The following is a 57411-nucleotide window of genomic DNA, read 5'->3' on the forward strand; positions in this document are numbered from 1 at the left end:
CGCTCAGCTCGGCCTGCTCGAGCGGGATCGGCCAGGCGATCGCGGCGGTCGGGTCGGCGAGGTTGAGGAACGTGTACTCGCTCTGCGCCTCGGCCGACCAGTGGTCGTTCACGAGGTACGAGTAGGCCGTGTCCTCCTCGAGCGCCTGGAACGAGTTGCCGACGCCCCGCGGCACGAACACCGCGATCGACGGGTCGATCTCGATCGTGAACGTCGCGCCGAACGACGGGCCCTCGCGCAGGTCGACCCACGCGCCGAACACGCGGCCGGCGGCGACCGAGATGTACTTGTCCCACGGCTCGGCGTGGATGCCGCGCGTCACGCCCGCGGTGGCGTTGAAGGAGATGTTGTTCTGCACCGGCCCGAAGTCCGGCAGCCCGAGCGCCAGCTGCTTCTCGCGCTGCCAGTTCTCCTTGAACCAGCCGCGGTTGTCGCCGTGCACCGGCAGGTCGATCACGAGGAACCCCGGGATCGGGGTCTCGCGCACCGCGAGCTGCTTGCCCGTCTGCATCAGTCGCCCTCGGTCTCAGTGCCCGGCCTGGGCGTACTTCGCCTCGGCCTCGGCCTTCTGCTTCCGCCACCACGGCTCGTTCGCGCGGTACCAGTCGATCGTCGACGCGAGCCCCGCCTCGAAGTCGGTGAACGCCGGCGCCCAGCCGAGCTCCTCGCGCAGCTTCGTCGCGTCGATCGCGTACCGCATGTCGTGGCCCGGGCGGTCCTTCACGTGGTCGAACGCATCCGGCTCCTGCCCCATCAGCCGCAGGATCGCCTGCACGACCTCGAGGTTCGAGCGCTCGCCCTCGGCGCCGATCAGGTACGTCTCGCCGATCCGGCCCGACTCGAGGATCCGCAGCACCGCCGAGGAGTGGTCGTCGGCGTGGATCCAGTCGCGCACGTTCTCGCCCGCCCCGTACAGGCGCGGCCGCACCCCGTCGATCACGTTCGTGATCTGCCGCGGGATGAACTTCTCCACGTGCTGGCGCGGACCGTAGTTGTTCGAGCAGTTCGAGATCGTCGCCTCGAGCCCGAACGAGCGCACCCACGCGCGCACCAGCAGGTCGGAGCCCGCCTTCGTCGACGAGTACGGGCTCGACGGGTTGTAGGGCGTCTCGGGCGTGAACTTCGCTGGGTCGTCGAGCTCGAGGTCGCCGTAGACCTCGTCGGTCGAGATGTGGTGGAAGCGCGTGCCGTGCTTGCGCGCCGCCTCGAGCAGCGTGAACGTGCCGATCAGGTTCGTGTGCACGAATGGCGACGGGTCCGACAGCGAGTTGTCGTTGTGCGACTCGGCCGCGTAGTGCACGACGGCGTCGGCGTCGGCGACGAGCGCGTCGACGACCTCCGGGTCGGCGATGTCGCCCACCACGAGCCGCACCCGGTCCTCCGGCAGCCCCGCGAGCGTCTCGCGGTCGCCCGCGTAGGTCAGCTTGTCGAGCACCACCACGTCGTGGTCGGCGTTCGCGACCGCGTAGTGGACGAAGTTCGAGCCGATGAACCCGGCGCCGCCGGTGACGAGGAGCTTGCTCATGCCCCCCAGCGTAGTGTCCGGGCGGCGGTGCGCCGGGCCGTCAGGCGCGGATGAGCGCCAGCACCTCGTCGCGGATCGCGGCCATCGTCGCCGCCTGCTCGCCCTCGACGTTGAGCCGCAGCAGCGGCTCGGTGTTCGAGGGGCGCACCGAGAACCACCACGCGCCGTCGGCGGCCATCACCGTCAGCCCGTCGAGCTCGTCGAAGTGGCCGCGGCCCGCGAAGGCCTCGACGATGCGCGTGTACGCGGCAGGCACGTCGGCGACCGTCGAGTTGATCTCGCCCGACGACGCGTAGGGCGTGTAGCGGGCCGCGAGCTGCGACATCGGCTCGTCGTCGCCGCCGAGCGTCGCGAGCACGTGCATCGCCGCGAGCATGCCGTTGTCGGCGCCCCAGAAGTCGCGGAAGTAGTAGTGCGCCGAGTGCTCGCCGCCGAAGACGGCGCCCGTCTCGGCCATGCGGTCCTTGATGAGCGAGTGGCCGACGCGCGTGCGCACGGGCGTCGCGCCCGCGGCGGTGATCGTCTCGGGCACGGCGCGGCTCGTGATGAGGTTGTGGATCACCACGACGTCCTGCTCCCCCGCCGCCTGCACGCGGCGGATCTCGCGCTCGGCGACGATCGCGGCGACCGCCGACGGCGACACCGCTCCGCCGCGCTCGTCGATCACGAAGCAGCGGTCGGCGTCGCCGTCGAACGCGAGGCCCAGGTCGGCGCCGTGCTCGACGACGGCGGCCTGCAGGTCGACGAGGTTGGCCGGGTCGAGCGGGTTCGCCTCGTGGTTCGGGAACGTGCCGTCGAGCTCGAAGTACAGCGGCACGACCTCGATCGGCAGCGGGCCGAGCCCGGCAGCCCCGCCGAGCACCGCCGGCACCGTCATCCCGCCCATGCCGTTGGCCGCATCCACGACGACCTTGAGGGGCCGGATGGGCGTGAGGTCGACGAGCGAGCGCAGGTGCGCCGCGTAGTCGGGCAGCACGTCGCGCTCGGTGAGGCCACCACGCTCGGGCGCCTCGGCGAGGCCCTCGTCGAGGTAGCGCTGCGCGCCGTCGCGGATGGCGGCGAGGCCCGTGTCGAGGCTCACACCGCGCGCGCCGGCGCGCGAGAACTTGATGCCGTTGTAGGCGGCGGGGTTGTGGGATGCGGTGAACATCATCGCGGGCGCGTCGAGCGAGCCGGAGGCGAAGTAGGTCGCGTCGGTGGAGCAGAGCCCGATCATGACGACGTCGGCGCCGCGCGCCCGCGCGCCGTCGGCGGCGGCCGCGGCGAGCGCGGGCGACGAGGGCCGCATGTCGTGGCCGATCACGATCGGGGCGGCCCCGGGCCGGCCGGCGTCGACCTCGTCGGCGAACGCCGCGCCGAGGGCGCGCACGACCTCCTCGGTCAGCTGGCCGTCGACCAGGCCCCGCACGTCGTACGCCTTCACGATGTCGCTCAGCGCCATGGTTCCCTCTTCGCTCTGGTGGCCCCTACCGGGGCGCTCTGCCGGGCTCGTGCCGCACGACGCGCCACCCGGCGGGGCCGGCGGCGCGCTCCGCGTGCGGGTCGCACAGGTCGTAGCTGCCCTCGATCGCACCCCGCCGGCTGGCGGGCTGCAGCGGTCCGACGACGAGCAGCTGCTCGCCGTAGTCGACCGTGACGGTGCGGTCGGCGTACCTGCGGCACCCGGGCCGAGAGCACGTCCTGACGTCCATCCGGTCAAGGGTAGTGCCGCCGCGGTCCGCGGCCGGCCGACACGTAGGATGAGGCCATGCCCGCGCGCCAGCACTCCCGCGGTTCGCGCCACGGCCGCGACATGCGGTCGTCGATCGCCGGCCCCGTGCTGCCGTTCCTGTCGTCGCGCGAGACGCGCTTCGAGGACATCGCGGCCGACGCCGCCGACTACGTGCAGGCGCTGTGGCCGGCAGAGCTCGGCGACGTGGTCTTCCAGTGGGCCGACATGCCGCCGCGCTCGCTCGCCGATCGCGTCGACGAGGTGCCGGAGTGGGCCGTCGACGCGCGGCGCCGCACGATCACGATCTACCGGCTGCCGCTGCAGCGGCTGCCGCGCGTGCACATCGACGACGCCTGGCACCGGCAGGTCGCGATCGAGGGCGCCGTCTTCCGCGCCGCGGCCGAGCTCATCGGCCGCGACCCGTGGGAGGTCGCCCCCGACCGCTGGCGGCACCATTGAGCCCGGAGCGCGCAATGCCGCGCAGCGGCGTTGCGCGCGGAGGGCTCAAGGTCGCGCGCTGGAGCTGAAGGCGGAGGCCCTTTCGGGCCTCCGCGCGACGCCAGCGCCGACGGCCGTCTCGGCCGTCGGTCCAGCGGCCGCAGGCCGCGTACCGAGACCCAGTCATCAGTGCAGGACGGTCACGCCCTCCGCCGCCGGCCCCTGCGGGCTCGCCGTGAAGCCTGCGATGGCGCTGTCGCTGCGGTAGCCGACCCCGATCACGAGGTCGTCGCCGACCACCTCGACCGCACCGCCGTCGACGGCCCGCTCCAGCACGCCCATCGCCGGCAGCCGCACGGCCTCGCCGTCGATCGTGATCTCCTGCTCGGCGTCGGAGGTGCTGACGACGTGCAGGCGGGCGCCGGGCCCGGCCGGCACGGCGATCGACGAGGCGCCCGAGCGCGGCTGGCCGCCCGCGACCCAGTCGAAGTCGAGCCCCTCGCCCGCGATCGCGACGCTCCGCGCGCCTGCGACGACCGGCGCATCCGACTCGATCCGCACCGCGAGCGTGCCGACCGGCAGCTCGTCGAGCGGGAAGTCGGTGACCCTGCCCGCCTCGAGCGACCCCTCCGACTCGATGGTCGAGCCGTCGCCCGACTGGAACACGACGCGCACCGCGCCGCCCGTCGGCGAGAGCAGCCGCAGCACGGGCGTCGTGTCGTCGTAGTCGGGCTGCGTCTCGAGGCCCGACGGCTCGGCGACGACGACGCCCGGCAGCACTGCGCCCGTGAGCGCCGACACCGGGTCGACGACGTCGAAGCCGCCGCGCTCGAGCCCGCGCGTGATGGTCTGCTGCAGGTGCGCCGTCACGGGGGCGCCGGTGGATGCGACGTGCACGACCGCGTCGGCGACGCCCGGGGCGATCGCGGCGAGGTCGAGCACCTCGACCTGCCCGGCACCGACGGCGACGCCCGTCGACCCCACGGTCTCGACCGGCCCGTCGGGCCCGTAGACCGTCACGTCGACGCTCGCAGCGACCTCGGAGCCGTTGGCGATCGTGAGGGTCGTCTGCCTGCCCGTGCGCGTGGAGCCCCCGACGAGCCACTGCTCGAGGCGCGTCTCGGCGCACTCGCTCGCGGCGAGGCCGCGCACGGCGTCGACGTCGACCGAGACGGACTGCGCGGCGGAGAGCGTCGAGCTCTCGCCGCGCTGCACGATCGACGCCGCGCCGGGCAGCTCGGCCTGGCGCATGGTGAGCGGCACCTGCGCGACGTCGCCACCGAGGCTGCCGACGGTCACGCTCGGCTCCTCGATCGCGGCGAGCGCGAGCGCGTCCTGGCCGTCGGCGGTGCCGACGCGCAGCACCGGGCCGGCGCAGACGCGCGACTGCATGGGCGATGCGGGCAGCACGTGGGTCGATGGCGCCTGCGCCTGGGCCCGGAGGTCCTCCGGCAGCGCGGTCGCGCCGAGCACCGCGCCGACGCCGAGCGCCGCGGCGGCGAGCCCGGCGAGCCCGCGGGCGCTCCACCGCACCGCGTCGCGGCGCTCGAAGCGCCGCCGCGACTCGGCCGCGTCGTTCGCGGCCGCCTCCCGGTCGGTGAGCGCGACGTCGCTCGCGATGTCGCCCGACGGCTCGGCCTCCGCCTCGACGGCGAGCTCCGCCTCGGTGGGCTCGTGCTCGCGGGGCGGCTCCTCGTCGTCGCGGATCGGCGAGGGGTCGTCGAACTGCTGGGACTCGTCGAGCGGGTCCGGCGTCTCGTCGCGATCGGTCACTGCCACTCCCCCGTCGTCTCGAGCCGCCTGGTGCGCACGCGCGCGCCGCGCCGCAGCGACGGCAGCGCCGCCACCACCGCGCCCGCGAGCGCGGCGAGCTGCCCGGCGAGCAGCCAGCCGGCCCAGGCGGGGCGCTCGACGGGCGGGCCGCCCGCCGCCTCCAGTCGCTGGTAGAGCAGGCCCGCCTCGGTCTGCCCGATCGCCTGCAGGTCGCCGCGCGCGTCGAGCGAGCGCTGCGCGCGGTCGTGCACGGCCGCGGCGCCCTCCCGCTCCTGCTCGAGGAGCACGAAGCGGATGCCGTGCTCGTCGAGCAGCGCGGCGACGTCGGCGTCGCCCCCGGAGGCCATGTCGACGGAGGCCTGGGCGAGCTCGGCCTCGGCGGGGCCGGCCTCCTCGCGCACGAGCTCCTCGGTCGAGACGGCGTCGAGCGTCAAGCCGTGGCCGCGCTCGACGTCGACGCCGATGAGGCCCTCGGCGAGCGGCCGCAGCACCATCGTGCCCACCTGCGGGTCCTCCTCGGCCGCCGCGTCGACGAAGGCCGGCATGCGCCGCTCGGGCGCGGCGATCACCGTCGCGGGCAGCAGGAACGAGGTCGCGATCACGGGCACCGCCGCCGCGACGGCGGCGAGGGCGACGATGCCGCCGGGCACGGCGCCGCGGCGGTCGTCGAGGTCGACGGCGACGACGGCGAGCGCGATGAGCGCGGCGAGCATGACGGATGCGCCGGTGCCGGCCCAGACGGCGACGGGCTCGCCGTCGAGGGAGGCGACGGAGAGCCGCGACGCGGCGACCGCGGTGGCGTACCCGGCGAGCAGCAGCGCGAGCCACGGCCACGCGCGGGTGGGCCGCAGGACGATGCCCGCGAGCGCCGCGAGCGCGAGCGGCGCGAGCAGCGCGAGGGCGATCCACTGGGCGTCGAGCTCGGGCGCGGTGGCGGCGACGGCGCCCTCGAGGCTCGCGAGCGTGCCGTCGGGGCCGAGCAGGGCCGCCTCGACCGGGGTGGGCGGGGTGGAGGGCTTCGGCACCCCCGGGTCGGCGAGCGCCGCGAGCGGGCGGCCGTCGATCCACCGGGTGACGACGATCGGCGCGAGCAGCGCCGCGGCGGGGAGCAGCGCGGCGAGCGGCCGCAGCGGCGCCCGCCACCCGGTGCCCATCGCGATGACCGCGAGCAGCAGCATCGCCGGCAGCAGCACCGGCGCGCCGGCGACCGCCACCGCGAGCGGGATCGCGGCGGCGCCCGCGGCGCGCCACGAGCGGTGGGCGCGCAGCAGCCCCGCGACGGCGAGCGGCAGCGCCACGTGCGCGAGCACCGCACCGAGCCGCCCGTCGACGATCGCGACGAGGAGGATCGGCGAGAGCGCCCAGACGGCGGCGGCCACGGCGGGCGCCCACCGGGAGTCGGTCATCGCGCGCACGGCGAAGAACGCCGTGACGGAGGCGATCGCCGGCGCGAGGAACAGCACGAGCACGATCGCGGTGGAGGGCTGCCACGGCGTGAGCGAGCCGAGCAGCGCGAGCAGGATCGTGAACGGGTCGGCAGGCCCGACCACCTCGCCGAGCGCGTCGCGCGGGCCGGCGAGCGCGTTCGCCCACACCTCGGCGAGCGACCCCGACAGCGGCAGCAGGGCGCCGCCGGTCGCGGCGCTCGCCGCGATGAGCTGCGGCGACAGCACGACGCCCACGACGACCGCGAGCGCGGTGACCCACAGGCCCGCGCCCTCGACGAACCCGACGCGCTCGTCGGCGACGCGCTGCATCTGCTCGGGGTCGCCGAGCGTCCGCCGCCGCGAGCGCACCGTGCGCCAGCTCGCGCGCAGGCCCCGCATCGACGACCAGCCGGTCGCCTTGGTGCGGGCGATCCGACGCCGCGCGCGAGCGGTCGCGGGCAGCGCGACGAGCGTCGCGAGCGTCGCCCGCCACTCGGCGAGCACGGCGGCGGGCCGCTTGGCGAGCAGGTGCGCGACGGTGCGCACGACCGCGAGCGGCAGCAGCAGGAGCCAGTGCGCGATGAGCGCGAGCGGGTTCGCGTAGGCGAGCCGGCGGTGCAGCTGCGCCCGGCGGGCGACCGCCACGCGCTGCGCGTCGCTGACGGTGCGGGCGTCGAAGTGCTCGGGCCCCCCGGCGCGGCGCACCCGCGCGCGCGGCTCGACCGCGACGCGGTGGCCCGCGAGTCGCGCGCGCACGCCGAGGTCGAGGCCGGCGTCGATCGAGCGCAGCGCCGGGTCGAAGCCGCCGAGCGCCTCGAACACGTCGCGCCGCACGAGCATGCCGGTCTCGGCGACGCCGAGCACGTCGGAGTCGTCGTCGTGCTGGCCCTGGTCGAGCTCGCCCTCGTGCAGCAGCATGCTGCGACCGAACGGGGTCATCGTCTGCCCGAGCTCGGCGAAGCGGTCGGGCAGGTCGGCGCGCATCACCTTCGGGCCGACGATCGCGACGCTCGGGTGCGACTCCACGTGGCCCAGCAGCGCCTGCAGCGCGCGCGGGTGCGGCGCCGCGTCGTGCGCGAGCACCCACAGCCAGTCGCCCGGCTCGGCCGATGGCAGCGCGCCCGCGCCCCGGTTCACGAGCTGCCCGTACGGCAGCCGCGCCGCAGCGACGACGCTCGCGGCGCGCGACGCCTCGAGCACGGCGCGCGTGTCGTCCTTCGATCCGCCGTCGACGGCGATCAGGCGGTCGGGCGCGACCGACTGCGCCTCGATCGCGGCGAGGGTCGCGGGCAGGTACGCGGCGCCATTGCTGGCCGCGAGCACGGCGAAGACCCTCGGATGCACCCGGCAAGGCTAGGCGCGCAGGGCTCGGCGGGCTGGGGTTGGGCCCGGTGCGCCGCCGAATCGCCGCCCGGCGCGCGTCAATGCGTGAGGATCGCCTGCGTGCGGGGCGCGCGCGGCGCGATCTGCTTGCGGAGCGGCCCGATGACGAAGATGACGAGCAGGATCATGCCGAACTCGATCCAGGGCCGCGACTCGGCGAGCCCCTGCACGAACAGCGCGACCCACAGCAGCAGCGGGATGGCGTTCAGCGCGCGCTCGCCGATCGGCGACCGGTACAGCGCGCCGAGGCAGTTGGCGGCGGCGCGGTACTGCAGGCCCGCCCACAGCAGCACGCCGACGAGCCCGAGCTGCATGAAGACGTCGAGCCACACGTTGTGCGCCTGCAGGTAGACCATGCCGTGCATCTCGCCGAGCCGGTCGAACGGCTCGACCCACGGCAGCCAGTAGCCGAGGTAGCCGACGCCCACGACGGGGCTCTCCATGCCGAGCGCGATCACGCGGCCCCAGATGTCGAAGCGGCCCGTCATGTCGGCGTCGCGGCCCAGGAAGTCGGTGACGGCCGTCCAGTTCGCGATGATGAGGCCGACGCAGACGAGCCCCACCGCGATCGCGAGGCCGAAGATCCGGTAGAAGGCCGCGCCCCGCCATCGCACCCAGCTCACGACGAGCACGGCGAGCACCGCCACCATGGCGGTCGCGAAGAGCACGGTCGCGCTGCGGGTGAGCACGTGGACGAGGATGGGCAGGCCCACCCACACGGGCCACCACCGGTCGACGCCGGCCACGGCGCGGCATCCGGCGATCACGAGCGCGATGAGCGCCACCATGCCGAGCAGGTTCGCGTTGCCCATCACGCCCTGCACGCGCCCGCCCTCGAAGAGCAGGCCGCTCGACCAGTGCAGCTCGCCGCTCACGTCGGGCGGGTAGTCGGCCCAGAGCGGGAACAGCGGCCGCCGCAGCACGAGCGCGACGAAGGCCTCGAACAGCAGCGACGCGGCGAGCAGCCCCTGCATCGACCAGTGCGTGACGTCGAGGATGACCCGGTACGGCAGCGATGCGATGAGGACGGCGCTCGCGATGGTGCCGAGCAGGATGAACGACCCGAGCAGCGACCATCCGGGCGAGATCGCCCACACGGCCGAGGCGATGGCGGCCGCCGCGAACGCCACGACCGGCACGGGCATGCGGTGCAGCCGCACCCGCAGGAGCCCGAGCTCGATGAAGACCCAGACGAAGGTCAGGCCGACCAGCGCACCCCAGACGGGGTAGCCGATCACGTTGCGGACGGCGTCGCCCGCGGCAGCGTTGGTGACGATCCAGGCTGCCAGCGCGGTGCGGCGGCGCTGGTTCGGCATGGATCCATGGTTCCACGTCCCGCTGTGGACGCGGGCGCCCGCCTCGCGGGTCAGGGCGCTCAGGCCAGCTTGCGGAGCTTGCGGCGCTCGCGCTCGGAGAGCCCGCCCCAGATGCCGAAGCGCTCGTCGTTCTCGAGCGCGTACTCGAGGCACTGCTGGCGCACCTCGCAGCCGTCGCAGATGCGCTTGGCATCGCGGGTGGAGCCGCCCTTCTCGGGGAAGAACGCCTCCGGGTCGGTCTCGGCGCACAGCGCGTCGGTCTGCCAGGCGAGGGCGTGGTCGGCCGCGTCGTCGCGGACCCCGGGAACGCCCAGCATGATCGGGTCGACGAACCAGTCGCCGGGCACCCCGCGTCGCAGGGCACCCTCTTCGGCGCCTCGCGCCGTCGTGCTGCGCTGCACTCCCTCTCGCATGGCTTCCCCCGGTTCTGCGGGACCCCGGCCGGGCCCGCGTTGCACCCAATTACACCGGTGTAGTTCGCCCCGCGTCAAGTCGGGAATCCTAGGAGTGTCGCGGCCTCTCGGGGCGCAGCGCCGCACTCACGGCGTGTCGCGCTCGAGCGCGAGCCACGCCTCGTCGGAGCGCACCTCGAACGGCTCCGCCGCATCGATCCACGCGCCGGCCGCCTGGGGCAGCTCGTGCTCGGCGCCGTCGATCGCGACGCGCGTCGGCCGCGCCGCGAGCAGCAGCCCCCGGGCGCCGCCCTCGACGCGGTGGACGCCGGCGATGCGGCGCAGCTCGAAGGGCGCCGCAGGGCGGTACGCGACCGCGCCCTCGAGCGGCGTCGACGCCAGGCGGGGCTCGACGAGCGGCGTCGTGTCGACGACCCGCAGCAGCTCGGGCACGTCGACGTGCTTCGGGGTGAGCCCGCCGCGCAGCACGTTGTCGCTCGGCCCCATCAGCTCGATGGCGAGGCCCTCGAGGTAGGCGTGGAGGTTGCCGGCCGGCAGGTACAGCGCCTCGCCCGGCGCGAGCGAGACGCGGTTGAGCAGCAGTGCCACGAGGATGCCCGGGTCGCCCGGGTGGGTGCGCGCGAGCCGGTCGACGGTGTCGGCCTCCACGGGGTGCGCCGCCGCGATCGCCGGAGCGGCCGCCTCGGCGGCGGCGACGGCGGCGGCGACCTCGTCGCCGCCCGAGAGCAGCCACGCGAGCGCGTCGCCCGCCCGCACGCGCGCGGCGACGGGCGCGAGCCGCGCATCGGCCGCCGCGAGCGCGTCGAGCACGCGCAGCGCCTCGCCGGCGGGGCGGAAGCCGCTCAGCGCCTCGAACGGCGTCACCGCGACGATGAGCTCGGGCTTCGGATGGGGGTCGCGGTAGTTGCGCTCGGGCGCGTCGCGGGCGATGCCGAGCCGGTCCTCGCGCGCGAAGCCCTCCTGCGCCTCCGAGGCATCCGGGTGCGCCTGCAGCGACAGCGGCTCGGCCGCCGCGAGCGCCTTCAGCAGCAGCGCCGGCTGCGGCCGGCCCCACGCCTCGAGCGCCTCGCCGAGCCCGCGCCCCGCGTGCTCCCCCGCCGCGACGGTCGACGGGCAGCCCGGGTGCGCGCCGAGCCACAGCTCGGCCTCGGGGTCGCCGGAGGCGTCGCGGCCGAGGTAGTCCGCGAGCAGCGTCCTGCTGCCCCACGCGTATGCCCTCGGCTCGTTGGCGATCGGCACAAACACGCGCGCGGTCTCCTTCCGGCAGATTGGCACGAGCGTACCAACGGGCGGGGCGGTCGCCGCCCGCCGCCCTAGCCTTGCCGCGACGGCCGAGCTCGGCCGGGAGAGACGAGGAGCCATGACGTTCACGCCGCTGGAGAGCGACTTCTACGGGTTCGCCGCCGACCTCAGCGAGGCCGAGCAGGCGTCGCTGGCCGAGGTCCGCGCGTTCATGGAGGAGCGCGTGCGACCGGTCATCGACGAGCACTGGCACCGGGACGCGTTCCCGACCGAGCTCGTGCCCGGCATCGCGGCGCTCGGCGTCGTCGGCCCCGGCTGGCCCGAGACCGCGAGGTTCGAGAACTCGGCGGTGTACCGCGGCTGGGTCGCGCTCGAGATGAGCCGCGTCGACGCATCCGTGTCGACCTTCGTCGGCGTGCAGAACGGCCTCGTCGCAGGATCGATCGGCGTCGCCGGCTCCCCGGAGCAGCGCGCCGAGTGGCTGCCGCGCCTCGCCGACTGCTCGGTCATCGGCGCCTTCGGGCTCACGGAGCCCCTCTCGGGCTCCGACTCGGCGCAGGGGCTGCGCACCACCGCCCGCCGCGAGGGCGACGAGTGGGTGCTCGACGGCGCCAAGCGCTGGATCGGCAACGCCACCCACGCCGACATCGTCGTCGTGTGGGCGAAGGACGTCGAGGACGGCCAGGTGAAGGGCTTCATCGTGCCGACCGACGCGGCGGGCTTCCGCGCCACGAAGATCGAGCGCAAGATCGCGCTCCGCATGGTGCAGAACGCCGACATCGAGCTCGAGGGCGTGCGCGTGCCGGAGTCGATGCGGCTGCAGGGCGCGTCGAGCTTCCGCGACACCGCGCGCGTGCTGCGGCTCACGCGCGCCGAGGTCGCGTGGAGCGCCGTCGGCGTCATGATCGGCGCCTACGAGGCAGCCGTGCGCTACACGACCGAGCGCGTGCAGTTCGGCAAGCCCGTCGCCGGCCACCAGCTCGTGCAGGACCTGCTCGCCAAGTCGCTCGGCCACATCACCGCGTCGATCGCGCTGTGCGTGCAGGTCTCGCGGATGCTCGACGAGGGCCGGCAGGAGGACGCCCACTCGGCCCTCGCGAAGGCCTTCGCGACGACGCGGATGCGCGAGGTCGTCTCGTGGTGCCGCGAGGTGTGCGGCGGCAACGGCATCGTGACCGACTACGACGTCGCCCGCTTCTTCGTCGACGCGGAGGCGCTCTACACGTACGAGGGCACGGCGCAGATGAACGCGCTCATCGTCGGGCGGGCCATCACGGGGAGCTCGGCGTTCGCCTGACGCTCCGCAGCGACTCGGCCGCGCGGCGCATCGCGCGGCCGATCGCCCAGCCCGTCACGTGCGTGAGCGCCTCGCGCACGATGCCGGGCGTCATCTTCGACACGCCGAGCTCCCGCTCGCGGAAGAGGATCGGCTCCTCGACCACCGCCGCCCCCGCGTCGTGCGCGCGGCGCGTCATGTCGATCTGGAAGCAGTAGCCCTGGCTGCGCACGTCGTCGAGCGGCAGCCGGCGCAACAGCTCGGCGGTGTAGGCGCGGCATCCGGCCGTCATGTCGTGCACCGGCGAGCCGAGCGCCACCCTGGCGTACAGGTTGCCGGCGCGCGAGATCGCCTCCCGGTGCCAGGGCCAGTCGACGATGCCGCCGCCCGCGACCCAGCGCGAGCCGATCACGAGGTCGGCGCCCGGCCGCGCGCCGTGCCGCAGCCGCGCGAGCATGCGCGGCACCGCGTCGGCCGGGTGCGAGCCGTCGGCGTCGAACTCGACCACCGCATCCGCGCCGCGCTCGAGCGCGAGCCGCATGCCGTCGAGGTAGGCCGCGCCGAGCCCCTGCTTCGCGGGCCGGTGCAGCACGCTGATGCGCGGGTCGGCCGCGGCCATCGCGTCGGCGAGCTCGCCGGTGCCGTCGGGGCTGCTGTCGTCGATCACGATCACCTCGACGTCGGGCGCGGCCTGCAGCAGCCGGTCCATGGTGACCGGGAGCGCCTCGATCTCGTCGTAGGTGGGGACGAGGACGATGGCGCGCAATGGGGCTCCGAGCGGTCGTGGACAGGATCGGGTGCATCCTCGCACACGGCTCCCGGGACGTCGGCCCGCGGGCCCGCGCTGCGATACCGTGGACGGTCGTCCGCCCCGAGGAGCCCGCAGCATGACCGAGACCCCGCCCGTGGTCGCGCCCGCCCGGCGCGAGCGGCTGCTGTGGATGGACGGCCTGCGGGGCCTCGCCATCCTGCTCATCGTGCTCCTGCACGCGACCGAGATGCTGCGCTCGATCGGCCTGCAGCCGCACATCGCGGTCGACGTCTTCAACACGGTCGCGTCGCCGTTCCGCATCCCGCTGCTCATGACGCTCTCGGGCATGCTGCTGGGCGGCTCGCTCTCGAAGAGCGCGGGCCGCTACGTGAGCGGCAAGCTGCGCGCGATCGCCTGGCCGTACGCCGTGTGGCTCGTGATCGTGCTGCTCGTCTTCCCGAGCCTCGGCCCCGACATCCTGGTGCGCGGCCTCTGGGCACCGAACACCTACCTCTGGTACCTGCACACGCTGCTGATCGCCTACCTCGTGGCGCTCGCGCTGCGCCGCGTGCCCGACTGGATCAGCATGGTCGGCGCGCTGCTGCTCGCGGCCGCCGTCACGCTGCTGCCGATGCCAGATCTCGTCGCGACGATGAAGCTCGAGCGCACGTTCCTCATGCTCGCGTTCTTCTTCGCCGGCCACCTGCTGATGCAGCACCTGCCGACCGCGCTGCCGCTGCTGCGCCACCCGATCTCGATCGTCATCGGCCTCGTCTGCACCGGCAGCGTCGTGGTGGCCTCGCTGCAGCCGGGCTCGGCCGTCTCGAACGACGTGACCTTCGCCGTGCCGCTGCTCGCATCGCTCGCGGTCGGGCTCGCGCTGCTGTCGCTCCTGCCCTGGCGCGACCCGGTGTCGCGCTGGCTGCGCTGGGTGGGCCGGCACTCGATCGTCTACTACGTGACCCACTGGATCGCGCTCTACTGGACGCTGCAGCTCGTGGCGGGCCCGCTCATCCGCTTCGGCTTCAGCGAGGTCGCGGTCGCGATGGTCGTCGGCGCGATGGCGGCGGGCGCGGCGCTCGCGTGGCTCGTGCAGCTGCGCACGCCCGTGCGCTGGCTGTTCCGCGTCTGAGGGGCGACCTGGATAGCATCGGAGCGGGGCCGAGCGGCCTCCGACGCTCGGCAGAGGAGAGATCGTGACGCAGCAGCACGTGGTCGTCACCGGCGCGGCCGGCTACATCGGCAGGCACGTCGTCACGGCGCTCCTCGACGAGGGCGCTCGCGTGACCGCGGTGGTGCGCCAGCACCGCGCCTACCGCGTCGACGAGCGCGCCGACATCGTCGAGCTCGACCTGCTGGCGCCCGGCGCCGACCTCGCCCGGCTCACCGCCGAGGGTCCGGATGCGCTCGTGCACCTGGCATGGGAGGCGGGCTTCGCGCACGACGCGCCCGCGCACATGCTGCGGCTCTCGGACCACTACCGGGTGCTGTCACACTTCGCGGAGGCCGGCGTCGGCCGGATCGCGGCGCTCGGCACGATGCACGAGGTCGGCAGGCACGAGGGTGCGATCACCGCTGAGACCCCCACGAACCCGATGTCGCTCTACGGCATCGCGAAGGACGCGCTGCGCCGCGCGGTGCTGCACTCCTTCGGCGAGACCCATGCGGTGCAGTGGCTGCGGGCGTACTACATCTACGGCGACGACCGGAACAACCAGTCGATCTTCACGAAGCTGCTGCAGGCGGCCGAGCAGGGCAAGCAGGTGTTCCCGTTCACGACGGGCACGAACCGCTTCGACTTCATCCACGTGCGCGAGCTCGGGCAGCAGATCGCCACGGTCGCGCTGCAGGACGAGGTGCGCGGCGTGATCAACGTGTGCTCGGGCGAGCCGGTGTCGCTGCGCGACCAGGTCGAGCGCTTCATCGCCGACCACGAGCTCGACATCCGCCTCGACGTGGGCGCCTTCCCCGACCGCCCGTACGACTCCAAGGAGACGTACGGCGACGCGACGGTCATCCGCGAGCTGATGGCGAAGCGCGCCCGCTGACCGCGGAGAGACAGCAGCGGGGGCCGGCCTGCGCCGGCCCCCGCTCTCGTCGCTCGGGAGCCCCTAGAAGGGGCTCATCCCAATCGGGGGTGTAGAAGTTGGGGTCTGAAGCCGCCGGTCTCGAGCAGGCTTCGGGCGATGTAGTTGGTCAGGTTGCGGAACCCGAGTGCGGAGCCGCGCAGGTGTTCGAGCCGTCCGTTGAGCGCCTCGGTCGGCCCGTTGCTGGTGCCGGGTCGTTCGAAGTAGGCGAGCACGTCAGCGGCTCGCTTCTTCAGGGTCCGGCCCAGGGTGGTGAGCTCGGTGAGCACCTTGGGGACGCCGGCGCTGAGGTCGGTGATCAGCTTCTCCATGAGCTCGCGGCCACGTTGCCGGTCCTCGTGGCGATAGGCGGCGATCATGCGCTGGTAGACACCCCAGGTCGCCTCGACCTCGACGTGAGCGTCATCAACGAACAGCGCGCGTAGCCTGTCGCTCTGCTTGTCGGTGAGCAGGTCCGCGCCGGTGTGCAGCGTGCGCCGCGACTTGTAGAGCGGGTCGTCCCTGAACCCACGGTGCCCGTGGATCGCGAGTTGGACCCGGCGCCGGCACCTGTCGAGGGCGTCACCGGCCAGGCGCACGACGTGGAAGGGATCCATCACCGTGACCGCGTCCGGGATCTCCTCCGCAGCGGCGGTCTTGAACCCGGTGAAGCCGTCCATCGCGACCACCTCGACCGCGTCACGGAAGGCGTCGTCGCGGTCGGCGAGCCAGGTCTTGAACGCCGCCTTCGACCGGCCCTCGACCATGTCCAGCAGCCTTGCTGGGCCGGCGCCATCGCGGACCGGGGTGAGGTCGATGATCACGGTGACGCACTTGTCGCCACGCCTGGTGTGGCGCCGGACGTGCTCATCGACGCCAATCACCTTCACGCCCTCGAACCGCTTGGGGTCGTTGATCAGCAGCCGCTTGCCTTCGGCCAGGACCGCGTCGTTGGCGGTGTCCCACGCGACCCCGAGTCCCTCGGCGACACGGGCGACGGTGAGGTGTGCGACCACGATCCCTTCCAGCGCCCACCGCAGCCCGGTGCGCGAGAGCTTCGCGCGTGGCTCCGCCGCGGCGCTGGTGTCTTGGCGCCACACGTGTCCGCAGTCTGCACAGCGGTAGCGGCGCACTACAACTTCCAGCACGGTCGGTCGCCAGCCCAGCGGCTCGTGGGCCAACCGCCGGATCACGGTGTCACGAGCGGCGCCTTCGCTGCCGCACCGTCGGCACCACTGATCTGGTTCCACCACGCGGCACGCGAGGACCGCACGATCCGGTTCAAGTCGTTGCCCGATCACGCTCAGACCGAGGCCGTCGAGTCGAGCGAAGGCGGTCAGGTCAGGGCGGCCGAAGCCGGGCGGCGGGGTAGCGTCGGGCACGTCGAGGTCTCTCCGATGGATGGCGTAGGAGCCTCCATCGTCGGGAGACCCCGACGTCTATCTGCGGACCGACTCGGCGGGGCGCGATCGTCTCGTGCGTTGGCGGACTACGGGAGCTTGGACGCGAGGACGTCGGCCGCCAGGATCTCGGGTGCTGCGCCGAGGAGGTGCTGGTTGGCCATCAGGGCTGCGACGATGGCGCCGTTGGCGTGGGCGTCGCGAGCGGCTTCGTCGGGGAATGCATCGAAGATCCAGAAGGTGTCGGCGTGGGTCCTGACCGCGAACCAGACAATCGTTCCTACTTCTTCGTTGGCGAGTGCGACAGCGCCGGCGAGCAGATCGGCGAGCGCGTCGTGCTGTCCATCGGCCGCGACGATCTTGGCGACGAAGGCATACGGAAGTGATGAGGGTGTGGACATGAGGGGTTCTCCTTGAAGTCGGGGTTCTTCGTGGGGCGAGTTCAGCGTATGACGAGCGAGGGCCGGTGGGGAGTGGCGTATACGGCAGTATTGCTATTGTTTACGTCATGCGTATCGGACTGATCGCGATCGACGGCTGCTTCGGTTCGGCTATCGCGTCGATCATCGACATCGTGCGGGTGGCCGACGGAGCCCGCGGCGATGTCGACCCGCGGATCGACCCGATCGAACTCGCCATCCTCGGACCGAAACGGCGAGTGACCACGACGGCATCGATGACCCTGTCGGTGGACCACCCGCTGTCGGAGTCCGGAGAGTTCGACGTGGTCGTCGTCCCTGCGCTTGGAACCCTTACGGCCGCCGCGACCCACGACGCCCTCCAGAGTCGAGATGCTCGTTCGGTCATCGCCTCACTCGGGCGCCTCGACGACGCGACCACCCGGATCGCCGCGGCGTGCACCGGCGTGTTCGCCGTCGCCGAGACAGGACGGATGCATCATCGGCGGGCGACGACCAGCTGGTTCCTGGGGCCGGAGTTCCGGAAGCGCTATCCGACCGTCGCCCTCGATCTCGACACCATGGTCGTGGTCGACGGGAACCTCGTCACCGCCGGCGCCGCCTTCGCCCACATCGACCTCGCGCTCTCACTCGTGCGATCGATCAGCCCCGACCTGGCCCAACATGTCGCCAAGCTCCTCATCATCGACGAGCGCCCGTCGCAGGCGGCTTTCGTCGCCTACGAACATCTCCGGCACGAGGACCCGATCGTCGTCGAGTTCGAACGCTTCGTGCGCGCCCGCCTGGACGAACCGTTCAACGTCGCCTTCGTCGCGCAGTCGCTCGGCACCAGCCGGCGCACCCTCGAACGACGAGTCCGTGCGGCGCTCAACCTCACTCCGCTCGGCTTCGTCCAACGGCTTCGCACCGAACGAGCTCGACATCTCTCAGCAACCACGGACCTCACCTCCGCCGAGATCGCGCTACGGGTCGGCTACGCAAACGCCGAGACTCTGCGCTCCCTCCTGCGCAGGGAGCGACGCCGTTCCTGACCTATCGCCATGCCTGTAGCTTGTGTCCTAGCGCTCGGTTGGAACCACCTCTCAGCACGTCGCGTCGACGCTCCTGCGTCGCCCTGGACTACCCACTCGACACGCCCGCAGCACAGCCCATGTGACGTGCCCCGGCTTCCCGGACGGTCGGGGTTGGGTGGCTGTGATGTCGCTGCGTTCTCGTCGAGAGGGTCAGCAGACCCGATCAGAGCCGATTGGGATGAGCCGCGAAGGCGGTTAGGTCAGGGCGGCCGAAGCCGGCCGGCGGGGTAGCGTCGGGCACGTCGAGGTCTTTCGGATGGATGGCGTAGGAACCTCCATCGTCGGGAGACCTCGACGTCTATCTGCGGACCGACGCGCCCGGCCGACCTACACCTTCATCTGGGAAGAGCCCTAGAAGGTCGGGCCCGCGGGCAGTCGCGCGATGGCCGCCGCAGACATCGCGGTGCGGCTGCTCAGCGTGCCGCCGAGCTCGGCCAGCACCGTGCGGTTCGGCACGTAGCGCGCCGCGCCGCCCTCGAGCATGTACGTGCGGCCCGTCGGGTCGACGACGAACTGGTGCACGACCGCGGTCGAGCGGTCGAGCTGGTCGCAGACCGCGGCGCTGAGCGCGACGTGGTCGAGCCGCCACGCCGCGGCGACGGTCGCCGACGCGAAGGGCCGCAGCTCCCCGCCGATCGACACCAGGTCGGTCGAGCCGCACCGGTAGCCGAAGTCGTCGATCGTCGGTCCCTTGGGGAGCGCCGCGATCGCCCCGGAGGAGAGGTTGCGCCACTCGAGCGGCATCCCGAGCGCCGTCGCGTAGTCGCGGTGCGCGAGGTACATCGCGCGCGTGCCGTCCCACAGGTAGATGCGCGCATCCGGCCCTCGCACCCACTCGCCCGCCACGATCGGCGACGTCGCGTCTGCGCCCTTCGGCAGCAGCGCGATCGAGGACGCCGGCACGGGCGTGCGGCCGCTCAGCGTGCCGCCGAGGTCGGTCAGCACCGTGCGATTCGGCACGTAGCGCGCCTGGCCGTTCTCCATCAGGTAGGTGCGACCCGACTCGTCGACGATGAACTCCAGCGCGCCGGTGCTCGAGCGGGTCAGCTCGGCGCACAGCTCCGCGTCGAGCGACGCGTGGGTGAGGCGCCAGGCCGCCGCGGCCGTCGTCGAGGCGTAGGGGCGCAGCACGCCGTCGGTCGCGACGAGGTCGGTCGACGCGCACCGGAAGCCGAAGCCGCCGATCGCGGGTCCCGCGGGCAGCGCCCGCACGACGTCGTCGGTGACGTTGCGCACCTGCCACGGCAGGCCGAGCGCGTTCGTGAACTCGGAGTGCTGCACGTGCAGCGCCCGCGAGCCGTCCCACAGCAGCACGCGGCCGTCGCTGCCGCGCACGAGCTCGCCGAGCTCGACGTCGAGGATGCGCGGCACGCCGTCGAGCCCGCGCGGCGCGACCTCCCAGATGCGCGCCGGCACGCCGAAGCGCGAGCGGATGAACTCGTAGGAGGCCTCGTCGGCCACCGGCTGGAGTCGAGCGCCGGAGGCGAGGTAGAGCGCGCCGCCGCGCTCGCGCACGAAGTGCGGCCCGAGCGCGCTGCCCGCCGAGGGCAGCGCCTGCAGCACGGTGCCGAGCTCGGTGCGCGCCGTGAAGAGCGCCGAGCCGCCGTACTTCGCGGGGTCGACCCGCAGCATGCCGCCGTCGGTCAGCAGGTAGGCGCCGGCGGCGCCGCGGAGGCGCGTCGGCAGCTCGGTCGCAGTCGCCGGCAGCTGCTGCAGCGACGCGTCGGTGAAGACGGTGCCCGCGCTCGCCGGGAGCAGCTGGATCTGCGCCTGCGAGAGCGCGACGACCCCGCTGCCGCTCTTGATGCGCAGGATGGTGCCCGCGGCGTTGCGCACCGCCGTGCCGGAGTCGAGCACGGGCGGGCCGACGCGCAGGTGCGCGGTCGCGGCGTCGTCGAGGCGCACGCGGTCGGCGGCGTAGCCGTAGCGCGTGGGGATCGTGACGTCGGCGAGCTCGCGGCGCGTGCCCGACTGGATGAGCCAGTCGTGGCCGTCGGTGCCGACGACCGTCGCCGCGATGGCCTCGCCGGCGGGCAGGCGCGCCTGGAGCGCCGAGCTGAGCCTCGGATGACCCGTGCACGCCAGCTGCCACTGCTGCAGCTGCGAGCAGGAGGCGAAGCGGTGCGACACCCCGTCGTCGACGAGGCGCACGGCACCGTCGGTGCCCGTCACCAGGCGGCTGAGCGCCGCGCCCTCGGTGTAGGCCGCGAGGGTCGCGCTGTCGACGTCGCGGGGGTCGCCGAATGCGGGGCTGTACTCGGCGAGGATCTCGCGCGAGACGACGTGGTGCCGTGCCGTGCCGCTGATCAGGTAGACCTTGCCGTTGCTCCGGTCGCGCAGCATCGACGTGGAGGCGACGCCCTCGCGCGGGTCGCCGAACCAGTCGGTCCACATGCGCCAGAAGTTGCGGTTGCCGTAGGCCGAACACGCGTCGCCGGAGCCGTAGAGGTTGCCGAGCGCCGCGGCGTTCGGCTGGTACGGCGTGTAGACGTAGAGGCCCGCCGTGGCCTGGTTGCGGATGTAGACGGGGCTCGTGCCGCAGGCGATGTTGGGGTGGTACTGGATCTGGTTGGTCTGGCCCGCGCGGTAGCGCCAGTTCTGGGGATGCGCCGCGTAGCGCTGGAACTGCCGCCCGGCGTTGTAGAGCTGGTAGAAGAAGCCGCCGAACGCCGGGTCGCACGGAGCGGTGTCGGGGCATGCGAAGCCCGTCGCGCGCTCGTAGCGGATCGCGGTCGGCGCCGTGAGCGTCACGAGGCTCTGCTCCTTCTGGAGGAGCACGAGCAGCGCGCGCGGGCTGATGTCGCACGCGCGCGAGACGTCGGTGATGATCTGCGCCGACGTGCGGTTGGCATAGGCCGGGATGGCGTCGCAGTACTGGCTGCCTGCCATCGCGGGCGTCGGCTGCCGGTAGTCCTTGAGGCACGTGTAGCCGCTCTGGCACGTGCGCACCTGCGCGTCGAGGAAGGCCTGCACCTGCGCCGCGGTCATCGCGTCGCCGTCGAAGAACTGCTCGTCGCTGACGATGTAGCCGGGGTCGAAGTTCGAGGCCACGGCCGCCTCTGCGGCGGGGGGCTCGCTGGGCGGCGCGACGGTCAGCAGGCCGGCGACGAGCGCCACCACCGCCGCCGCAGACACCTTGGTGCGCCATCGCCGCATGCTTCAACCAATCCTTGAGAGTTCGGGCGCGTCGATGCTACCCCACGGCGGGTGCCGCACAAGGGCGATGGGTGGTGCGGGCCGGCTCAGCCCTGCCGCAGGTCGAGCAGGCTGCCGTCGAGCGCGAGCATGCCGCCCGAGGTGCGGAAGCCGCCGCCGAGCACCGTGAAGTGGCCGGCGTGCTGGAGCGAGTCGTACATGTGGGTGCGGTGCTCGTCCTGCGCGGTGGCCGAGATCGTGTAGGCGCCGGGGGCGAAGGGCAGGTGCTCGACGCGCACGTCGACCGAGCCTGATCCGCGCTCGACCGCCTCCGGCACGAACCCGCTGTCGCGGCCGTGCAGGCTCCACAGGTGCATGCCGTCGACGGTGTGCAGCTGCACGCCGAAGACGGGCCGCTCGATGCGCTCGGAGGCCTCGAACGACAGCCGGAAGGTCGCGGGCGCGCCCGCGCGCGCCTCCGACACCTCGTCGCCGTGCTCGTCGACGAGGCTCAGCCGCGTGAACTGCACCTCGCCTGAGCCGTGGCGCACGCCGCCGCCGGGGCCGGCGGTCACCGCGTGGCCCGAGTCGGCGTACTCGTCGACGATGTCGGATGCGACGCCGACGTCCTGCAGGACGCCGTTGTCGAGCCACGCGGCGTGGTCGCAGAACGTGCGCATCTGCTCGATGCCGTGGCTCACGACGATCACCGTGCGGCCCTCGCGCCGGAACTGCGCGAACTTGTCCATGCACTTCTCCTGGAACTCCATGTCGCCGACGGCGAGCACCTCGTCGACGAGGAGCACGTCGGGCTCGACGTGGATGGCGACGGAGAAGCCCAGGCGCACGTACATGCCCGAGGAGTAGTTCTTGACCGGCTGGTCGATGAAGCGCTCGACGCCCGAGAAGGCGACGATCTGGTCGAACTTGCGGTCGAGCTCCTGGCGCGTCATGCCGAGGATCGAGCCGTTGAGGTAGACGTTCTCGCGACCGGAGAGCTCGGGGTGGAAGCCGGAGCCGACCTCGAGCATGGCGGCGACGCGGCCGCGGGTCGTGATCGAGCCGGAGTCGGGGTTCAGGATGCGCGCCATGCACTTCAGGAGCGTCGACTTGCCGGAGCCGTTGCGCCCGAGCAGCCCGAACGTCGAGCCCTCCGGCACCTCGAACGAGACGTCCTTGAGCGCCTCGAAGCGGTCGTAGACCGCGCGGCGCCCGCTCAGCAGGGTCTGCTTGATCGACTGGTTGCGGTCGCGGTAGACGCGGAAGGACTTCGAGACGTGGTCGACGTCGACGGCGGCGGTCATCAGATCTCCTCGACGATGTCGCGGGCGAGGCGGTCGAAGACGAGCTTGCCCACGATGAGCGACGCAGCCGACCAGATGAGGAGGGTCACCCAGATGTCCCACGTGGGCACCGCGAAGTCGTAGAGGATGTTGCGGTACGCCTCGATGAAGCGCTCGGCCGGGTTGGCCTGGAAGATCGCGACGAGCGGCAGGTCGACGCCGTCGGCGGCGAACGCCTCCTGGCGCTCGCGCACGAGCTCGACCGAGAAGAGCACGCCCGAGGCGTACATCCACACCTGGCTGAAGATGCTCCAGAGGTGCCGCAAGTCGCGGAAGTAGATGCTCGCGACGCTCAGCACCATCGAGATGCCCAGCACGAAGGCGAAGGTGAGCACGAGCAGCGGCACGAGGAGCGGCGCGTACAGCAGCACGAGCGGGCCGCCCACGAGCGCCATCACCGCGAGCAGCACGAGCAGCTCGATGCCGAAGTTGAAGCTCGACGAGAGCACCGACGAGACCGGCAGCACCGAGCGCGGGAAGTAGACCTTCGTCAGCAGCCCGGCGTTGTCGAGCATGCTGCTCATGCCGGCCGCGACGGAGCCCGAGATGAAGCCCCAGACGATGACGCCGACGCCGATCCAGAGCGGGAAGACCTCGAGGCCCGAGTTCGTGCCGGGCGCGACCGGCAGCTGGAAGAGCAGGCCGAAGACGATCGAGTAGACCGCGATCTGCGCGAGCGGGTTGATGAGCGACCAGACGCGGCCGAGGAAGGTGCGCTTGTACTGCGCGCGGATCTCGCGCAGCGTGAGGTTGCGCATCAGGTTCAGGGTGACCCTGCGCTCCTCGCGCCTGCTCTCGCGCTCGACCTGGCTCATCGTCCTCCGTCCCCCGGCGGACGGGAACGTCGCTCGGGCAGAGGCGAGACTACCACCGCAGGCGCCTGCATCACGGGCCCTCGACGCCCGGCACGATCTGCAGGTAGCGCTGCGTGAGCACGAGCACGACGACATCCGCTCCCGCCGCCTCGGCCTCCGCCGCGACGTCCGGCATGCCCGACGGCGCCTCGAGCGACGAGCGGATCTGCGTCGTCTCCTGGAACATCGTCTGGAACATCGGGCCGATCTGGCTGCCGGTCGAGTCGCGCACGAGCAGCACGTGCTGCTCCATGGGCGCCGCCGACGTGCTCGTGGTGATGGGCAGGCCCTCCATGTCGGTCGACGTGGCCGCGTCGGCCTCGCGCTCGGCGCCGTCGGGGCCGACGATCGTCATGGGCGCGGGCTCCTCCACCCACACCGGCACGGTCCAGTCGGGGCCGGGCTCGCGCGGCAGGCCCACGCCGGCGAACTCGTTGCGGTCGAGCACGACGTCGGCACCCTCGATCGGGAGCTCCGGCATCGCCGCGAGCGACGCATCCGCCTCCCGCATGCACTCGGCCAGCTGCGCGAAGGCGACGGATGCGCCGTAGTCGGTCCAGTGGCTGTTGAGGGGCGAGTAGAGCGGCGTCGTGGCCGCCTCCTCGGCCATCGCCGCGCGCACGTCGACCCACGGCACCTCCGGCAGCTCCTCCTGCAGCTGCGCGAAGTGGCCCGGTCCCCGCAGCGCCTCCATCCAGTCGGGCAGCGCCTCGGGCACGATCTGCCACTTCGCCGGCGCGACGACGACGTACAGGTCGCGCCCCTGCTCGGCGAGGTCGGCGCGCATGTTCGACAGGTAGCCGTCCCACGCCTCGACGTGCTCGGGCGACAGCTCGGTGCGGCCCACCGCCTGCGAGAGGTTCGACCAGTGGGGCTCGCCCAGCAGCACGTGGCCGTCGTCGCCCTCGACCCAGTAGCCGCCGAGCCCGTCGACGTGCTCCTGCCAGACCGCCTCCGACGCGGCCGCGGCCTCGCCAGCCCACGGATCCACGGCGGGCTCGGCGAAGTCCGGGGCGCACTCGGCGGGCAGCGGCGCGCCCGGCTCGGCCGTGGGCTGGATCACGCCCTCCCCGAGCGGGCTCTGCTGCGAGCGCCAGACCATGCCGGCGATCGTCGCGACGACCACGAGCGCGATCAGCAGCACGAAGGGCACGAGCCGCCACCGGTGGTCGTGGCGCCACGACGCCTTCGCCTCCGGCAGGTCGCGCGGGCCCTGCCCGCCCTCGGCCGTCATGCGCCGCTCCCGCTCTCGGCGCGCATCCGCACCGCACGGGGCGTGGACGAGAAGCGCGGGTCGACGACGCGGCCCATGAGCCGCTCCCACGCGGGCGTGATCGCGCGCGCGTAGAGGCGCTCGAGCCAGCCCGGCGTCCAGTTCTTGAGGCTCATCGCCGGCTGCTCGATGAGGTGCCAGGAGAGGTAGGCGGCGATGTGGACGGCCACGATGACCACCACGTGGTAGACGAGCCAGCCGGCGTCCTGCAGCCCGAAGTAGGCAGCGAACTGCATGATCGGCCACGCGAAGATGTAGACGCCGTACGAGAAGTCGCCCGGCTTCTCCCAGCTCCGCAGCCGCGTCGCCCGCACCGCGAACCACATGAGCACGTAGCTGAAGAGGTAGGTGCCCCAGATGTTCCAGCCGCCGAACGCGTACGTCGCGCCAGCGCCGAGCGCGGCGGCGATCGCGAGGCGGTCGTCGATCGGGATGCGGTCCTTCCAGACGGCGAAGAGCATGCCGAAGGCGAAGGGCGCGAGGAACATGAGCATGAACGGGTCGCTCAGCCAGCGCCACGCGTTCCCCACCGTGCCCGCGCCCATCCACTGCATCGCGTTCAGGATGATGATCGCCGAGGCGACGGCCGTGGTGAGCCACCGGTAGGCGAGCAGGCCGAGGAGCCCCATGAACCCGACGAGGATGTAGGCGCGGAACTCGTAGAGGAGGGTCCAGGCGGAGCCGTTCCAGTCGTAGCCGCCGTGCGAGGCGAACGGCAGCGAGTCGCCCATCTCGGCGATGTTGCGCTGCCCGAGCTCGAGCCACATGTTGCTCAGGAAGTACGTCCAGGGCGACTCGCGCGGCGCCGTGAAGTAGCCGTCGAAGCTGCCCGTCTCGCGCCACCAGGCGATGGGCGCGAGCACGAAGGCGGTCGTGAGCAGCGCGAGCCAGAACGCGGGGAAGATGCGCAGCGCGCGGCGCCAGAAGTAGCGGAAGATCGACGACCGGCCCATGCGCGACTGCGTGATGAGGAACCCGGAGAAGAAGAAGAAGCCCGCGACGGCGACGCCGCCGAGCGACTGCTCGGTCGAGATCTGCACGCCGAGGTCGTTGCCGCCGTAGAAGCCGCCGAGCGGCCCCGCGTGGCTGAAGATCACGAGGAACGCCATGAGCCACCGGAGGAAGCCGATGCTGTTCGATCGCGGGTCGAAGGCCTCCTCGAGCGTGAGCGCGGTGCGCCGCTCGCCCACTCAGCGCCTCTTCAGCACGCGCCGCGCGTTGCGGTAGCCCCCGCGCATCGCGGCGTAGGCGGGCACGAGCGCCTTCGCGAGGCGCGGCGAGCGGCCCAGCACCGACAGCTTGAGCGCGGCGACGAGGTCGATGCCGCTGTTGGCGCGCACACGGGCGATCTGCTCCTCCGGGGCGCCCGGGATGCCGGCCGAGATCGCGTCGAGCTTGTACTCGAGCATCGTGTGCGACTCAGCCGCCTGCCGCGTGCCCATGACGGTGCGCACCTGGTAGCCGCGGCTGAAGGCGGCGTAGCCGAACAGGCGCTCGACGACGTGCGTGAGGCCGCCGTCGGAGTAGCCGCCCTCGGTCGGGAAGTCGTCCCACGCGAAGTCGGCGTCGAGGAGCGGCCGCAGCGCGGCGGGCCGGGCGATGAACATCGAGCCGTAGGGCGCGAGCGGGCTCAGGTCGTCGAACTCGACGTCGATGCCGAGCCGCTTCGCGAGCCGCTGCGCGGGCGCGCGGTTCGTGAACCAGGCGTTGCCCATCGTCGGGTAGCCCATGTGGATCATCGGCGGGAACACCATGCCGAGCGTGTCGTCGGCGGCGAAGCCGCGCAGCACGTTGGCGGTGTAGCCGGGCGAGCCGAGCAGGTTGAGCAGCAGGTGGTCCTTGAAGAAGGTGCCCTTCGTGTAGCCGTCCTGCGGGCTGCGCTTGGAGTGCAGCTTGACGATCACGTCGAACTCGTCGCCGAGCAGCACGTCGCGGCAGCCGAGCAGGAACGCCGAGATGTCGCGCCCGCGGTTGGAGGGCAGCACGCGCACGTCGTCGCCCGTGCGGCCGCGCGCGGCGAGCCGCTCGAGGATGCGCTCGCGCTTCGCGTCGTCGCTCGTCGTGGCGATGAGCCGGTAGCCGCCCGGGATCGTGTCGGCGCGGTCGAGCAGCTCGTCGATGAGGTCGTCGTAGTAGACGTGGGCGAGCACGCCGACGCGCAGCGTCGACGGGTCGGCGCCGCCGAGGTCGACGTCGGGGTGGATGTCGAGCATCGCGAGGTTGGCGTGGAGCGCGCGCGGCTGCGCGGTGCGGGCCTGGTCCTCCCACAGCAGCCGCATCGGGAAGCCCTTGTCGCGCATCCGCTCGATGACGCGGCCCGCCCGGATCGCGCGCTCGTCGTGGTAGAGCGGGTCGTGGAAGAACAGCCGGCGCTTGATGATCGGCAGCCCGTCGTCGACCATCTCGGTGATCATGTCGAAGATGGGGTGCGCGACCGGGTAGTCGGCCTCGGGGAACGCCGTCGCCGAGCGGAAGCCCTTCGACTCGAAGTGGTCGGTGAAGCGCCCCTCGTGCTGGCCGATGGAGTCCTCGTACGACTCGATCGGCGGCATGCCGTCCCAGTACTCGCGCCACGCGGGGCTCTGGTGCATGCTGCGGCGCACGGTGATCCAGTGCGTCTGCAGGTGGCGCTTGAGCGTGCCGGTCGCGGCGAGGCTGCTCACCGCGGGCCCGTGGTCGGTGACGCCCCAGAAGTCGCACTCGGTCGCGGCCATGCGCTCGAGCATCGGCTGGTAGGAGCCGATCGGGCCGTAGAACGTGTAGTTCATGAGCGTCAGCTCGTCGTAGCCGGCGAGCCGGTCCCAGCCGAACTCGCGCATCGCGTCGCGGTAGGCCATGACATCGAAGCCGACGTTCTCGCGCTCCCAGACCGTGTCGGCGACCGCCTCGAGGGTGCTGCGCCCCTCGGCGCTCAGCGGCGAGTTCGAGACGACGAAGATGTGCTCGTAGTGGTCGCGCACCGCCTGCAGGTGGTGCGGGATGAAGTCGCCGACATGCCCGGCCTTGTCGTAGACGAGGTAGAAGAGCACGTTGGGCATGCGGTGGGCCTCACAGGTCGGCGAGCAGAACGGCAGCCCCCAGGGTACCGTCCAACGCGCACTCAGTCGCTTGAGCGGGGCTGGCGCAGGCGCCCGGCGCCGGTCTGCAGGCCGCGCGCGACGCGGCCGCCGACCGAGCGGATCGTGCCGCTCACGCCGCGCGCGACCTGGGCGCGCAGCGCCGCGAGCTCGTGCTCCATGCGCTCCACCGCCTCGCGCGTGCGGCCGAGCTCGGCCGCGAGGCTCGCGTGCACCGCCTCGAGGTGGTCGCGCTGCGCCTCGGTGCGCTCGTGCGCCACCCGCGACGCCTCGGCACGCGCGGCGTCGGCCTTCTCGTCGATGCGGCGGAAGCCGTCGGCGACGAACAGGGCTGCGCCCAGGTCGTCGACCGAGGCCATGCTGCGCCGCAGGTAGTCGTCGCGGATGCCGAGGTTGAAGGCGGCGTGCGCGTCGGCGTCGGCGTAGGCGCTGTTGCCGGTGGCGGAGGTGTCGTCGCGGCGGTGGTGCCAGAAGGCGAGCGGCTCGCCGTCGATGAAGCCCACCTCCGACGTGCGCAGCACCCGCAGCAGCAGGTCCCAGTCGGCGAGCGCCGTCAGGCGGTCGTCGTAGCCGTCGACCGCGTCGTAGGCGCTGCGGCGGTAGACGAGGCAGATGGGCGGCGTCGCGTTGCGGTAGAGCGTCTCGGTGAGCGTGACCGCGGTGGTGCGCGCCTGGTAGACCTCACGCTCGAGCTCGACGACCTCGTCGCCCTCGACCCGCTCCCACACGACCGCGGTGCGCGTGGCGACGGCGGCCTCGTGGGCGTGCTCGGCGAGGTGCGCGGCGGTGCGCTCGAGGAACCGCGGGTCCCAGCTGTCGTCGTCGTCGTGGAAGACGAAGGTCGCGGCGCTCGAGGCGCGCACGCCGACGTTCATGCCGCGGGGGCGCCCGACGGGCTGCTCGTGGTGCACGACCACGACCTCGTCGGCGACGGTGCCGCGCACCGCGTCGAGCAGGCGCTCGACCTCCGTCGCGTCGCCGCCGTCGTTCACGACCACGAGCTGCCGCGGGCGCTCCGTCTGCGCGTCGATGCTGCCGAGCGCGCGCGCGAGCAGCAGCGGGCGGTCCTTCGTGCGGACGACGACGGCGACGTCGACGGCCATGTCAGCGACGCCCCTGCTCGAGGAGCCGCTCGAGGTAGGCGCCGTAGCCGCTCTTCACGAGCGGCTTCGCGAGCTCGGCGAGCTGCACGTCGTCGATCCACCCGGCGCGCCAGGCGATCTCCTCGATGCAGCCGATCTTGAAGCCCTGCCGGTCCTCGATCACCCGCACGTACTCGCTCGCCTGCATCATCGACTCGAACGTGCCGGTGTCGAGCCACGCGACCCCGCGGTCGAGCACCTGCACCTGCAGCCTGCCCACGTCGAGGTAGCGCTCGTTGATGCTCGAGATCTCGAGCTCGCCGCGGGCGCTCGGCTCGATCGACTTCGCGATCTCGACGACGCCGTTGTCGTAGAAGTAGAGGCCGGGCACGGCGTAGCTGCTCTTCGGGTGCGCCGGCTTCTCCTCGATGGAGACGGCCTTCATCTGGTCGTCGAACTCCACCACGCCGTAGGCGCTCGGGTCGGCGACCTGGTAGGCGAACACGACGCCGCCGTCGACGTCGGTGTGCGAGCGCAGGTTCGAGCCGAGCCCGGTGCCGTGGAAGATGTTGTCGCCGAGCACGAGCGCCGCCGAGTCGCCGTCGAGGAACTCCTCACCGATGATGAACGCCTGCGCGAGACCGTCGGGGCTCGGCTGCACCGCGTACTCGATGCGCATGCCGAGCGACGAGCCGTCGCCGAGGAGCGCCTTGAACTGCTCGTTGTACTCGGGCGTCGTGATGACGAGCACCTCGCGGATGCCGGCCATCATGAGCGTCGACAACGGGTAGTAGACCATCGGCTTGTCGTAGATGGGCATGAGCTGCTTCGAGATGCCCTTGGTGATCGGCCACAGCCGCGTGCCGCTGCCGCCTGCAAGGATGATGCCGCGCATGGGTCGATGCCCGTCCTTCCGGTCGCTGTCGGGTGCGATGCAGTCTATGTGGCCGGAGGCCTGACGCGGCCTCAGGAGCCGGCGACGGGACCCATGACCACGGTGACGAGCGTCGTGACGACGACCGCGAGGCATCCGGCGATCACGAGCGCCTGCCAGCGCAGCCGCTGCGCGATGAGCGCGAGCGCCGCGAAGGCCACGAAGCCCATCGTCGCGCCGTAGCGCGCGCTCGGCCGGGGGAAGTAGTGCGTGCCGCCGCTCGAGAGGAACGACTGCAGCTGCACGATGAGCGGCCAGCCCAACGAGCCGATGAGCGCCGCGATCGCGATCACCGCGAGCGCGCTGCCGCGGCGCGCGACGGCGAGGCCGACGAAGATCGCCGCGAGGCCGACGATCGAGCCGATGCCGCCGACGAAGGCGACGAGCTCGCCCGAGGCGACGCCCTCCTGCGCGTACGTGTGGCCCATGGTGGACAGGCCGCGCGGGATCGTCGGCAGCCACTCGAGGAACGGCGTGCCGGTGAAGGGCTGGGTGTTGACGCCCTCGACCGGGTTCTCCCAGTCGGGGTCGCCGCGGCCGGCCTGGAAGCGGGTCCAGAGCACGTACACCGCCCCCACCGCGGCGACCATGGCCGCGCCCGTCGCGAGCAGCCAGCCGCGCCCGGCCCACGGGCGGTAGCGCTCGGGCAGCAGCGCGAGCACGACGAACGCGCCGGCGATCGCGAGGAACGGCAGCGCGTTCATGACCTTGACGCCGGCCGCGAGCGCCGCGAGCGCGACGAGCAGGACGGCCGGCAGCCAGCGGTGCCGGCCGGGCGGGTCGACAGCGCCGCCGAGCGCGAGGAGGCCGAGCGCGGTCGTGAGGAGGAAGGGCGCGTCGTTCGTGACGATCGTGGCGGCGGTGAGCCCGGCCCACCACATACCCGCGAGCGCGGCGACCGACCCCGCGAGCGCCGGGCCGACGCCGAGGCGGCGGAGCGCCAGGTGCATGACGACCATGCCCGCCGCGAGCCACACCGCGCCGAGCGCGCGGGCCGAGAGCACGAAGTTCCAGCCGGTGACCGACTCGACGGCGCGCGCGGCGAAGCCCGTTGCGAGGTAGTACAGCGGAGGGTGCGAGAAGTTGTACTGCGCGGCCGACACCGGGTACGCCTCGGCGGGCCCGGTGGTGCCGCAGGCCGGCAGCCGCAGCAGCTCGTTGCCGTAGCAGTTCCAGAGCGCGATGACCTCGGGATCGATCGAGTCGCCCGCGGCCGGGATCTCGAGCTGCGAGGCGTTCCAGGCGTAGTCGATGTGCGACGGCTCGTCGAGTACGGACAGCGGCGCGCCGCGCGCCACGACTGTGAGCACCGCCATCATCGCGAGCGCCGCGAGGGCGACCATGACGAGCGCGTCGACCCATCGCGGCGTGCTCCGGCGGGCGGGGACGCCCGCCTCCGCCCGGCGCTCGGCCGCCTCCGGCGCCTCGGCGACGGGCCGCGCGGGGGTGCCCTCCGCCGCGTCCGTCATGATGCACAGCCTATCCAGACCCTCAACGTTCCCTTGACCCGCGTGGGGTACGACTGGGAGGATCGCACCCGTTTGCTGGTCACGACAGAGACGGTGCACGATGCGCAGGATGACGGCGGCCGCGGCCGCGCTCGCACTGATGGCGACGCTCGGCGTCGCGCAGGGCGGCGCAGAGCGCGCCGAGGCGCAGGGGCTCGAGGTCGGCGGCTCCGGCAACGCCTACTACCTCAACGACCAGTTCACGACGACCGCGAACATCCAGTTCTCGTTCGGGCTCGCGACCGACCAGGTGTACTTCGGCGACTGGGACGGCGACGGCGTCGACACGCCCATGCACCGCCGGGGCGCGACCTTCTCGCTCTCGAACGCCAACGCATCCGTCGCCCCGCAGCAGACCTTCACCTACGGCCGCTCGGACGACCAGGTGCTCGTCGGCGACTGGGACGGCGACGGCGTCGACACGCTCGCCGTGCGCCGCGACACGGTCTTCCACGTCCGCAACTCCCTCTCCGACGGCAGCGCCGACGCCGTCGTCGCCTACGGCCGCTCGGGCGACACGGTGCTCGTCGGCGACTGGGACGGCAGCCGCACCGACACGTTCGCCGTGCGCCGCGGGGCGCAGTACCACGTTCGCAACACCATCACCAGCGGCCCGGCCGACGTCATCGTCCAGTACGGCCGCGATGACGACGACGTGCTCGTCGGCGACTGGGACGGCAACCGCAGCGACTCCTTCGCCGTGCGCCGCGACGCGACGTATTTCATCGCCAACCAGATCCGGCCCGGCGAGGCCGACGTCACGGTCATCTACGGTCGCGTCGACGACGTCGCCTTCGCGGGCGACTGGAACGGCGACGGCGCCGACACCCTCGGCGTGCGCCGCGTGGCCGCTCCCCCGCCCGTGCCCGCCGACCCGGTGAACTGCACCGGGACCGGCGCGAACCAGGTCGACCCCGCGGTGTGCCAGACGATGGAGGCGGCCCGCACCGACATGCTCGCGCTCGTCAACGCCGAGCGCGCCGAGCGCGACCTGCCGGCGCTGCGGCTCGACCCGTGCCTCGACGAGGTCGCCCAGCACTGGGCGGAGTCGATGGCGTGGCTGCGGACGACCGGCTCGGCGCACAACCCCGACCTCACCGCCGACATGCGTGCGTGCAGCATGCGCAGCTGGGGCGAGAACGTCGCCCGCGACCGCGTCCCGACTCCCGACGAGCAGCGGATCATGGAGCGCTGGCTCGCCTCCACCGGCCACTACAACAACCTCATGACGAGCAGCCGCACGCTGATCGGCGTCGGCGTCGCCCCGAGCAGCGACGGGCACTGGTACTACGTGCTCGACTTCGGCCAGAAGTAGTCGCGCGGCTAGGCTCTCCCTGCGAAGGGGGCCCATGAAGCTGTTCATCCAGATCCCGTGCCTGAACGAGGAGCAGACGCTCCCGATGGTGCTCGAGACGATCCCGAAGGAGATCCCGGGGATCGACGAGATCCACATCCTGGTCATCGACGACGGCTCCACCGACCGCACGGTCGAGGTCGCCCGCGAGCACGGCGTGCGCCACTTCGTGCGCCACCGCCGCAACATGGGGCTCGCCCGCTCATTCCACGACGGCATCGAGTACGCGCTCTCGCACGGCGCCGACATCGTCGTCAACACCGACGGCGACAACCAGTACCCGCAGGAGATGATCGGCGAGCTCGTGCAGCCCGTCATCCGCGGCGAGGCCGAGATCGTGGTCGCCGACCGGCAGACGCACACGATCGAGCACTTCTCCCCCTTCAAGAAGGCGATGCAGCGCTTCGGCAGCTGGGTCGTGAACCAGGCGGCGGGCACCGACCTGCCCGACGCGGCGAGCGGCTTCCGCGCGTACTCGAAGTACTCGCTCATCCGCCTCAACATCGTCACGCGCTTCAGCTACTGCATGGAGACGATCATCCAGGCCGGCAACAAGCGGCTCGCGATCACCTCCATCCCGGTGCGCACCAACCCGAAGACGCGCGAGTCGCGGCTGTTCAAGAACATCTGGCAGCACATGCGCGAGTCGGGCCTCGCGATCCTGCGGGCCTACTTCATGTACAAGCCGTACGTGTTCTTCGCGACGCTCGGCGTGCTCTTCGCCGTGGCCGGCGCGGTGCCGTTCATCCGCTACCTCGTCCTCGTCTGGATGCAGGCGCCCGGCAGCTACGTGCAGTCGCTGCTGCTCGGCGTGCTGCTGTTCGTCGGCGCGCTGCTGTCGTTCGCGATGGGGGCGATCGCCGACCTCACGCGCATCACGAGATCGCTGCAGGAGGACTCCCTCGAGCTCGACAAGCTCGATCGCTACGGCCACACGCGCAACTGGGTCACGCTCCCCGCGAAGCCCGAGCACGACACGACCGCAGCGTGAACGAGGGCCTCGCGCGGGCGAGGGAGCGGCTCGCGGCGATCGGATCGAGCGCGCCGCTGCGGTGGGTGCGGCGTCACAAGCGGGCGCTCGCGATCGCCGTGCTCGTGCTCGTCGCGGTCTTCATCGCCGTCTACGTCGCGGTGCGGCCCGAGATCGTCGGCCAGGTGCTCGCGGTCGGTCCGGCCGCGCTCGGCTGGCTCACGGGGCTCTACGTGCTCATCGTGGCGACGCACTGGGCGATCCTGTTGCTGACCGTGCGCTGGTGCCAGGCGCGCATCGGCATCCGCGAGGGACTGCTGCTGACGGTCTACTCGACCGTCGCCAACTTCTTCGGGCCGCTGCAGAGCGGGCCAGGGGTGCGCGCCGCCTACCTGAAGGCGAAGGTGGGCGTGCGCCTGCGCGACTTCACGCTCGCGACGCTCGTGTACTACCTCGCGTTCGGCGCCGTGAACGTGTCGCTGCTGTTCGCCCGCACGCTCCCCTGGCTCGCCGCGCTCGGCCTCGCCGCGACCGTCGTGCTCGTCGCAGTGGTCGCGTGGCGATCGGGCGCGGGGCGCCGCATCGTGACCGCCGCGATCGCCGCCGTCACGGCCGTGCAGGCGCTGCTCATGGCCGCGGTGTACTTCGTCGAGCTCAACGCGGTCTCCGGCCCCGGCGCCGACGTGCTGCAGTCGCTCGTGTACAGCGCATCCGCCAACCTGTCGCTCTTCGTCTCGATCACGCCCGGCGCGATCGGCTTCCGCGAGGCGTTCCTCGGCTTCGCGCAGTCGCTGCACGGCGTGGGCCTCGACGCGATCATCGCGGCGGGCATCGTCGACCGCGCGTTCTACGTGCTGTTCCTCGGCGCGCTGTTCCTGCTGTCGAGCCTGCTGAACCTGCGGGCGATGTTCTCAGCGCCGGCCGGCGGCGACGCGGATGCCCGAGAGGGCGACGCCGAGGGCCTCGGCGATGCGAGGGCGTGAGAACGCCCGCTCGTAGAGCTCGCGCCCGCGGCGGCCGACCTCGGCCAGCTCCTGCGGGTGGTCGGCGGCCCAGCGCGCCGCCTCGGCCACGGCGATCGGGTCGCCCTGCGGCACCACGAGCGCGTCGGAGCGGTCGGTGAACGCACTGCTCTCGAGGTTCGCGCCCACGAGGCTCGGCACCCCCGACGCGAGGAACTGGTAGGTCTTGCCGGTGATGACGTACCGGCTCTGCACGGTGTCGCCGAGCGGCCCGCCGATCGCGAGCCCCGTCTCGGCGAAGAGGGCGGGCAGCTCCTCGTACGGCACCCAGCTGCGGTAGCGCACCCGCGCGCCGCGCGCAACGGCGGCGTCGACGCGGGCGCGGTCGTCGTCGGTGCCGCCGACCACGTCGACCGCGATGTCGTCGCGGCCGGCGAGCAGCACCGCGGCCTCGAGCAGCACGTCGAGGCCGTGCAGGGGCAGCATCGAGCCGTAGTAGAGCACCCGGAACGGCGTGCCGGGCTTCCGCGACGCCGGGCGGAAGGTGGCCTCGTCGGTGCCGACGGGCACCACCTTCCAGAGCTCGCGCGGCAGATCCATGAGCTCGGCGGCGTGGTCGGCGTGCGACGCGGTGTCGGCGAGCACCACCGCGCAGCGCCGCATCATGGTGCGGAACGCGCCGCGCAGGGCGCGCGCGGGCAACGAGCCCGGGCGCAGGCGCCGGTGCTCCTCGACGAACCACTCGACGGGGTTGATGAACTCGTCGTACACGACCGGGCGGCCGCCGGCGAGCGCGAGCACGAGCGGCACCACCTCGAACGCGCGGAACGTGACGAGGTAGGCGTCCGGCCGGTCCCGGCGCATCCGCCACAGCTCGCCCGCGACCTCGGCGTAGCGACGCACGCCGCGGGAGCGGTTCTTGACGACGATCGCCTCGTCGCCGAGGTCGGCGACCGCGGTGCGGAGCGTGATCGCGCGCACGTAGTCGGGCTGGCGGTAGCAGGTCACCACGGCGATCCGGCGCACGCGCCCCCCTCCCGATGCGTCGCCCGGGCGCTGCCGGATGCAGGCGGGCTCGGGTCAGGCTAGCCGAGGATCGGCGCTAGGCTCAGAGGCTGGCGCGGAGAGAGGCGGGCGATTCGTGACCACACCATCGGACGCGACGGCCGCACCGCTCGTCGCGGTGCTCATGGCCACGCACGACGGCGCCGCCTTCGTCGAGGAGCAGGCCCGCTCGATCCTCGGGCAGCGCGACGTGCGCGTGCGGCTGGTCGTCTCGGACGACGCCTCGACCGACGGCACCCCGTTGCTGCTCGAGCGGCTCGCCGCGGACGAGCGCGTCACGGTGCTGGCGCCTGGGAGCTTCGGCACCCCGCAGGCCAACTTCCTGCGCCTCATGCGCGAGGCCGACGTCGACGGCGCGGTCGCGGTCGCGCTCGCCGACCAGGACGACGTCTGGCACGACGACAAGCTCTCGCGGCAGCTGGCCCTGCTCGAGCGGCTCGACGTCGACGCGGTCTCGTCCAACGTGGTCGCCTTCTGGGAGCGCGAGGACGGCAGCCGCCGCACCGAGCTCATCGACAAGGCGCAGCCGCAGACCCCGCTCGACTTCCTGCTCGAGTCGGCGGGCCCCGGCTGCACGTTCCTCATCGACGCCGAGGCCTTCGCGGCGATCCGCGACGCCATCCGGCAGCCGCCGCACGGCAGCGCGCGCATCGACGACAGCGCCGTGCCGCACGACTGGCTCGCGTACGCGATCGTGCGCGCGAGCGGCGGGCGCTGGCACATCGACGCCGAGCCGACGCTCGACTACCGCCAGCACGACGCCAACGCGACCGGCGCCAACACCGGGCTCACGCAGGCCGCCGTGCGGTTCCGCCGGCTCGCGTCCGGCGAGTACCGGCAGCAGTGCGGCGCGGTCGCGCGGCTGAGCGCCTCGGTCGCCGACGACGCCCAGCGCCCGCGGCTCGAGCGGATCGCGCCGCTGTTCGACGGCACCGACCTCGGCTCGCGCATGGCGCTGCACCGCCTCGCGCCCGAGCTGCGCCGCGAGGCGACCGAGCGGCGGCTGCTGCGCATCGCCCTCGTGCTGGGCTTCTGGTAGCGGGTCAGCCCCTGAGGTCGCCGGCGATGCGCTCGAGCTCGGCCGGGCCGAGCGAGGCCGCGAGCTGCCGGTCGTTGCCCGCGTGCAGCACGTTCTGCAGGTAGAGGCCGCTCACCTGCGAGCCGGGCACGAACGGGTAGTTCGCCGGCTCCGCGCTCGTCTGCACGATCCGGCGGCCGGCCCGCACCGCCTGCGCGTACAGCCACACGTCGTCGGCCTCCGGCGCCGCCTCGAGGAACCGGGTGCCCGCCGCGCGCAGCTCCTCGAGCAGCGGAGCCGGGAACAGCTGGCCCGACACCGAGGTGCCGAAGCTGCCGAAGCTCGGCGCCGTGCTGCGCGCGGGCGTCCACGACGTGTAGGGCGCGAGGCCCTCGACGCCGAGCGCCACGCGGTGGGCGCGGTGCGCGACGACCGCGCCCGGGTGGGCGCGCGCCACCTCGAGCAGCCGGCGCAGCCAGTCGCGCGGATAGAGCTGGTCGTCGTCGCTCGTCACCATCGGCAGCTCGTGCGCCGGGGGGCCGCTCACGTACGGCCACCACTTCGTGTGCACCCGCAGCCCCGGGTCGACCCGGCGCACCTCGAGGCCCCGCCGCTCCAGACGGCCGAGCGACGTGGGCAGCTCGGCGAGCGAGGGGTCGTCGAGCCACAGGATGAGCCGCTTCGGCCGCTCGGCGCCCTCGCCGATCGACTCGATCGCCGCCCAGACGGAGCGGATGCGCGCCGCGGTCGTCGTCATCACCACGACCGCAGGTGCGTCGCCCACGACCGGCGCCCGGGAGGCGAGGTTGCGGATGCGCAGGCGCGCCAGGCGGGCGAGCGTGGCCGCCGAGGGGCTGTCGTCGTAGAACCCGCGGCCCGACTGCAGGCCGAGCGCGCGCCGCGCGGCGTCCCCGCCCCGCTCCCGACCCGAGCGGACGACGTGCCGGAGGCGCTCGCGCGCCGCGCTGCTGCGAGGGCTGGTCATGCGCCCAGGCTACGCGGGCGGGAGCCCGGTGCCGCCGCGGCTAGACTCGACCCACCGACCCCGACCGGAAGGCCAGCCACGTCGTGAAGATCCTCGTGACCGGCGGCGCCGGGTTCATCGGCTCGAACCTCGTGCGGATGGCCCTGACCGACCGCCTCCCAGGCCTCGAGGGCGCTGCCGTCACCGTCCTCGACGCGCTGACGTACTCGGGCACCCTCTCGAACCTCGCCGCCGTGGCCGAGCACCCGCGCTTCGCCTTCGTGCAGGGCGACATCCGGGACACGGGCCTGCTCGACCGCCTGCTGCCGGGCGTCGACGCGATCGTGCACGTCGCCGGCGAGAGCCACCTCGACCGCGCGGCGCGCGACTCGTCCGTCTTCGTCGAGACGAACGTCGTCGGCACGCAGCGGCTGCTCGACGCCGCGCTCCGGCACGGCGTGCGCCGCATCGTGCACGTCTCGACCGACGAGGTGCTGGGCTCGATCGAGGAGGGCTCCTGGAGCGAGGACGCCCCGGTCGACCCGAGCACGCCCTACGCCGCGTCGAAGGCGGGCGGCGAGCTGCTCGTGCGCAGCTACCACCGCACCCACGGGCTCGATGTGCGCATCGCGCGGCTCTCGAGCAGCTTCGGCCCGCACCACTTCCCCGAGAAGCTCATCCCGATGCTCATCACGAACCTCCTCGACGGCATCCCCGCGCCGCTCGCCGGCGACGGCGGGCACGTGCGCGACTGGCTGCACGTCGACGACCACTGCCGCGGCATCGCGCTCGTGCTCACCGCCGGCAGGCCCGGCGAGACCTACCACCTCGGCGGCGGGGCCGAGGTGTCGAACCGCAGGCTCGCCGAGCTGGTCGTCGAGGCGACCGGCAGCGACTGGTCGATGGTCGAGCCGACCGCCGACGAGCGGGGCCACGACCGCCGCGCGTCGCTCGCGAGCGCGAAGGCGCGCGACGAGCTCGGCTTCGCCCCGCAGGTGCCGTTCGAGCAGGGGCTCGCCGACGTCGTGCAGTGGTACCGCGAGCACCGCTCGTGGTGGCAGCCGCTCAAGGAGCGGGTGGCCCTGTGAGCGACGTGCGGGAGCCCGAGGCGCACGAGCGCGACCGCCTGACGGTCGTGCTCGACGAGGTCGGCGAGCGCTCGACCACGTCGGTCGGCCGCTACTCGGCCGAGATGGCCCGCGCGCTCGTCGCGACCGCCCCCGAGGGGCTCGAGGTCGGCGCGCTGTCGGCGCGCGTGAGCGACGCGCGCGAAGCCCGCATCCGCGAGGCACTGCCGGGGCTCGCCGAGCTGCGCCAGACGGCCGTGCCCGCCCGCGAGCTGCGCGAGGCGTGGCTCCACACGATCACCACGATCCCCGTGCACGGCCTCGTGCACGCGACGAGCCTCATGGCGCCGCTCACGCGCGAGCGCGAGCCGGGCGACCAGGTGACGGTGACGGTGCACGGCCTGCAGTCGATGTCGGACCGCTCGGAGCGCAAGCAACGCTGGTTCGACCGCGCCCTCAAGCGCGCGCTGCACCGCGCCGGCGGCATCGTGGTGCCCTCGACCGCCGTGGCCGAGGACCTCTCGCTCCTGGCCGACGTGGGCGACCGCGTGCGCGTCGTGCACCCTGCGCCCGCGGCCGCGCTCCTGCGCGCGGCGAACTCCGGCGCCGCGGCGGCGTCGCGGCTCGCCCTGCCGTCGGAGTACGTGCTCGCGATCACGGCGCCGGGCGCGCGCGGCCAGGCCGAGCGGCTCATCGAGACCGTCGCGAGCGACGCGATGCCGGATGCGCGGGTCGTCGTGGCCGGGCCGGTGCAGTGGGGCGAGACCACGCTCGCGGCGCTCGCGGTCGAGGCGGGCATCGCGCCCGGCCGGCTCGTCATGCTGGGCGAGCTGACCGACGCCGAGCTCGCGACCGCCTACCAGCGCGCGCTCGCGCACCTGCACGTCGCGGAGCAGGACGCCCTCGGCCTCACGCTGCTCGAGGCGGCGGCGCTCGGCACCCCGACCGTGCATCCGGCGACCCGCACGCTCACCGAGATCGCGGGCGACTCGAGCGTGCCGGTCGAGGGCGGCCCGCACGAGCTCGCCGCCGCGCTCGCGGGCCTGCTCGCCGACGAGGAGGAGCGCACGCGCCTGCGGCTGCACGCGCAGGACCGCGCCCGCGCGTTCACGTGGGAGGCCGCCGCGCTGCAGGTGTGGCGGCTGCACGCCGAGCTGTAGCGGCGCCTGGGTGCCCCGGGCCGCTGCCGCGCTACGGCGCGGGCGACTCGGTCGGCGGCGCGATCGCGTCGGCCTCGGCGAGTGCCGCGGCCACCATCGCGTGGATCTGCTCGAAGTCGGGGTCGCCGGTGTTGACGCCCGAGTCGGGCACGAGCTCGAGGTTCGTGATCGGCAGCTGCCGGGTCTCGAGCGCGAGCTCCGACAGCGAGCCGATCATCGACTGCGGGATGTCGGACTGCACCATGTCCTGGCCGGCGTTCGCGAGCTCGGTGTACTTCGTGAGCAGCGTCTGCGGCGTGAACTGCCGGATGAGCGCCTCCTGCACCTGCCGCTGCCGCTCCATGCGCGCGTAGTCGCTCGTGCCGGCGCGGCTGCGCGCGTACCAGAGCGCGTCGTGGCCGTCGAGGCGCTGCAGGCCGGGCTCGATCCAGTCGCGCACGACCTCGCCCTCGATCGCGATCGGCACCCGCTCGGTCACCTCGATCTCGAGGCCGCCGAGGGCGTTGACGAGGTCCTCGAAGCCGTGCATGTCGACGAGCACGAAGAACTGCAGCTCCAGCCCCGTCACGCCCTCGACCGCGTCGCGGGTCGCCTCGATGCCCGGGCTCGAGCCGTTTGCCGCGGCGTCGGGGTAGAGCTCGGGGTTGGCCTCGCCGTACGTGTAGGTGCCGTTCAGCAGGCAGTCGCTCGTCTCGCAGTCGAAGCCGTCCGGCCACGGCCCCCACATCGGCGACCCTGGCGAGAACGGCGCGTTCCGCAGGTTGCGCGGCACGCCGATCATCGTCGCCGCGCCGGTCTCGGCGTTGACGGTGACGACGGTCATCGAGTCGGCGCGCAGGCCCTGGCGGTCCTCGCCCGCGTCGCCGCCCAGCAGCAGGAACGTGTAGCGGCCGTCGATCGGCTCGACCGCGGGCCGCGCGAAGTCGAAGACGTCGCCGACGAGGCCGCGCGTCGCGTCGACGATCGTCGCCCCGTAGCCGGCGAGCGCCGCGGGCGCGACGGTGGCGAGGATCGAGACGATCGCGATCCCCGCGCGGGCGCGCCCGGCCACCTTCGGCAGCCGCGCGAGCCGCAGCGTGTCGAGCCCGAGCACGAGCCACAGCACGGCGTAGGCGATGAGCAGCACCTCGACCACGAGCAGGCCGATCGAGTTGCCGACGACCGTCAGCAGCGCGCTGCGCCACGCGAACCACAGCAGGAGCGCGACGGCCGCGAGCGCGAGCAGCCCGAGGGTCGCGACGATGCCGACGCGGCCGAGCCTGCGGTCGCCCGCGAGCGCCTGGGCGCTGCCGGGCAGCAGGAGCCCGAGCAGCACGAGCCACCAGCCGCGCCGCTGCATCACGTCGGGACGGCGGCTGTCGGGGTGGCGGAGCGGGGTGCCGGTCTCCAGCAGCGTCATGCGCCCGCGTCCACGCGGTCGCGCAGCGCCCGGGCCTTCGCGTCGACCTGCGACTCGAGGTCGGCGGCGAAGGCGTCGAGGCGCGCCGCGAGGTCGGCGTCGGTCGTGCCGAGGATGCGCGCGGCGAGGATGCCGGCGTTGCGGGCCCCGCCGATCGAGACGGTCGCGACCGGGATGCCCGCGGGCATCTGCACGATCGAGAGCAGGCTGTCGAGCCCGTCGAGTCGCTCGAGCGGTACCGGCACGCCGATCACCGGCAGCCGCGTCATCGACGCGACCATGCCCGGCAGGTGGGCCGCGCCGCCGGCGCCCGCGATGATCACGCGCACGCCGCGATCGGCGGCTCCGCGCGCGAAGTCGACCATCTTCTGCGGGGTGCGGTGCGCCGAGACGACGTCGACCTCGGCGGCTACGCCGAGCTCGTCGAGCACGGCCTTCGCCGCCTCCATGACCCGCCAGTCGGAGTCGGAGCCCATGATGATGCTGACCTGCGCAGGCATGCCGTCCAGGGTACGCGGGGTCGCGGCCTGGCCGTGACCCTCAGGCATCGAAGTGCGCGGCCGCGGCGCGCGCCCGGTAGGCGACCTCGTCGATCTCGTCGCCGATCGCGGTGACGTGCCCGACCTTGCGGCCCGGGCGCGCCGACTTCGCGTAGGAGTGCACCTTCACGTCGGGGTGCGACCGGAGGGCGGCCGCGTAGCGGTCGGCCATCGAGCCCGACGCGGGCCCGCCGATGACGTTCACCATCACGCTCGCGGGCGCGAGGATCGCGGTCGAGCCGAGCGGCAGGTCGAGCACGGCGCGCAGGTGCTGCTCGAACTGGCTCGTGATCGAGCCGTCGATCGTCCAGTGGCCGGAGTTGTGGGGGCGCATCGCGAGCTCGTTGACGAGCACGCGGCCGTCGGCGGTCTCGAACAGCTCGACCGCGAGCACGCCGGTCACGTCGAGCTGCTCGGCGATGGAGCGGGCCACGTCGTCGACGAGGGGCTGGATGTTCGCGGCGTGCGGGGCGGGCGCGAGCACCTCGGCGCAGATCGAGTCGCGCTGCACGGTCTGCACGAGCGGCCAGACGACGGTCTCGCCCGAGGGCCGGCGCGCGACGAGCTGCGCGAGCTCGCGCGTGAACGGCACGAGCTCCTCGACGAGCAGGCGCGGGCCCCCGGCCGCGGCGCCCTCGAGCCAGTCGGCGGCCTCGGCAGCATCGCGCACGACCCGCACGCCCTTGCCGTCGTAGCCGCCGGTCGCGGTCTTCACGACGCCGACGCCGCCGTGGTCGGCCAGGAACCGCTCGAGGTCCCCCGGCGCATCCACCGGCGCCCAGTCGGGCTGCGGCGCGCCGATCTCGGCCATGCGCGCGCGCATCTCGCGCTTGTCCTGCGCGAAGCGCAGCGCGTGCGGCCCGGGGTGCACGGCGTGGCCGGCGTCGACGAGCCGCTGCAGCACCGCCTGCGGCACGTGCTCGTGGTCGAAGGTGACGACGTCGACGCCCTCGGCGAAGGCGAGCACGGTGTCGGCGTCGCGGTAGTCGCCCACGGCGGTCGCCGCGAGCGCCGCCGACATGCCCTCGCCCTCGGCGAGCACGCGCAGCTCGATGCCGAGCTCGACCGCCGCGGGGATCATCATCCGGGCCAGCTGGCCGCCGCCCACCACGCCGACGATCATGCTGCCGCCACCTCGGGCCGGCCGAGGCCGATCACCCGGAAGCCCGCGGCCGACCACGCCGCCGCGTCGAGCGCGTTGCGGCCGTCGACGACGACGCGCGCGTCGGTGATGCCGGCGAGCGCGGCCGGGTCGAGGTCGCGGAACTCCTGCCACTCGGTGCCGAGCGCCAGCACGTCGGCGCCGCACACCGCGTCCGCCACCGACGTGACGATCTCGAGCCCGGGCACGACCCGCAGCGCCGTCTCGCGCGCCTCGGGGTCGTAGGCCCTCACCACGCGGCCGCCCTCCTGCAGGCGGCGCGAGACGTCGAGCGCGGGCGAGTCGCGCACGTCGTCGCTGTTGGGCTTGAACGCGAGGCCCAGCATCGCGACGCGGTCGCCGCCGACCCGCTCGAGCTCGCGCTCGATGAGCGCGACCATGCGGTCGCGGCGGCGCAGGTTGATGCGGTCGACCTCGCGCAGGAAGCCGAGCGTCTCGCCGTGGCCGAGCTCGTCGGCGCGCGCCTGGAAGGCGCGGATGTCCTTCGGCAGGCAGCCGCCGCCGAAGCCCAGGCCGGCGTTGAGGAAGCGTCGGCCGATGCGGGCGTCGAGGCCGATCGCGTCGGCGAGCTGCGTGACGTCGGCGCCCACCGACTCCGACAGCTCGGCCATCGCGTTGATGAACGAGATCTTCGTGGCGAGGAACGCGTTCGCGCTCACCTTCACGAGCTCTGCCGTGGCGTAGTTCACGACCAGCCGGTCGGTGCCGCGCTCGAGGATGCGGGCGTAGACGGCGTCGAGCGCGGCGACCGCGGCGTCGTCGCCGTCGGCGACGCCGTAGACGAGCCGGTCGGGGGCGAGGGTGTCCTCGACCGCGAAGCCCTCGCGCAGGAACTCCGGGTTCCAGGCGAGCGTCGCGCCCGTGGGTGCGATCAGGTCGGCGAGCCGCTGCGCAGTGCCGACGGGCACCGTCGACTTGCCGGCCACGAGCGTGCCCGCGGCGAGGTGCGGCAGCAGCGACTCGACCGCCGCGTCGACGTAGGTGAGGTCGGCGGCGTCGGAGCCCGCGCGCTGCGGCGTGCCGACCGCGACGAAGACGACGTCGCTCCCGGCCGCCTCGGCGACATCCGTCGTGAAGCGCAGCGTGCCCGCGTCGACGCCCGCGCGCAGCAGCTCGGGCAGCCCCGGCTCGAAGAAGGGCGGCTCGCCCCGGCGCAGGCGCTCGATCTTCGCCTCGTCGACGTCGACGCCGATCGTCTCGTAGCCGAGCGAGGCCATGGCCGCGGCGTGCACCGCGCCCAGGTAGCCGCAGCCGATGACGGCGATCTTCATGGGAGCTCCTCGAGGGGTGGGCGCCGGAGGCGCGGATGGGTCAGGCGACGTCGACGACGTCGGGGGCGACGACGCCGCGGGCGCCGAGCAGCTCGGACAGCATGCGCTGCACGAGGGAGGCGCTCGGCACGTCGGAGAGGATCACGGCGCGGTCGCCGCCGGTCGACAGCAGCACGTCGCCGGCGCCGAACAGGGCCTGCAGGCCGCGGCGCCGCACGGTGACGTCATGGACGCGCGAGAGCATCGTCTCGCGCCGCGTGCCGCCGAAGCCGGTGCGGATGATCACCCGCTCGGTCGTGAAGGTGAAGCCGCGCGAGAGCCAGGCGAGCGTGGGCACGACGGTGAGCACCGCGACCACGATGCCGGCGACCGTGAGCACCGCGACGTTCCAGAGCGGCCAGTCGACCCGGTCGAGCAGCAGCGCCACGAGCCCCGCGCACGCCCAGAGCACGAGCACGGGCACGACGAGCACCCGCCCATGCGGTCGCATGCGCGCGATGACTCGCTCCTCGCCGGCTGGCACCCGACGATTCTCTCGCATCAGCGCACGTGCACGACGTCACCGGCCCGCACGTCGACGATTCCGTCGTCGGTCTCGACCTGCAGCTCGCCGCCGGGCCCGAGGCCGACGGCGGTGCCGGTCAGCTCCCCGTCGGGCAGCGACACCCGCACGTGCCGGCCGATCGTCGACAGGCCGGCGGCGACCGCCGTGCGCAGCGCGTCGCTCCCGAGCGCCGGCAGCAGCGCGTCGAGCGACCGCATCACGTGCCAGAGGATGGCGTCGGCGAGCACGGGGGCCGTGCCCTCGGCGCCCTCGAGCGTGAGCGACGTCGCGCGGTCGGTCGGCAGCTCGTCGGCGGTGAGGGTGAGGTTCACGCCGAAGCCCACCGCGACGCCGGTCGAGCGGCGCTCGCAGAGGATGCCCGCGACCTTCCGGTCGTCGACGAGCACGTCGTTCGGCCACTTGATCGAGGCGCGGTCGGCCACGAGCGGGTCGAGCGCCTCGGCGAGCGCGAGCCCGGCCGCGAGCGGCAGCCAGGCCACCGCATCCTCGCCGAGTCCCTTCGTGCGCACGAGCACCGTCGCGGCGAGGCACTTGCCGGCCGGCGCGACCCACTCGCGGCCCAGCCGGCCGCGGCCGGCGCGCTGGTCGAGCGTCGCCCAGGCGGTGAGGTGCGCCGCGCGGTCGTCGACGGCGTCGAAGGTGGAGCCGACCGTGCCGAGCTCGACGACGGTGCCGGCGCGGGACGCGCCTGGGAAGAGCATGCCTCCAGCCTAGGCGCGCGGCGCGGGCCGCGGGCGGGCGGATGGAGGGGATCGCCACCGGATCCGGCCGAGACGCTGTGGGACCCCACAAAGGCGCCGCATGGGGTGCCCTCTAGAGTGGCATCCGTGATCGACGAGACCGTGCCCGACGTGGCTGGGGCAGCCGCACCCCGTTCCACGACCGCCGCGCGCATCGACGACCTGCGCGAGCGCCACCGCGAGGCGGTGACCGACAAGGAGTCGCGGGCTCGCGAGCGCCAGGGCGCGAAGGGCAAGAAGACCGCGCGCGAGCGCGTCGAGCAGTTCGTCGACAAGGGCTCGTTCGTCGAGTTCGACGCGTACGTGCGCCACCGCACGACCGCGTTCGGCATGGACGGCAACCGCCCCTACGGCGACGCCGTCGTCACGGGCATCGGCACCGTGCACGGGCGCCGCGTCGCGGTCTACGCGCAGGACTTCACCACCTTCGGCGGCTCGCTCGGCGAGGTCGCCGGCGAGAAGATCATCAAGATCCAGGACTACGCGATGAAGGTGGGCGTGCCCATCGTCGGCATGCTCGACTCGGGCGGCGCGCGCATCCAGGAGGGCGTGGTCGCGCTCGGCAAGTACGGCGAGATCTTCAAGCGCAACACCGCCGCCTCCGGCGTCATCCCGCAGATCTCGATCGTGATGGGCCCGGCGGCCGGCGGTGCCGTCTACTCCCCCGCGCTCACCGACTTCGTCGTCATGGTCGACAAGACGAGCCACATGTTCGTCACCGGCCCCGACGTGATCAAGACCGTCACGGGCGAGGAGGTCGGCTTCGAGGATCTCGGCGGCGGCCGCACCCACAACACCGTCTCGGGCGTGAGCCACTACCTGGCCGCCGACGAGGACGACGCGCTCGACTACGTGCGCGCGCTGCTCGCCTACCTGCCCGACAACAACCAGTCGGAGGTGCCGGTCTACGACCACACCGCCGAGCGCGTCGTGAACGACGCCGACCGCCGGCTGAACACGGTCATCCCCGACTCGCCGAACCAGCCGTACGACGTGCTGACCATCATCGAGACGCTCATGGACGACCGCGAGTTCCTCGAGGTGCAGCCGCTCTACGCGCCCAACATCGTCATCGGCTTCGGCCGGCTCGAGGGCCGCACGATCGGCGTCATCGCGAACCAGCCGAAGCAGATGGCGGGCACGCTCAACATCGAGGCGGGCGAGAAGGCCGCGCGGTTCGTGCGCTTCTGCGACGCGTTCTCGATCCCGATCCTCACCGTCGTCGACGTGCCCGGCTACCTGCCCGGCACCGACCAGGAGTGGTCGGGCGTCATCCGCCGCGGGGCGAAGCTGCTCTACGCCTACGCCGAGGCGACCGTGCCGATGGTCACCGTCATCACCCGCAAGGCCTACGGCGGCGCGTACATCGTGATGGGCTCGAAGCAGCTGGGCGCCGACATCAACATCGCCTGGCCGTCGGCCGAGATCGCGGTCATGGGCGGGCAGGGCGCCGTCAACATCCTCTACCGCAACGAGATCAAGCAGGCGGAGGCCGACGGGCACGACGTGCACGAGGTGCGCACCCGGCTCGCGAACGAGTACACGTACAACGTCGCATCCCCCTTCCTCGCCGCCGAGCGCGGCGAGCTCGACGGCATCATCGAGCCGGCCGAGACGCGCGTGATGATCACCCGCGCGTTCCGGGCGCTGCGCACGAAGCGCGTGCACCGGCCCGAGAAGAAGCACGGGAACATCCCGCTGTGAGCGGCCGGCACGGCGACGCCGACGCCGACGAGCCGATCATGGCCGTCGTGGGCGGCTCGCCCACCCCCGAGGAGCAGGCCGCCGTCGAGGCGGTGCTCACGGGCATGGCCGAGGAGTGGGCCGAGACGAAGCACCGCCGCGTGCTCGACACCGAGAGCGAGTGGCAGGCGAAGCAGCGATCGGAGTCTGGACGCCGCTGGCGCCGCGACTGAGACCGGCGGCATAGCATCTGCCCATGGTGAGGCTTCGACGGGCGAGACCCGGGGCGGATGCGGGGATCCGGCGGCGCCGGTCGGGTCGCGGCTGGGCGTACCGGCACGACAGCGGCCGCGCCGTCTCGGCCGCCGACCGGGATCGGGCCGAGTCGCTCGCCGTGCCGCCGGCCTGGAAGGACGTCTGGATCGCGGCCGACCCGCTCGCGCACATCCAGGCGATCGGCGTCGACGACGCGGGCCGCACGCAGTACCGCTACCACCCGGAGTGGCGGGCGCGGCGCGACCGCGTGAAGCACGAGCGGGCGCTCGACCTCGCCGAGACGCTGCCGGCGATGCGCCGCCGCGTCACGCGCGACCTGTCGCTCGAGGGGCTGCCGCGCGAGCGGGTGCTCGCCGCGGCGCTGCGCATGCTCGACATGGTCGCGATCCGCGCCGGCGGCGACGCCTACGCCGAGGAGCGGGGCACGCGCGGGCTCATGACGCTGCTCGTTCGGCACGCGAGCGTGGACGGCGACGCGGTGCGGCTGCGCTTCCCGGCGAAGTCGGGCCAGCGCTTCGACACGACGGTCGAGGACGCACCGCTCGCGCGCTGCGTCGAGGACCTGCAGGCGGGGCGCTCGCGCACGTCGCGGCTGCTCGCCTGGCGCGACGACGAGGGCGCCCACGCCCTGCGCGACGCCGACCTCAACGCCGCGGTGCGCGAGGCGACCGGCGGCGAGTTCACCGCGAAGGACTTCCGCACGCTGCACGGCACGATCGTCGCGGCCGTCGCGCTCGCGCGCGCCCGCGACACCGGCACGAAGGCCGCGCGGGCGCGTGCGGTGCGGGCCGCGATCGTCGAGGTCTCCGAGGCGCTCGGCAACACCCCGGCCGTAGCGAAGTCGAGCTACATCGACCCGGAGGTCTTCGCCCGCTTCGAGGCGGGCGCGACGATCGGCCTCACGGGCTCGCGCGAGCGCGCCCTGCTCGACCTGCTGCGCTAGCGGCCGAGCAGCGGCAGCAGCGCCTCGGCGACCGCGTCCTGCCGCAGCGACGACGCCGCGGCGCCCATGTGCGTGGCGTCGGTCCAGGTGGGCACGCCGTCGACGACGAGCGGGCACGTCGCCGCCTCGACCGCGCAGAACCACTCGAGGGTGCCCGCCACCGACACCCCGCCCGCGGCGAGCGCCGCCTCGAGCGCCTCGTGCCGCTGCCGCTGCTCCGGCTGCAGCGGCGACGCGCACGCGTCGAGGGCGCCGCCGTCGGCGTGCGCCTGGAGGCACGCCGCCGGCTCCGGCACGGGCGGCGGACCATCGAGGTAGAGCGTGGGGATGCCGAGCGCGTGCAGCCGCTCGGCGTAGGCGAGCGTGCCGGCGGCGAGCTGCTCGCCGGTGTCGGCGACCCGGCGCTCGTAGCCCTCCCCGACCCACCACGCGCCGTACGAGATCACGACCGCGGCGGGACGGCGCTCGGCCGCCAGCGCGAGGACTCCCTGCGCGTGCGCGTCGCACTGGGCGAGGAGCCCGCGCACCTGCGCCTCGACGACCGGCCCGGTCGAGAACGGGCACATCGAGCGGCCGAGCAGCTGCACGTCGGCGCGGCCGTCGAGCGCGCCGCGCACCGCCGTCGCCCAGGTCACCGCCTGCGAGTCGCCGACGATCCACACCTCGTCGTCGCCGGGCGCGTCGTCGAAGCGGCAGCGCTCCGGCGCGGCGAGGTCGACCGTCAGGCAGTCGTCGACCAGCCACTCGGCCACGCGGCCGTCCGCGCCCACGACGGCCTCGGCATCCGGCACCGACGGCGAGGCGGCGGCAGCCGCGACCCGTGCCGCGAGCGCGGCACCGCCGAGCTCGGCGGGCGCCGTGGGGGCCGCGCGCTCGATGGCGTCGCGCTGCACCGCGGGTGCCGCCGCGAGCGCGACGGCGGTGACGGCTGCGACGACGGGCATCGCGAGCGCCAGGACGGGCAGCCGGCGGCGTGCGCCGCGGGGCGCGTGCAGCCACGCGATCGCGCGCTCGGAGCCCCACGCGAGCAGCACCGACACGACGAGGACGAGCATCCCGCCGAGCGGCCCGACGCCGCCGCCCTCCGGTGCGACGAGCGCGATGAGGCCCAGCAGCACCGGCCAGTGCCAGAGGTAGAGGCCGTAGGAGAGCCCGCCGAGCCAGACGAGCGGGCGCGCCTGCAGCACGCGCGTGACCGGGCCGCGCGCCGCCTGCGCGCCGGCGCCGGCGCCGGCGCCCGCGACGAGCACGAGCAGCGCGCCGGCCACCGGCCACAGCGTCACCCAGCCCGGCTGCAGCCACTCCACCGGCAGCCGGCCCGCCGTGAGCACGAGCGCGATGCCGACCGCCGCGAGCGCGGCGCGCAGCCGGCCAGGCAGCGGGATGCGGGTGAGCAGCAGGGCCGCGGCGCCCCCGAGCGCGAGCTCCCAGCTGCGGGCGAACGTGTCGTAGTACGCGCCCACCGGGTCGATCGAGAGCCGCAGCAGCGCGTAGCCGAACGAGGCGGCGGCGACGGCCGCGAGCAGCAGGCCGAACCCGAGTCGCGCGTCGCGCATCCGCCGCCCGCCGACAAGCGCGAAGCCCGCCGCGGCGAGCACCGCGAGCGCCGTGAACTGCCCCTGCACGCCCATCGCCCAGAAGTGCTGGAAGGGCGACTTGTCGTGCCCCGCCGCGACGTAGTCGGTGCCGTCGGCCGCGAGCCGCCAGTTCTCCCAGTACGTCGCCGACGCGAACACATCGCTCAGCACCCGGCCGAACGCGAGCGGGCCGGAGGCGACGAGCGCGACCGCGCCCGCGACGACGAGCACGAGCGCCGCCATGGGGAACAGGCGCTGGGCGATGCGCCACAGCGTTCGCGGCACGTCGACGGCGCCGGTGCGCTCGATCTCGCCGATGAGGCTCAGCGCCAGGAGGTAGCCGCCGACCGCGAACAGCACGTCGACGCCGCCGGAGACGGTGCCGAACCAGATGTGGTGGCTCGCGACGAGGAGCGAGGCCACCGCCCGCAGCCCCTGGATGTCGAGCCTGCGGGGCGTCTGCGTGGCTGCCATGCTCCCTGCGGTCGTGCCGACGGCCGCGCGCCGCGACCCGCACCATGCTACGAGCCCGTCGTCGCGGCCGCCTGGGGTACCGTCGCGACATGCACGCGATCGTCTCGGGAGCCGGCGTCGCCGGGCTGACGCTCGCCGGCCGGCTCGCGCTCGACGGCTGGAGCGTCGACGTGGTCGAGCGCGCGCCTGCCCCGCGCGCATCCGGCTACCTGATCGACTTCTTCGGGCCCGGCTACGACGCCGCCGAGCGGCTGGGGCTGCTGCCGGCGCTGCGCGAGCGCGCCGAGTCGTACGGCGAGCTGCGCTCGGTCGACGCGGCCGGGCGCGTGCGCGCCCGCCTGCCGATCGCGCTCGTCGAGCGCGCGGTCGCGGGCCGGTACCTCACGATCCTGCGGCCGCAGATCGTCGACGCCCTCCTCGCGGCGCTGCCCGAGGGCGTGCGGATGCGCTGGGGCGTCCAGGTCGAGACCGTGCACGACGACGGCGCCCGCGTCACGGCGCTGCTGTCGGACGGCGAGCGGCTCGAGGCCGACCTGCTCGTCGGCGCCGACGGGGTGCGCTCGCGCGTGCGGCAGCTCGCGTGGGGACCGCACGACGACTTCCTGCGGCCGGTCGCCGACCTGCTCGCGGTGGCCTGGATCGGCGACGACGCGGAGCTCTCGGCCGACCTCGGCGGGCGCGTCGCGATGCAGGTCGAGCTCGACCGGCAGCTCGTGGTGGCGCCGCTCGGCGAGACGGGGGTGACCGGCTTCGCGGTGCTGCGCGGCGTGGGGCGCGCCGGCGGTCGCGGCGCGATCGCGCGGATGGGCGTGCTCGGCCGCCGCGCGGTGCGCAGCATCCGCGAGCCCTACGTCGACGACGTCGCGCAGACCGTCGTGCCGCAGTGGGTGCGCGGCCGCATCGCGCTGCTCGGCGACGCGTGCGGGGCGGTGTCGCTGCTGGCCGGGCAGGGCGCCTCGCTCGCGATGGCCGGGGCCGAGCGGCTCGCGGACGAGCTCGCGTTCGCGGCGCACCCGAGCGACGTGGTGGCGGGCCTCGCCGCCTACGAGCGCGACTGGCGCCCGGTCGTCGAGCGCGAGCAGGCGCGCGGCCGCCGCACCGCGAGCGCCTTCGCCCCGCACACCCGCCTCGAGCTCGAGGCGCAGCGCGCGATGTGGCTCGCGACCGCCATCCCCGGCGTCGCGCACCTCGTGGCGCGCGCCGCCGGCGGCGTGACGAAGTCGGCCTGAGCGCGCCCGCGCGCGTCGGCAGCCGCCCCTCGGCGGCGGATAGCCCGCGCACAACGCAAGCCCGCGCGGCTGCTTCCGCGGGCGGATCGCCGCATCGCCGGGATCCGGGGCTGGTTCGCGCTCGGGAGCTTGCGTTGTGCAGCGGGCCCGCGGGCGGGCCGCCGGGGCGGTCAGCGGCGGAAGGACGCCACCGCCTCGACGTGGTGCGTCATCGGGAAGAGGTCGAAGGCCTCGAGCGCGTCGACCTGCCAGCCGGCCTCGGCCAGCAGCTTCGCGTCGCGGGCGAGGGCGACCGGGTCGCACGCGACGTAGACGATCTGGGCGGGCTCGAGGCCCGCGAGCAGCTCGATCACGTCGCGGCCGGCGCCGGCGCGCGGCGGGTCGAGCACCACGAGCCCGCGCGAGAGCCGCTCGCGCTCCTGGCCGCTCGCGCGCGACGCGAGCTCGCGCAGCCATCGGTCGACGCGGCCGGTCTCGGCGCTCGCGCCGATCCACTCGGCGAGGTTCTCGCTCGCGTGGTCGGTCGCGACCTCGTCGGCCTCGACGCTCGTCAGGCGGGTGCGCTCGCCGAGCGCCTCCGCGATCGTGGCGGCGAACAGGCCGACGCCGCCGTACAGGTCGAGGCTCCAGCCGGCCGGGTCGATCGCGTCGACGTCGATGGCGCGGCGCACCGCATCGGTCAGCACCGCGGGCGCCTGCCGGTGCACCTGCCAGAAGCCGGCGCGGTCGAGCTGGAACGCGCGCCCGCCGACGGTCTCGACGATCGTGTCGGTGCGGCCGCGCCCGGGCTCGCCCTCCATCGCGATCACGTCGACCTCGCCGTCGCTCGTCTCGACGTAGTCGACGGCGGTGGCGCCCGGCACGCGCTGGTCGAGCTGGGCCGAGAGGCGGATGCCCTCGGTCGCGAGCGGCAGGCTGGTGACGGGCACGACCTCGTGGCTGCGGGGCGCGAACGGGCCCTGGCGGCCGCGGTCGTCGACGTGCAGGCGCACGCGGGTGCGCCAGCCGAGCCCGCCGCGCTCGTCGTCGCCGGGCGCCGCCTGCACGGGCACGGTGCGCTGCATGCCGCCGGTGCGCTGGAGCGCGTCCTCGATGACGCGCTGCTTGAGCTCGCGCTGGCGGGGCAGCGCGATGTGGCCGAACTCGGCGCCGCCGGCGCGCTCGAGCGGCGGCCGGTCGATGGCGGCCTCGGGCCAGACGTGCGGCACGCGGTCGGCGCCGGCGCTCACGACCTCGAGCGCCACGGCGGTCGCGAACGACTTCTTCACGTCGACGACCTGCGCGCGCACGGTCTCGCCCGGCATGGTGTCGGGTACGAACACCACGCGCCCCTCGTGCCGGCCGACGAAGCGGCCGCCGTGGGCGACGTTGTCGATCGTCAGCTCGACGATCTGGCCAGGACGGATCTCGGATGCGGGCATGCGCCCATCCTCCCATCCGCGCCGGGGAGGCTCAGGCGATGCCGGCGAGCGACGCCGCGATCGCGTCGGCGCTGCGGTGCAGCGCCGCGAGCTCGCCGTCCTCCATCGGCACCTCGAGCACCCGCTCGATGCCCGCGCGGCCGACGACGGTCGGCAGCGACAGCGCGATCCCGGCGATGCCGTGCTGGCCGTCGAGCACGCTCGAGACCGGCAGCACCGCGTGCTCGTCGCCGAGGATCGCCTCGACGATGCGCGCGGTCGAGACGCCGATCGCGCTCGACGTCGCGCCCTTGCCCTCGATGATCCGGTACGCGGCGTGCACGACGTCGTCGGCGATGCGGTCGAGGGCAGCGTCGTCGAAGCGCAGCTCGCCGTCCTCGCGCCACTCGCGCACGAGCACGGGGCCGATCGTCGTGCGCGACCACAGCGGGAACTCGCTGTCGCCGTGCTCGCCGATCATGAGCGCGTGCACGCTGCGCGGGTGCACCCGCACGAGCTCCGACAGCCGCCAGCGCAGCCGCGACGAGTCGAGCACGGTGCCGGAGGAGAGCACGCGCGCGGGGTCGAGCCCGCCCTCGCGCTGCGCGACCACCGTGAGCACGTCGCACGGGTTGGTGACGAGCACCACGATCGCCTCGGGCGCGTGCTCGCGGATGCCGGGCATCAGCCGGCGCAGGATCTCGGCGTTCCTGCCTGCGAGGGCGAGCCGCGGCTCCCCCGGGCGCTGCTTCGCGCCCGCGGTCACCACGACGACGTCGCTGCCGGCGATCGTGCGCAGGTCGTCGCCGCCCTCCACGCGCTTGCCGGCGAGGAACGGCAGGCCGTGCGCGAGGTCGAGCACCTCGGCCTCGGCCTTCGCGCGGTCGAGGTCGTACAGCGCCACGGCGTCGGCCGAGCCGCGGATGAGGGCTGCGTAGGCGATGGCGACGCCGACCGAGCCGGCGCCGATCACGGCGAGCTTCGTGGGGCGGGCGGCGGTCGGGGCGTCCATGCTGCTCACGCTAGGCGTCCCGCCCGGGGCGCGCCAGCGCATCCGGCCCCGCCCGTGGTGCGAGGATCGAGCCGTGCAGCTGATCCTCGCCTCCGCCTCGCCCGCCCGGCTCGCGCTGCTGCGCCAGGCCGGCATCGAGCCGCTCGTTCGGCCGACCGACCTCGACGAGGAGCTGCTCGTCGCGGCACACGAGGCCGAGCACGGGCCGCTCTCCCCCGCCGCGTACGTGCTGCTGCTGGCGCGCGCGAAGGCCGAGGCGCTGCTCGACCAGGATCCGCTCACGGGCTTCGACGGCCTCGTGCTCGGCGGCGACTCGTCGCTCGAGCTCGACGGCGCGATGCTCGGCAAGCCGCATACGCCCGAGCGCGCGCGGGAGCGCTGGGTCGCGCAGCGCGGGCGCTCGGCGACGCTGCACTCGGGGCACTGGATGCTGCGGGTGCGCGACGGTCGGATCCAGGACTCCGCGGGCACCACGACCGCGACGCACCTCGACTTCTCGCCCGATGTCGACGACGCCGAGATCGACGCGTACGTCGCGACCGGCGAGCCGCTCCAGGTCGCGGGCGCGTTCACGATCGACGGGCGCGGCGCCGCCTTCATCGACCGCATCGACGGCGACCCGTCGACGGTGATCGGGATGAGCATCCCCGCGGTGCGCCGGCTCGCGCGCGAGCTCGGCGTCGCGTGGCCGGCGCTCACGGCGGCCGTGGCGACGCCGGCCGACGGGGCGTGACCGTGGCCCGCGGCATGTGGGTGTGGGTGCGCGAGGACGCGCCGCCCGATCCGGCGGAGGTCGCGGCGATCGCCGAGCGCGAGCGCGTGGAGGAGGCGTTCGTGAGCGTGCCGTGGTCGGGCCCGAGCGCCGACACCCATCGGATCGTCGCGGCGCTGCGCGGCCGGGGCGTCAGGGTCAGCGCCCTCGGCGGCGATCCCGCGTGGACGACCGGCGGCGACGCGGTGGCGTGGATGGAGCGCGCGACCGCCGCGTTCCTCTTCGAGGGCGTGCACCTCGACATCGAGCCGTGGGGCCGCCGCGACTGGAGCGGCCGCGAGGCCGAGCTGCTGCGCGGCCTCGAGCGCACGGTGCGCGACGTCGCCGCCCGCACGAGCCTGCCCGTCGACGTCGACCTCGTGCCCTGGCTCGCCGAGGCGCACCCGCGGCAGTTCGCCGACATCGCCCAGCGCGCCGACGCGGTGACGCTCATGGCCTACCGCGACCGGGCCGCCGACATCCTCTCGACGAGCGCCGCGGCCCGCAGCGCGCTCGGCGGTCTCGGCCGCTCGTACAGGATCGGCGTCGAGACCGGGCCGATCGCCGAGCCCGAGCCGACCGCCCGGCAGACCTTCGCCGACGACGGGCGCGCGGTGCTCGAGCGCGAGCTCGCCGAGGTCGCGGCGGCGCTCGCGGCGGATGCGCGGTGCACGGGGGTCGCGCTCCACGACCTCGCGGGCTGCCGCGTGCTCGGTCCCTGACCGCCGGCCCGCAGCCGGGCTAGGTCGACTGCTGCGTGGGCACCGCGTCGGCCTCGTCGGGGTCGACCGCCTGCTCGAACTGCGCGTGCAGCAGCCGCCAGTACGCCCCCTGCCGCTCGACGAGCTCGTCGTGGTCGCCGTGCTCGACGATCGCGCCCTGCTCCATCACGAGGATGAGGTCGGCGTCGCGGATGGTCGAGAGCCGGTGGGCGATCACGAACGACGTGCGGTCGGTGCGGAGCGCCGCCATCGCGTGCTGCAGCAGCAGCTCGGTGCGGGTGTCGACCGACGAGGTGGCCTCGTCGAGGATGAGCACGCTCGGGCGGGCGAGGAAGGCGCGGGCGATCGTCACCAGCTGCTTCTCGCCGGCCGAGAGGTTGGTCGCGTCCTCGTCGATGACCGTGTCGTAGCCGTCCGGCAGCGCGTGCACGAAGCGGTCGACGTAGGTGGCGCGCGCGGCCTCGAGGATCTCGTCCTCGGTCGCCTCCGGCCGGCCGTACGCGATGTTCTCGCGGATCGTGCCGCCGAAGAGCCACGCGTCCTGCAGCACCATGCCCGTCTGCGCGCGCAGCGCATCCCTCGTCATGGTCCTCGTGTCGACGCCGTCGAGCGAGATGCGGCCGCCGTCGATCTCGTAGAAGCGCATGAGCAGGTTGACGAGTGTCGTCTTGCCCGCGCCGGTCGGGCCGACGATCGCGACCGTCTGCCCCGGCTCGACGACGAGCGAGAGGTCGTCGATGAGCGGGCGGTCGGGCGAGTACGCGAAGCGCACGTGGTCGAACACCACGCGCCCCCGGCCGTCGGCGGCCGCCGAGCCGCCGGCATCCGACTCCTCCTCGTCGGCGTCGAGCAGCTCGAAGACGCGCTCGGCGCTCGCGACGCCCGACTGCACCATCGTCACGGTCTGCCCGATCTGGCCGAGGTTCTGCGAGAACTGCTGCGAGTACTGGATGAACGCCTGCACATCGCCGACGAGGATCTGGCCCGCCGCGACGAAGAGGCCGCCGGCGACGGCGACGAGCACATAGCCGATGTTGCCGACGAAGGTCATGAGCGGGAAGACGAGGCCCGAGAGGAACTGCGCCTTGAAGGCCGCCTGGAAGACGCCCTCGTTCTCGACCGCGAACCGGCCGCGCACGGCCTCCTCGCGTCCGAAGACCTTCACGAGCGCGTGGCCCGTGTAGGCCTCCTCGACGATCGCGTTCACCCGGCCGGTCCGGCGCCACTGCTCCTTGAAGAGCCCCTGCGCCGGGCCCAGCACCGCCCCGAGGATGATGCCCGTGAGCGGCACGGCGATGAGCGCGATGAGCGCGAGCCAGCCGTTGATCGTCAGCATCATCACCAGCACGCCGACGACCGTGAGGAGGCCGGTGACGATCTGCGACATGGTCTGCGACACCGTCTGCGACACGTTGTCGAGGTCGTTCGTGACGCGCGAGAGCAGCTCGCCGCGCTGCGTGCGGTCGTAGTACGACAGCGGCAGGCGGTGGATCTTCTCCTCCACGTCGCGCCGCAGCCGCTGCACGGTGCGCTGCACGACGCGGTTCACGACGTAGCCCTGCAGCCACTGGAAGAGGGCGCCGACCGCGTAGACGGCGAGCACGAGCAGCAGGATGCCGCCGAGCGCCTCGAAGTCGATGCCCTGCCCCGGCTGCAGCCCCTCCATGCGCTCGAGGATGTTCGCCAGCT

The 57411-nt window shown here is 73.6% G+C and carries 50 protein-coding genes (1 of these 50 only partly in view); 17 read left to right on the forward strand and 33 right to left on the reverse strand.

Features of this window, described 5'->3' with window-relative positions; all coding sequences use genetic code 11:
* The 4 genes from FQ330_RS11660 to FQ330_RS11675 all read right to left on the reverse strand — a co-directional run.
* Positions 1-511: dTDP-4-dehydrorhamnose 3,5-epimerase family protein (locus tag FQ330_RS11660; protein WP_146357001.1), on the reverse strand; the 511-nt coding region annotated here is incomplete at its 3' end.
* Positions 512-526: 15 nt separating this feature from the next.
* Positions 527-1525, reverse strand: coding sequence for a dTDP-glucose 4,6-dehydratase (gene rfbB / locus FQ330_RS11665; protein ID WP_146357769.1), 999 nt, complete (start codon positions 1523-1525; stop codon positions 527-529).
* Between the two features lie 40 nt (positions 1526-1565).
* Entirely contained in the window at positions 1566-2966 is a 1401-nt protein-coding gene (locus FQ330_RS11670) for a phosphomannomutase/phosphoglucomutase (protein WP_128189268.1), read from the reverse strand.
* Between the two features lie 25 nt (positions 2967-2991).
* Positions 2992-3216, reverse strand: coding sequence for a DUF3499 family protein (locus FQ330_RS11675; protein ID WP_128189269.1), 225 nt, complete (start codon positions 3214-3216; stop codon positions 2992-2994).
* A 56-nt stretch (positions 3217-3272) separates the two neighbouring features.
* Between FQ330_RS11675 and FQ330_RS11680 the strand changes: the two genes are divergently transcribed.
* A complete protein-coding gene (locus FQ330_RS11680) occupies positions 3273-3695 on the forward strand; it encodes a hypothetical protein (protein ID WP_128189270.1) in 423 nt (140 codons plus the stop codon).
* A gap of 165 nt (positions 3696-3860) precedes the next feature.
* Here the strand turns inward: FQ330_RS11680 and FQ330_RS11685 are convergent, their stop codons facing one another.
* From FQ330_RS11685 to manA, 5 genes are all read right to left on the reverse strand, one after another.
* Entirely contained in the window at positions 3861-5447 is a 1587-nt protein-coding gene (locus tag FQ330_RS11685) for a DUF5719 family protein (RefSeq protein WP_146357771.1), read from the reverse strand.
* Positions 5444-8218, reverse strand: a complete 2775-nt coding sequence (locus FQ330_RS11690; RefSeq protein WP_146357773.1) for a glycosyltransferase — start codon at positions 8216-8218, stop codon at positions 5444-5446. Before FQ330_RS11690 ends, FQ330_RS11685 begins: the two co-directional genes overlap by 4 nt.
* Positions 8219-8295: 77 nt before the next feature.
* Complete coding sequence (locus tag FQ330_RS11695; protein WP_128189273.1) at positions 8296-9573, reverse strand: O-antigen ligase family protein; 1278 nt, start codon at positions 9571-9573, stop codon at positions 8296-8298.
* 59 nt (positions 9574-9632) lie between these two features.
* Positions 9633-9890, reverse strand: a complete 258-nt coding sequence (locus FQ330_RS11700; RefSeq protein WP_192575945.1) for a WhiB family transcriptional regulator — start codon at positions 9888-9890, stop codon at positions 9633-9635.
* A gap of 222 nt (positions 9891-10112) precedes the next feature.
* Positions 10113-11231 (reverse strand): mannose-6-phosphate isomerase, class I, encoded by a 1119-nt coding sequence (gene manA / locus FQ330_RS11705; RefSeq protein WP_225792840.1) that lies wholly within the window; start codon positions 11229-11231, stop codon positions 10113-10115.
* 115 nt (positions 11232-11346) lie between these two features.
* Here manA and FQ330_RS11710 point away from each other — a divergent pair, with 115 nt between their 5' ends.
* Positions 11347-12525, forward strand: coding sequence for an acyl-CoA dehydrogenase family protein (locus FQ330_RS11710; protein ID WP_146357779.1), 1179 nt, complete (start codon positions 11347-11349; stop codon positions 12523-12525).
* Here FQ330_RS11710 and FQ330_RS11715 read toward each other — a convergent pair.
* The gene (locus tag FQ330_RS11715; protein WP_225792841.1) at positions 12500-13270 is read right to left on the reverse strand and encodes a polyprenol monophosphomannose synthase; all 771 of its coding nucleotides are present in this window, start codon (positions 13268-13270) and stop codon (positions 12500-12502) included. The two genes, FQ330_RS11710 and FQ330_RS11715, sit on opposite strands and share 26 nt — an antisense overlap.
* Positions 13271-13391: 121 nt before the next feature.
* Here FQ330_RS11715 and FQ330_RS11720 point away from each other — a divergent pair, with 121 nt between their 5' ends.
* Positions 13392-14387 (forward strand): acyltransferase family protein, encoded by a 996-nt coding sequence (locus tag FQ330_RS11720; protein WP_192575939.1) that lies wholly within the window; start codon positions 13392-13394, stop codon positions 14385-14387.
* A gap of 64 nt (positions 14388-14451) precedes the next feature.
* Positions 14452-15303: an NAD-dependent epimerase/dehydratase family protein gene (locus tag FQ330_RS11725; RefSeq protein ID WP_146357785.1), complete on the forward strand. Its 852-nt coding sequence runs from the start codon at positions 14452-14454 to the stop codon at positions 15301-15303.
* A gap of 74 nt (positions 15304-15377) precedes the next feature.
* Here the strand turns inward: FQ330_RS11725 and FQ330_RS11730 are convergent, their stop codons facing one another.
* Together FQ330_RS11730 and FQ330_RS11735 are read right to left on the reverse strand one after the other, a co-directional pair.
* On the reverse strand, positions 15378-16703 hold the full coding sequence (locus FQ330_RS11730) for an ISL3-like element ISPfr2 family transposase (RefSeq protein ID WP_146357787.1): 1326 nt from the start codon (positions 16701-16703) through the stop codon (positions 15378-15380).
* Positions 16704-16810: 107 nt separating this feature from the next.
* A complete protein-coding gene (locus tag FQ330_RS11735; RefSeq protein ID WP_146357789.1) occupies positions 16811-17122 on the reverse strand; it encodes a putative quinol monooxygenase in 312 nt (103 codons plus the stop codon).
* 107 nt (positions 17123-17229) lie between these two features.
* Here FQ330_RS11735 and FQ330_RS11740 point away from each other — a divergent pair, with 107 nt between their 5' ends.
* Positions 17230-18171: a GlxA family transcriptional regulator gene (locus FQ330_RS11740; protein ID WP_146357791.1), complete on the forward strand. Its 942-nt coding sequence runs from the start codon at positions 17230-17232 to the stop codon at positions 18169-18171.
* A 393-nt stretch (positions 18172-18564) separates the two neighbouring features.
* Here FQ330_RS11740 and FQ330_RS11745 read toward each other — a convergent pair whose 3' ends face one another.
* From FQ330_RS11745 to FQ330_RS11785, 9 genes are all read right to left on the reverse strand, one after another.
* Positions 18565-21369 carry a hypothetical protein gene (locus tag FQ330_RS11745; RefSeq protein WP_146357793.1) on the reverse strand — a complete coding sequence of 935 codons (2805 nt, stop codon included), beginning with the start codon at positions 21367-21369 and terminating at the stop codon, positions 18565-18567.
* Positions 21370-21455: 86 nt separating this feature from the next.
* Positions 21456-22652 (reverse strand): ABC transporter ATP-binding protein, encoded by a 1197-nt coding sequence (locus tag FQ330_RS11750; protein ID WP_128189105.1) that lies wholly within the window; start codon positions 22650-22652, stop codon positions 21456-21458.
* Entirely contained in the window at positions 22652-23506 is an 855-nt protein-coding gene (locus FQ330_RS11755) for an ABC transporter permease (protein WP_225792842.1), read from the reverse strand. The genes FQ330_RS11750 and FQ330_RS11755 overlap by 1 nt, the downstream gene beginning before the upstream one ends.
* Positions 23507-23576: 70 nt before the next feature.
* On the reverse strand, positions 23577-24779 hold the full coding sequence (locus tag FQ330_RS11760) for an alginate O-acetyltransferase AlgX-related protein (protein WP_146357797.1): 1203 nt from the start codon (positions 24777-24779) through the stop codon (positions 23577-23579).
* A complete protein-coding gene (locus FQ330_RS11765; RefSeq protein ID WP_225792843.1) occupies positions 24776-26008 on the reverse strand; it encodes an acyltransferase family protein in 1233 nt (410 codons plus the stop codon). Before FQ330_RS11765 ends, FQ330_RS11760 begins: the two co-directional genes overlap by 4 nt.
* Positions 26009-27856, reverse strand: a complete 1848-nt coding sequence (locus FQ330_RS11770; RefSeq protein ID WP_146357799.1) for a rhamnan synthesis F family protein — start codon at positions 27854-27856, stop codon at positions 26009-26011.
* A gap of 62 nt (positions 27857-27918) precedes the next feature.
* Positions 27919-28998 (reverse strand): glycosyltransferase family 2 protein, encoded by a 1080-nt coding sequence (locus FQ330_RS11775; protein WP_146357801.1) that lies wholly within the window; start codon positions 28996-28998, stop codon positions 27919-27921.
* Position 28999: 1 nt separating this feature from the next.
* Complete coding sequence (gene rfbA / locus FQ330_RS11780; protein WP_146357803.1) at positions 29000-29872, reverse strand: glucose-1-phosphate thymidylyltransferase RfbA; 873 nt, start codon at positions 29870-29872, stop codon at positions 29000-29002.
* Between the two features lie 71 nt (positions 29873-29943).
* Positions 29944-31380 carry a hypothetical protein gene (locus tag FQ330_RS11785; protein WP_146357805.1) on the reverse strand — a complete coding sequence of 479 codons (1437 nt, stop codon included), beginning with the start codon at positions 31378-31380 and terminating at the stop codon, positions 29944-29946.
* A gap of 109 nt (positions 31381-31489) precedes the next feature.
* Here FQ330_RS11785 and FQ330_RS11790 point away from each other — a divergent pair, with 109 nt between their 5' ends.
* Genes FQ330_RS11790 through FQ330_RS11800 form a run of 3 tightly spaced genes read left to right on the forward strand, consistent with a single transcriptional unit; the run spans position 31490 to position 34726 of the window.
* Positions 31490-32734: a CAP domain-containing protein gene (locus FQ330_RS11790; protein WP_146357807.1), complete on the forward strand. Its 1245-nt coding sequence runs from the start codon at positions 31490-31492 to the stop codon at positions 32732-32734.
* Positions 32735-32768: 34 nt separating this feature from the next.
* Positions 32769-33764 carry a glycosyltransferase family 2 protein gene (locus tag FQ330_RS11795; protein ID WP_128189112.1) on the forward strand — a complete coding sequence of 332 codons (996 nt, stop codon included), beginning with the start codon at positions 32769-32771 and terminating at the stop codon, positions 33762-33764.
* Positions 33761-34726, forward strand: a complete 966-nt coding sequence (locus FQ330_RS11800; protein ID WP_146357809.1) for a hypothetical protein — start codon at positions 33761-33763, stop codon at positions 34724-34726. Before FQ330_RS11795 ends, FQ330_RS11800 begins: the two co-directional genes overlap by 4 nt.
* Here FQ330_RS11800 and FQ330_RS11805 read toward each other — a convergent pair.
* Positions 34655-35731: a glycosyltransferase family protein gene (locus FQ330_RS11805; protein ID WP_146357811.1), complete on the reverse strand. Its 1077-nt coding sequence runs from the start codon at positions 35729-35731 to the stop codon at positions 34655-34657. The genes FQ330_RS11800 and FQ330_RS11805 overlap by 72 nt on opposite strands.
* A 115-nt stretch (positions 35732-35846) precedes the next feature.
* On the opposite strand from FQ330_RS11805, the gene FQ330_RS11810 reads away from it, so the two are divergent.
* Entirely contained in the window at positions 35847-36809 is a 963-nt protein-coding gene (locus FQ330_RS11810; RefSeq protein ID WP_192575940.1) for a glycosyltransferase, read from the forward strand.
* Between the two features lie 4 nt (positions 36810-36813).
* Here the strand turns inward: FQ330_RS11810 and FQ330_RS11815 are convergent, their stop codons facing one another.
* Entirely contained in the window at positions 36814-37773 is a 960-nt protein-coding gene (locus tag FQ330_RS11815; RefSeq protein WP_146357815.1) for a glycosyltransferase, read from the reverse strand.
* A gap of 83 nt (positions 37774-37856) precedes the next feature.
* Here FQ330_RS11815 and FQ330_RS11820 point away from each other — a divergent pair, with 83 nt between their 5' ends.
* On the forward strand, positions 37857-38840 hold the full coding sequence (locus FQ330_RS11820) for a dTDP-glucose 4,6-dehydratase (protein ID WP_146357817.1): 984 nt from the start codon (positions 37857-37859) through the stop codon (positions 38838-38840).
* The gene (locus tag FQ330_RS11825; RefSeq protein WP_146357819.1) at positions 38837-39979 is read left to right on the forward strand and encodes a glycosyltransferase family protein; all 1143 of its coding nucleotides are present in this window, start codon (positions 38837-38839) and stop codon (positions 39977-39979) included. The genes FQ330_RS11820 and FQ330_RS11825 overlap by 4 nt, the downstream gene beginning before the upstream one ends.
* 31 nt (positions 39980-40010) lie before the next feature.
* Here the strand turns inward: FQ330_RS11825 and FQ330_RS11830 are convergent, their stop codons facing one another.
* From FQ330_RS11830 to FQ330_RS11855, 6 genes are read right to left on the reverse strand one after another with little or no spacing between them, the layout of a single operon-like run.
* Complete coding sequence (locus FQ330_RS11830; RefSeq protein ID WP_225792844.1) at positions 40011-41378, reverse strand: LCP family protein; 1368 nt, start codon at positions 41376-41378, stop codon at positions 40011-40013.
* Positions 41375-41878, reverse strand: a complete 504-nt coding sequence (purE, locus tag FQ330_RS11835) for a 5-(carboxyamino)imidazole ribonucleotide mutase (RefSeq protein WP_128189119.1) — start codon at positions 41876-41878, stop codon at positions 41375-41377. The genes FQ330_RS11830 and purE overlap by 4 nt, the downstream gene beginning before the upstream one ends.
* Positions 41879-41918: 40 nt before the next feature.
* The gene (locus FQ330_RS11840; RefSeq protein ID WP_146357821.1) at positions 41919-43040 is read right to left on the reverse strand and encodes a 5-(carboxyamino)imidazole ribonucleotide synthase; all 1122 of its coding nucleotides are present in this window, start codon (positions 43038-43040) and stop codon (positions 41919-41921) included.
* On the reverse strand, positions 43037-44350 hold the full coding sequence (locus tag FQ330_RS11845; protein WP_146357823.1) for a UDP-glucose dehydrogenase family protein: 1314 nt from the start codon (positions 44348-44350) through the stop codon (positions 43037-43039). Before FQ330_RS11845 ends, FQ330_RS11840 begins: the two co-directional genes overlap by 4 nt.
* 40 nt (positions 44351-44390) lie before the next feature.
* Positions 44391-44873, reverse strand: a complete 483-nt coding sequence (locus FQ330_RS11850) for a PH domain-containing protein (RefSeq protein WP_164877084.1) — start codon at positions 44871-44873, stop codon at positions 44391-44393.
* 17 nt (positions 44874-44890) lie between these two features.
* Positions 44891-45616: a biotin--[acetyl-CoA-carboxylase] ligase gene (locus tag FQ330_RS11855; RefSeq protein ID WP_146357825.1), complete on the reverse strand. Its 726-nt coding sequence runs from the start codon at positions 45614-45616 to the stop codon at positions 44891-44893.
* A gap of 126 nt (positions 45617-45742) precedes the next feature.
* Between FQ330_RS11855 and FQ330_RS11860 the strand changes: the two genes are divergently transcribed.
* From FQ330_RS11860 to FQ330_RS11870, 3 genes are read left to right on the forward strand one after another with little or no spacing between them, the layout of a single operon-like run.
* Positions 45743-47359, forward strand: coding sequence for an acyl-CoA carboxylase subunit beta (locus FQ330_RS11860; RefSeq protein ID WP_225792845.1), 1617 nt, complete (start codon positions 45743-45745; stop codon positions 47357-47359).
* Complete coding sequence (locus FQ330_RS11865) at positions 47356-47571, forward strand: acyl-CoA carboxylase subunit epsilon (protein ID WP_128189124.1); 216 nt, start codon at positions 47356-47358, stop codon at positions 47569-47571. The genes FQ330_RS11860 and FQ330_RS11865 overlap by 4 nt, the downstream gene beginning before the upstream one ends.
* 23 nt (positions 47572-47594) lie before the next feature.
* Positions 47595-48557, forward strand: coding sequence for a DNA topoisomerase IB (locus FQ330_RS11870; protein WP_146357827.1), 963 nt, complete (start codon positions 47595-47597; stop codon positions 48555-48557).
* Here the strand turns inward: FQ330_RS11870 and FQ330_RS11875 are convergent.
* A complete protein-coding gene (locus FQ330_RS11875; RefSeq protein WP_192575941.1) occupies positions 48554-50608 on the reverse strand; it encodes an acyltransferase family protein in 2055 nt (684 codons plus the stop codon). The two genes, FQ330_RS11870 and FQ330_RS11875, sit on opposite strands and share 4 nt — an antisense overlap.
* An 89-nt stretch (positions 50609-50697) precedes the next feature.
* Here FQ330_RS11875 and FQ330_RS11880 point away from each other — a divergent pair, with 89 nt between their 5' ends.
* Positions 50698-51837, forward strand: coding sequence for an FAD-dependent monooxygenase (locus tag FQ330_RS11880; RefSeq protein ID WP_192575942.1), 1140 nt, complete (start codon positions 50698-50700; stop codon positions 51835-51837).
* Positions 51838-52007: 170 nt separating this feature from the next.
* Here the strand turns inward: FQ330_RS11880 and FQ330_RS11885 are convergent, their stop codons facing one another.
* A complete protein-coding gene (locus tag FQ330_RS11885; RefSeq protein WP_146357833.1) occupies positions 52008-53258 on the reverse strand; it encodes a class I SAM-dependent RNA methyltransferase in 1251 nt (416 codons plus the stop codon).
* A 31-nt stretch (positions 53259-53289) separates the two neighbouring features.
* Positions 53290-54249 (reverse strand): L-lactate dehydrogenase, encoded by a 960-nt coding sequence (locus FQ330_RS11890; protein ID WP_146357835.1) that lies wholly within the window; start codon positions 54247-54249, stop codon positions 53290-53292.
* A gap of 73 nt (positions 54250-54322) precedes the next feature.
* Between FQ330_RS11890 and FQ330_RS11895 the strand changes: the two genes are divergently transcribed.
* Entirely contained in the window at positions 54323-54982 is a 660-nt protein-coding gene (locus FQ330_RS11895) for a Maf family protein (RefSeq protein ID WP_225792846.1), read from the forward strand.
* Positions 54979-55722, forward strand: a complete 744-nt coding sequence (locus FQ330_RS11900) for a hypothetical protein (protein ID WP_146357839.1) — start codon at positions 54979-54981, stop codon at positions 55720-55722. The genes FQ330_RS11895 and FQ330_RS11900 overlap by 4 nt, the downstream gene beginning before the upstream one ends.
* A gap of 19 nt (positions 55723-55741) precedes the next feature.
* Here the strand turns inward: FQ330_RS11900 and FQ330_RS11905 are convergent, their stop codons facing one another.
* Positions 55742-57411, reverse strand: partial view of an ABC transporter ATP-binding protein gene (locus FQ330_RS11905; RefSeq protein ID WP_146357841.1) — the 3' portion only. The gene runs 355 nt beyond the window's last position; only the last 1670 of its 2025 coding nucleotides appear in the window; its start codon lies beyond the right edge, outside the window — the gene reads right to left on this strand; the stop codon is at positions 55742-55744.

The organism is Agrococcus sediminis, from assembly GCF_007923295.1.
Lineage (GTDB): Bacteria > Actinomycetota > Actinomycetes > Actinomycetales > Microbacteriaceae > Agrococcus > Agrococcus sediminis.

Bases quoted from the DNA above. Each gene is read 5' to 3' on its own strand.
- rfbB (WP_146357769.1), bottom strand. From the start codon at position 1,525: ATGAGCAAGCTCCTCGTCACCGGCGGCGCCGGGTTCATCGGCTCGAAC.
- FQ330_RS11670 (WP_128189268.1), bottom strand. From the start codon at position 2,966: ATGGCGCTGAGCGACATCGTGAAGGCGTACGACGTGCGGGGCCTGGTC.
- FQ330_RS11675 (WP_128189269.1), bottom strand. From the start codon at position 3,216: ATGGACGTCAGGACGTGCTCTCGGCCCGGGTGCCGCAGGTACGCCGAC.
- FQ330_RS11680 (WP_128189270.1), top strand. From the start codon at position 3,273: ATGCCCGCGCGCCAGCACTCCCGCGGTTCGCGCCACGGCCGCGACATG.
- FQ330_RS11695 (WP_128189273.1), bottom strand. From the start codon at position 9,573: ATGCCGAACCAGCGCCGCCGCACCGCGCTGGCAGCCTGGATCGTCACC.
- FQ330_RS11700 (WP_192575945.1), bottom strand. From the start codon at position 9,890: ATGCTGGGCGTTCCCGGGGTCCGCGACGACGCGGCCGACCACGCCCTC.
- FQ330_RS11710 (WP_146357779.1), top strand. From the start codon at position 11,347: ATGACGTTCACGCCGCTGGAGAGCGACTTCTACGGGTTCGCCGCCGAC.
- FQ330_RS11720 (WP_192575939.1), top strand. From the start codon at position 13,392: ATGACCGAGACCCCGCCCGTGGTCGCGCCCGCCCGGCGCGAGCGGCTG.
- FQ330_RS11735 (WP_146357789.1), bottom strand. From the start codon at position 17,122: ATGTCCACACCCTCATCACTTCCGTATGCCTTCGTCGCCAAGATCGTC.
- FQ330_RS11740 (WP_146357791.1), top strand. From the start codon at position 17,230: ATGCGTATCGGACTGATCGCGATCGACGGCTGCTTCGGTTCGGCTATC.
- FQ330_RS11745 (WP_146357793.1), bottom strand. From the start codon at position 21,369: ATGCGGCGATGGCGCACCAAGGTGTCTGCGGCGGCGGTGGTGGCGCTC.
- FQ330_RS11750 (WP_128189105.1), bottom strand. From the start codon at position 22,652: ATGACCGCCGCCGTCGACGTCGACCACGTCTCGAAGTCCTTCCGCGTC.
- FQ330_RS11755 (WP_225792842.1), bottom strand. From the start codon at position 23,506: ATGAGCCAGGTCGAGCGCGAGAGCAGGCGCGAGGAGCGCAGGGTCACC.
- FQ330_RS11760 (WP_146357797.1), bottom strand. From the start codon at position 24,779: ATGACGGCCGAGGGCGGGCAGGGCCCGCGCGACCTGCCGGAGGCGAAG.
- FQ330_RS11770 (WP_146357799.1), bottom strand. From the start codon at position 27,856: ATGCCCAACGTGCTCTTCTACCTCGTCTACGACAAGGCCGGGCATGTC.
- FQ330_RS11775 (WP_146357801.1), bottom strand. From the start codon at position 28,998: ATGGCCGTCGACGTCGCCGTCGTCGTCCGCACGAAGGACCGCCCGCTG.
- rfbA (WP_146357803.1), bottom strand. From the start codon at position 29,872: ATGCGCGGCATCATCCTTGCAGGCGGCAGCGGCACGCGGCTGTGGCCG.
- FQ330_RS11785 (WP_146357805.1), bottom strand. From the start codon at position 31,380: ATGACGGACGCGGCGGAGGGCACCCCCGCGCGGCCCGTCGCCGAGGCG.
- FQ330_RS11790 (WP_146357807.1), top strand. From the start codon at position 31,490: ATGACGGCGGCCGCGGCCGCGCTCGCACTGATGGCGACGCTCGGCGTC.
- FQ330_RS11795 (WP_128189112.1), top strand. From the start codon at position 32,769: ATGAAGCTGTTCATCCAGATCCCGTGCCTGAACGAGGAGCAGACGCTC.
- FQ330_RS11815 (WP_146357815.1), bottom strand. From the start codon at position 37,773: ATGACCAGCCCTCGCAGCAGCGCGGCGCGCGAGCGCCTCCGGCACGTC.
- FQ330_RS11830 (WP_225792844.1), bottom strand. From the start codon at position 41,378: ATGACGCTGCTGGAGACCGGCACCCCGCTCCGCCACCCCGACAGCCGC.
- purE (WP_128189119.1), bottom strand. From the start codon at position 41,878: ATGCCTGCGCAGGTCAGCATCATCATGGGCTCCGACTCCGACTGGCGG.
- FQ330_RS11840 (WP_146357821.1), bottom strand. From the start codon at position 43,040: ATGATCGTCGGCGTGGTGGGCGGCGGCCAGCTGGCCCGGATGATGATC.
- FQ330_RS11845 (WP_146357823.1), bottom strand. From the start codon at position 44,350: ATGAAGATCGCCGTCATCGGCTGCGGCTACCTGGGCGCGGTGCACGCC.
- FQ330_RS11855 (WP_146357825.1), bottom strand. From the start codon at position 45,616: ATGCTCTTCCCAGGCGCGTCCCGCGCCGGCACCGTCGTCGAGCTCGGC.
- FQ330_RS11870 (WP_146357827.1), top strand. From the start codon at position 47,595: ATGGTGAGGCTTCGACGGGCGAGACCCGGGGCGGATGCGGGGATCCGG.
- FQ330_RS11875 (WP_192575941.1), bottom strand. From the start codon at position 50,608: ATGGCAGCCACGCAGACGCCCCGCAGGCTCGACATCCAGGGGCTGCGG.
- FQ330_RS11880 (WP_192575942.1), top strand. From the start codon at position 50,698: ATGCACGCGATCGTCTCGGGAGCCGGCGTCGCCGGGCTGACGCTCGCC.
- FQ330_RS11885 (WP_146357833.1), bottom strand. From the start codon at position 53,258: ATGCCCGCATCCGAGATCCGTCCTGGCCAGATCGTCGAGCTGACGATC.
- FQ330_RS11890 (WP_146357835.1), bottom strand. From the start codon at position 54,249: ATGGACGCCCCGACCGCCGCCCGCCCCACGAAGCTCGCCGTGATCGGC.